This window comes from Vaginisenegalia massiliensis, assembly GCF_900604935.1.
GTDB lineage: Bacteria > Bacillota > Bacilli > Lactobacillales > Aerococcaceae > Vaginisenegalia > Vaginisenegalia massiliensis.
This window is the reverse complement of record NZ_UWPC01000008.1, coordinates 1-57,671: the sequence shown is the minus strand read 5'-3', so window position 1 is coordinate 57,671 and position 57,671 is coordinate 1. Positions and strand designations below refer to the sequence as shown.

Annotated in this window: 52 protein-coding genes, 1 other RNA gene, 1 riboswitch and 1 other annotated feature (1 of these 55 running past the window's edge); of the genes, 42 read left to right on the top strand and 11 right to left on the bottom strand. The window is 38.8% G+C overall.

Annotated elements, in window-relative coordinates; translation table 11 throughout:
* Nucleotides 1–392 carry the 3' portion of an ECF transporter S component gene (locus EIH20_RS06370; protein ID WP_164470891.1) on the top strand. 217 nt of this gene lie to the left of the window's left edge, so only the last 392 of its 609 coding nucleotides appear in the window; its start codon lies beyond the left edge, outside the window; its stop codon occupies nt 390–392.
* Between the two features lie 88 nt (nt 393–480).
* On the opposite strand, the gene EIH20_RS06365 is transcribed toward EIH20_RS06370, so the two are convergent.
* A complete protein-coding gene (locus EIH20_RS06365; protein ID WP_124058913.1) occupies nt 481–750 on the bottom strand; it encodes a zinc ribbon domain-containing protein in 270 nt (89 codons plus the stop codon).
* Nucleotides 751–966: 216 nt separating this feature from the next.
* Here EIH20_RS06365 and EIH20_RS06360 point away from each other — a divergent pair, with 216 nt between their 5' ends.
* The 5 genes from EIH20_RS06360 (at nt 967) to EIH20_RS06340 (ending at nt 4,103) form a co-directional block, all read left to right on the top strand.
* Nucleotides 967–1,380 carry a VOC family protein gene (locus EIH20_RS06360; RefSeq protein WP_124058911.1) on the top strand — a complete coding sequence of 138 codons (414 nt, stop codon included), beginning with the start codon at nt 967–969 and terminating at the stop codon, nt 1,378–1,380.
* Nucleotides 1,381–1,393: 13 nt separating this feature from the next.
* Complete coding sequence (gene arsC, locus EIH20_RS06355; protein WP_124058909.1) at nt 1,394–1,816, top strand: arsenate reductase (thioredoxin); 423 nt, start codon at nt 1,394–1,396, stop codon at nt 1,814–1,816.
* 208 nt (nt 1,817–2,024) lie between these two features.
* A complete protein-coding gene (locus EIH20_RS06350; protein ID WP_124058906.1) occupies nt 2,025–3,440 on the top strand; it encodes a Y-family DNA polymerase in 1,416 nt (471 codons plus the stop codon).
* Complete coding sequence (locus tag EIH20_RS06345; RefSeq protein WP_124058904.1) at nt 3,440–3,826, top strand: hypothetical protein; 387 nt, start codon at nt 3,440–3,442, stop codon at nt 3,824–3,826. Before EIH20_RS06350 ends, EIH20_RS06345 begins: the two co-directional genes overlap by 1 nt.
* Complete coding sequence (locus EIH20_RS06340; RefSeq protein ID WP_124058902.1) at nt 3,801–4,103, top strand: DUF5960 family protein; 303 nt, start codon at nt 3,801–3,803, stop codon at nt 4,101–4,103. Before EIH20_RS06345 ends, EIH20_RS06340 begins: the two co-directional genes overlap by 26 nt.
* A gap of 43 nt (nt 4,104–4,146) precedes the next feature.
* Here the strand turns inward: EIH20_RS06340 and EIH20_RS06335 are convergent, their stop codons facing one another.
* Nucleotides 4,147–4,947, bottom strand: a complete 801-nt coding sequence (locus EIH20_RS06335; protein ID WP_124058900.1) for a hypothetical protein — start codon at nt 4,945–4,947, stop codon at nt 4,147–4,149.
* A gap of 83 nt (nt 4,948–5,030) precedes the next feature.
* Nucleotides 5,031–5,122: riboswitch (SMK box riboswitch) on the top strand.
* Here EIH20_RS06335 and metK point away from each other — a divergent pair.
* Nucleotides 5,120–6,301 carry a methionine adenosyltransferase gene (gene metK, locus EIH20_RS06330; RefSeq protein WP_124058898.1) on the top strand — a complete coding sequence of 394 codons (1,182 nt, stop codon included), beginning with the start codon at nt 5,120–5,122 and terminating at the stop codon, nt 6,299–6,301. Its footprint overlaps the riboswitch before it by 3 nt.
* Before the next feature lie 45 nt (nt 6,302–6,346).
* On the opposite strand, the gene mnmM is transcribed toward metK, so the two are convergent.
* The gene (mnmM, locus tag EIH20_RS06325; RefSeq protein ID WP_124058896.1) at nt 6,347–6,916 is read right to left on the bottom strand and encodes a tRNA 5-(aminomethyl)-2-thiouridylate-methyltransferase MnmM; all 570 of its coding nucleotides are present in this window, start codon (nt 6,914–6,916) and stop codon (nt 6,347–6,349) included.
* A gap of 141 nt (nt 6,917–7,057) precedes the next feature.
* On the opposite strand from mnmM, the gene EIH20_RS06320 reads away from it, so the two are divergent.
* The 10 genes from EIH20_RS06320 (at nt 7,058) to EIH20_RS06275 (ending at nt 23,517) form a co-directional block, all read left to right on the top strand.
* Nucleotides 7,058–9,382 carry a LysM peptidoglycan-binding domain-containing protein gene (locus EIH20_RS06320; protein ID WP_124058894.1) on the top strand — a complete coding sequence of 775 codons (2,325 nt, stop codon included), beginning with the start codon at nt 7,058–7,060 and terminating at the stop codon, nt 9,380–9,382.
* Between the two features lie 18 nt (nt 9,383–9,400).
* Nucleotides 9,401–9,613, top strand: a binding site (T-box leader).
* 49 nt (nt 9,614–9,662) lie between these two features.
* Nucleotides 9,663–12,080 (top strand): leucine--tRNA ligase, encoded by a 2,418-nt coding sequence (leuS, locus tag EIH20_RS06315; RefSeq protein ID WP_124058892.1) that lies wholly within the window; start codon nt 9,663–9,665, stop codon nt 12,078–12,080.
* A 155-nt stretch (nt 12,081–12,235) separates the two neighbouring features.
* Nucleotides 12,236–15,088, top strand: a complete 2,853-nt coding sequence (locus tag EIH20_RS06310; protein WP_124058890.1) for a putative polysaccharide biosynthesis protein — start codon at nt 12,236–12,238, stop codon at nt 15,086–15,088.
* On the top strand, nt 15,088–15,819 hold the full coding sequence (locus EIH20_RS06305; RefSeq protein ID WP_338133174.1) for a pseudouridine synthase: 732 nt from the start codon (nt 15,088–15,090) through the stop codon (nt 15,817–15,819). The genes EIH20_RS06310 and EIH20_RS06305 overlap by 1 nt, the downstream gene beginning before the upstream one ends.
* Nucleotides 15,820–15,832: 13 nt before the next feature.
* The gene (pepV, locus tag EIH20_RS06300) at nt 15,833–17,242 is read left to right on the top strand and encodes a dipeptidase PepV (RefSeq protein ID WP_124058888.1); all 1,410 of its coding nucleotides are present in this window, start codon (nt 15,833–15,835) and stop codon (nt 17,240–17,242) included.
* A 4-nt stretch (nt 17,243–17,246) separates the two neighbouring features.
* Nucleotides 17,247–18,017 carry a TrmH family RNA methyltransferase gene (locus EIH20_RS06295; RefSeq protein WP_124058886.1) on the top strand — a complete coding sequence of 257 codons (771 nt, stop codon included), beginning with the start codon at nt 17,247–17,249 and terminating at the stop codon, nt 18,015–18,017.
* 159 nt (nt 18,018–18,176) lie between these two features.
* Entirely contained in the window at nt 18,177–18,692 is a 516-nt protein-coding gene (locus EIH20_RS06290; RefSeq protein ID WP_124058884.1) for an HD domain-containing protein, read from the top strand.
* Between the two features lie 321 nt (nt 18,693–19,013).
* Entirely contained in the window at nt 19,014–20,078 is a 1,065-nt protein-coding gene (pheS, locus tag EIH20_RS06285; protein ID WP_164470890.1) for a phenylalanine--tRNA ligase subunit alpha, read from the top strand.
* A complete protein-coding gene (pheT, locus tag EIH20_RS06280) occupies nt 20,078–22,501 on the top strand; it encodes a phenylalanine--tRNA ligase subunit beta (protein ID WP_124058882.1) in 2,424 nt (807 codons plus the stop codon). Before pheS ends, pheT begins: the two co-directional genes overlap by 1 nt.
* Nucleotides 22,502–22,617: 116 nt before the next feature.
* Nucleotides 22,618–23,517 carry a hypothetical protein gene (locus EIH20_RS06275; RefSeq protein WP_124058880.1) on the top strand — a complete coding sequence of 300 codons (900 nt, stop codon included), beginning with the start codon at nt 22,618–22,620 and terminating at the stop codon, nt 23,515–23,517.
* Nucleotides 23,518–23,590: 73 nt separating this feature from the next.
* Here the strand turns inward: EIH20_RS06275 and rnhC are convergent, their stop codons facing one another.
* Nucleotides 23,591–24,514, bottom strand: a complete 924-nt coding sequence (gene rnhC, locus EIH20_RS06270; protein WP_124058878.1) for a ribonuclease HIII — start codon at nt 24,512–24,514, stop codon at nt 23,591–23,593.
* A 153-nt stretch (nt 24,515–24,667) separates the two neighbouring features.
* Here rnhC and zapA point away from each other — a divergent pair, with 153 nt between their 5' ends.
* The 4 genes from zapA to trxA all read left to right on the top strand — a co-directional run bounded on the left by zapA (nt 24,668) and on the right by trxA (nt 28,331).
* Nucleotides 24,668–24,964, top strand: coding sequence for a cell division protein ZapA (gene zapA, locus EIH20_RS06265; RefSeq protein ID WP_124058876.1), 297 nt, complete (start codon nt 24,668–24,670; stop codon nt 24,962–24,964).
* A 15-nt stretch (nt 24,965–24,979) separates the two neighbouring features.
* Nucleotides 24,980–25,540, top strand: a complete 561-nt coding sequence (locus tag EIH20_RS06260) for a CvpA family protein (protein WP_124058874.1) — start codon at nt 24,980–24,982, stop codon at nt 25,538–25,540.
* Between the two features lie 51 nt (nt 25,541–25,591).
* On the top strand, nt 25,592–27,946 hold the full coding sequence (locus EIH20_RS06255; protein WP_124058872.1) for an endonuclease MutS2: 2,355 nt from the start codon (nt 25,592–25,594) through the stop codon (nt 27,944–27,946).
* 70 nt (nt 27,947–28,016) lie between these two features.
* The gene (gene trxA / locus EIH20_RS06250; protein WP_124058870.1) at nt 28,017–28,331 is read left to right on the top strand and encodes a thioredoxin; all 315 of its coding nucleotides are present in this window, start codon (nt 28,017–28,019) and stop codon (nt 28,329–28,331) included.
* 93 nt (nt 28,332–28,424) lie between these two features.
* On the opposite strand, the gene pdxR is transcribed toward trxA, so the two are convergent.
* Nucleotides 28,425–29,825, bottom strand: a complete 1,401-nt coding sequence (gene pdxR, locus EIH20_RS06245) for a MocR-like pyridoxine biosynthesis transcription factor PdxR (protein ID WP_124058868.1) — start codon at nt 29,823–29,825, stop codon at nt 28,425–28,427.
* Nucleotides 29,826–29,927: 102 nt separating this feature from the next.
* Here pdxR and EIH20_RS06240 point away from each other — a divergent pair, with 102 nt between their 5' ends.
* The 12 genes from EIH20_RS06240 (at nt 29,928) to ccpA (ending at nt 40,613) form a co-directional block, all read left to right on the top strand.
* A complete protein-coding gene (locus tag EIH20_RS06240; protein ID WP_124058866.1) occupies nt 29,928–30,791 on the top strand; it encodes a bifunctional hydroxymethylpyrimidine kinase/phosphomethylpyrimidine kinase in 864 nt (287 codons plus the stop codon).
* Nucleotides 30,775–31,329 carry an ECF transporter S component gene (locus EIH20_RS06235; RefSeq protein WP_124058864.1) on the top strand — a complete coding sequence of 185 codons (555 nt, stop codon included), beginning with the start codon at nt 30,775–30,777 and terminating at the stop codon, nt 31,327–31,329. Before EIH20_RS06240 ends, EIH20_RS06235 begins: the two co-directional genes overlap by 17 nt.
* A 140-nt stretch (nt 31,330–31,469) precedes the next feature.
* Complete coding sequence (locus EIH20_RS06230) at nt 31,470–33,155, top strand: hypothetical protein (protein WP_124058862.1); 1,686 nt, start codon at nt 31,470–31,472, stop codon at nt 33,153–33,155.
* Between the two features lie 15 nt (nt 33,156–33,170).
* Nucleotides 33,171–34,082, top strand: a complete 912-nt coding sequence (locus EIH20_RS06225; RefSeq protein ID WP_124058860.1) for an ABC transporter ATP-binding protein — start codon at nt 33,171–33,173, stop codon at nt 34,080–34,082.
* On the top strand, nt 34,069–35,364 hold the full coding sequence (locus EIH20_RS06220) for an ABC transporter permease (protein WP_124058858.1): 1,296 nt from the start codon (nt 34,069–34,071) through the stop codon (nt 35,362–35,364). The genes EIH20_RS06225 and EIH20_RS06220 overlap by 14 nt, the downstream gene beginning before the upstream one ends.
* 237 nt (nt 35,365–35,601) lie before the next feature.
* A complete protein-coding gene (racE, locus tag EIH20_RS06215; protein WP_124058855.1) occupies nt 35,602–36,450 on the top strand; it encodes a glutamate racemase in 849 nt (282 codons plus the stop codon).
* Entirely contained in the window at nt 36,425–37,036 is a 612-nt protein-coding gene (locus EIH20_RS06210) for an XTP/dITP diphosphatase (RefSeq protein WP_124058853.1), read from the top strand. Before racE ends, EIH20_RS06210 begins: the two co-directional genes overlap by 26 nt.
* Complete coding sequence (locus EIH20_RS06205; RefSeq protein ID WP_124058851.1) at nt 37,033–37,569, top strand: YfcE family phosphodiesterase; 537 nt, start codon at nt 37,033–37,035, stop codon at nt 37,567–37,569. The genes EIH20_RS06210 and EIH20_RS06205 overlap by 4 nt, the downstream gene beginning before the upstream one ends.
* Complete coding sequence (gene cbpB / locus EIH20_RS06200) at nt 37,562–38,050, top strand: cyclic-di-AMP-binding protein CbpB (RefSeq protein ID WP_241152403.1); 489 nt, start codon at nt 37,562–37,564, stop codon at nt 38,048–38,050. Before EIH20_RS06205 ends, cbpB begins: the two co-directional genes overlap by 8 nt.
* Nucleotides 38,051–38,257: 207 nt before the next feature.
* Entirely contained in the window at nt 38,258–38,848 is a 591-nt protein-coding gene (locus tag EIH20_RS06195) for a DUF948 domain-containing protein (RefSeq protein ID WP_124058846.1), read from the top strand.
* A 39-nt stretch (nt 38,849–38,887) separates the two neighbouring features.
* The gene (locus tag EIH20_RS06190; RefSeq protein ID WP_124058844.1) at nt 38,888–39,415 is read left to right on the top strand and encodes a YtxH domain-containing protein; all 528 of its coding nucleotides are present in this window, start codon (nt 38,888–38,890) and stop codon (nt 39,413–39,415) included.
* A 196-nt stretch (nt 39,416–39,611) separates the two neighbouring features.
* Entirely contained in the window at nt 39,612–40,613 is a 1,002-nt protein-coding gene (gene ccpA / locus EIH20_RS06185) for a catabolite control protein A (RefSeq protein ID WP_124058842.1), read from the top strand.
* A 309-nt stretch (nt 40,614–40,922) separates the two neighbouring features.
* On the opposite strand, the gene EIH20_RS08600 is transcribed toward ccpA, so the two are convergent.
* Nucleotides 40,923–45,512 carry a transglycosylase domain-containing protein gene (locus EIH20_RS08600; RefSeq protein ID WP_241152402.1) on the bottom strand — a complete coding sequence of 1,530 codons (4,590 nt, stop codon included), beginning with the start codon at nt 45,510–45,512 and terminating at the stop codon, nt 40,923–40,925.
* 37 nt (nt 45,513–45,549) lie between these two features.
* A complete protein-coding gene (gene trhO / locus EIH20_RS06175; RefSeq protein WP_124058840.1) occupies nt 45,550–46,521 on the bottom strand; it encodes an oxygen-dependent tRNA uridine(34) hydroxylase TrhO in 972 nt (323 codons plus the stop codon).
* 194 nt (nt 46,522–46,715) lie between these two features.
* On the opposite strand from trhO, the gene EIH20_RS06170 reads away from it, so the two are divergent.
* A complete protein-coding gene (locus tag EIH20_RS06170; RefSeq protein WP_124058838.1) occupies nt 46,716–47,633 on the top strand; it encodes a diacylglycerol/lipid kinase family protein in 918 nt (305 codons plus the stop codon).
* A gap of 60 nt (nt 47,634–47,693) precedes the next feature.
* A complete protein-coding gene (locus tag EIH20_RS06165; RefSeq protein WP_124058835.1) occupies nt 47,694–48,104 on the top strand; it encodes a DUF2187 family protein in 411 nt (136 codons plus the stop codon).
* A 110-nt stretch (nt 48,105–48,214) separates the two neighbouring features.
* On the opposite strand, the gene EIH20_RS06160 is transcribed toward EIH20_RS06165, so the two are convergent.
* Nucleotides 48,215–49,180: a tetratricopeptide repeat protein gene (locus EIH20_RS06160; protein WP_124058833.1), complete on the bottom strand. Its 966-nt coding sequence runs from the start codon at nt 49,178–49,180 to the stop codon at nt 48,215–48,217.
* Between the two features lie 76 nt (nt 49,181–49,256).
* Here EIH20_RS06160 and EIH20_RS06155 point away from each other — a divergent pair, with 76 nt between their 5' ends.
* On the top strand, nt 49,257–49,664 hold the full coding sequence (locus EIH20_RS06155) for a ribonuclease HI family protein (protein ID WP_124058831.1): 408 nt from the start codon (nt 49,257–49,259) through the stop codon (nt 49,662–49,664).
* Nucleotides 49,665–49,668: 4 nt separating this feature from the next.
* On the opposite strand, the gene EIH20_RS06150 is transcribed toward EIH20_RS06155, so the two are convergent.
* From EIH20_RS06150 to gpsB, 3 genes are all read right to left on the bottom strand, one after another.
* Nucleotides 49,669–50,826, bottom strand: coding sequence for a THUMP domain-containing class I SAM-dependent RNA methyltransferase (locus EIH20_RS06150; RefSeq protein WP_124058829.1), 1,158 nt, complete (start codon nt 50,824–50,826; stop codon nt 49,669–49,671).
* A gap of 72 nt (nt 50,827–50,898) precedes the next feature.
* Nucleotides 50,899–51,251, bottom strand: an RNA gene (gene rnpB, locus EIH20_RS06145) — RNase P RNA component class B.
* A 16-nt stretch (nt 51,252–51,267) separates the two neighbouring features.
* Nucleotides 51,268–51,618 (bottom strand): cell division regulator GpsB, encoded by a 351-nt coding sequence (gene gpsB / locus EIH20_RS06140; protein ID WP_124058827.1) that lies wholly within the window; start codon nt 51,616–51,618, stop codon nt 51,268–51,270.
* A gap of 287 nt (nt 51,619–51,905) precedes the next feature.
* On the opposite strand from gpsB, the gene EIH20_RS06135 reads away from it, so the two are divergent.
* Genes EIH20_RS06135 through dtd form a run of 6 tightly spaced genes read left to right on the top strand, consistent with a single transcriptional unit; the run spans nt 51,906 to nt 57,521 of the window.
* Nucleotides 51,906–52,400 carry a DUF3013 family protein gene (locus EIH20_RS06135; protein WP_164470889.1) on the top strand — a complete coding sequence of 165 codons (495 nt, stop codon included), beginning with the start codon at nt 51,906–51,908 and terminating at the stop codon, nt 52,398–52,400.
* Between the two features lie 16 nt (nt 52,401–52,416).
* Nucleotides 52,417–53,358: a 50S ribosomal protein L11 methyltransferase gene (gene prmA, locus EIH20_RS06130; RefSeq protein ID WP_124058822.1), complete on the top strand. Its 942-nt coding sequence runs from the start codon at nt 52,417–52,419 to the stop codon at nt 53,356–53,358.
* Nucleotides 53,359–53,360: 2 nt separating this feature from the next.
* Nucleotides 53,361–54,116, top strand: a complete 756-nt coding sequence (locus EIH20_RS06125; protein WP_124058820.1) for a 16S rRNA (uracil(1498)-N(3))-methyltransferase — start codon at nt 53,361–53,363, stop codon at nt 54,114–54,116.
* A gap of 17 nt (nt 54,117–54,133) precedes the next feature.
* Nucleotides 54,134–54,793 (top strand): deoxyribose-phosphate aldolase, encoded by a 660-nt coding sequence (deoC, locus tag EIH20_RS06120; RefSeq protein WP_124058818.1) that lies wholly within the window; start codon nt 54,134–54,136, stop codon nt 54,791–54,793.
* Nucleotides 54,794–54,829: 36 nt separating this feature from the next.
* Nucleotides 54,830–57,043, top strand: coding sequence for a RelA/SpoT family protein (locus EIH20_RS06115; RefSeq protein WP_124058816.1), 2,214 nt, complete (start codon nt 54,830–54,832; stop codon nt 57,041–57,043).
* A gap of 31 nt (nt 57,044–57,074) precedes the next feature.
* Entirely contained in the window at nt 57,075–57,521 is a 447-nt protein-coding gene (gene dtd / locus EIH20_RS06110) for a D-aminoacyl-tRNA deacylase (RefSeq protein ID WP_124058814.1), read from the top strand.
* Nucleotides 57,522–57,671: the final 150 nt, after the last annotated feature.

Below are 57,671 nucleotides of genomic sequence, written 5' to 3'. Positions count from 1 at the left end.
GTTCCCTTATTATGCCTGTGTCTCCCTTACACTTACTTATCTTCTCATCACCTTTGGTAAGTGTTTTGCCTCGAGTTTTGATGCCTTTAGTAGTGGGGGGTGTGGCGATGGCCTTTCATCGTAAACCCAATTTGCACAAAGCGGAAGGCTTGGTTTGTGGCATGTTAGGGTCGTTGCTGAATACGGTTTTTGTATTGGGAGCAATGGCGCTTTTTAAACAAAGTGCTTTTATGCAAATGAAAGGTGTGACAGATACAGCTGCCTTATGGAAATTATTAGGAGGCATTGTGGTTGCCAACGGAATTCCAGAGATGATTGTGGCGGGTTTGGTTACTCCTATCTTATTGTTAGCTTTGCGTACAAAGTTTAATCGTCAAAAACAATCTTATTAAATATAAAATAAGCCCGAAGCTTGGCTGATCTTCTCTTTTGCAAAAGGGTCAGCGGAAGTTTCGGGCTTTTTATTGATAAGATATGGGCTTATTTTTGCCAACGACGGCATTTTTTTAGCATAAATGGATAAGTGGCTTTCATTAAGCTCTTGACTAGTGGATTCCCTTGGCCTTGGCTAATAGCCGTTTTACCCTTAGAAAGCATTTGCTCAAAAGTAATATCAGGTTCGGTAAAGTGACCGTTTTGATAGCAGTAACGGCAATAATCGTTGGATACTTGTCCATCTGCTTGACTACCGCGAACGTCTTCGTCATGCAATTGAAGCGGCATGCCGCAGGATTGACACATAGGTTTCATGATAATTGTAACTCCTTTATATCGTAATGTCGTTCTTTTTAGATAATTAGTTGACTGCTAAAATGGTTAGCATGGTGTAGAAGAGGTATATAATCAACGTGTTTATATTAAAACATAGTTTTGAATAAAAAGCTTCTATTTTTATTAAAAAGATAAGATTGAAGTAAAATATAGCGTATAATGAAGAAAATAAACCAATAAAGGAGAGTTTTGCTCATGTTTACGGTGATCCCTTATTTTAATTTTCCGAATGCCTTAGAGGCTCTTACTTATTATGAAGAAACGTTAGGAGCTAAAGTGACAAGCAAATTTATGGCTAATGATCCATTGTTTGGGCAAGCAGATGCGGATGAAGATGTAATCATGAATGCAGAATTCGAACTCTTGGGTCAACGATTTATGCTTTCGACCACTCCTGATAAAACTCCAGTCAATAATGAAGGTGTATATGTGGCCTTTAATTTTGATGGCAAAGACCAAGAGGCTATGGTTCAAGCGCAAGCTTTTTATGAACGTGCTATTCAGTCAGATAGTCAAATTTTGGTTCCTTTAGGTGCAACACCGTGGTCACCTTTATACGGTATGTTTACAGATCCATTTGGAATTAGTTGGATGGTCAATGCTCGATAGGAAGGGAAGATTCATGACAAAGAAACCGATTATTTATTTTTTATGCACGGGAAATTCTTGTCGAAGTCAGATGGCAGAAGGCTTTGGACGTCGTTATTTAACACAATGGGAGGTCTATTCGGCTGGTATTGAAGCTCATGGAGTCAATCCACAAGCCGTTCAAGCGATGGCTGAAGTGGGGATCGACATCAGTCAGCAAACCTCTGATGTCATTCAAATTGACTTGTTGAGTCAAGCTGATTTAGTCGTTACTTTATGCAATCATGCCAAGGATGTATGCCCAATTACACCACCCGGTGTTCAAAAACAACATTGGGGTTTTATTGATCCAGCTGGGCAAGACTGGTCTGTCTTTCAAGAAGTGCGTAATCAGATTGAAGCTAAGATTCAGACCTTTAGTCAGCTTGATCCTCAAAATGTTCTTGTGATTAGATGATAATGTGAACTTCTATTTAGGTAACTAGGCAACGAGTTTTATTTCAATAGTAGCTGATTGTAGGCACTGTAGCTAAGAATTATTTTAAATAGTTGACTATATGACGAGTAAAGAAGAATCGCCTGTTAAGGGCGTTTTTTTTATGTATTTGAGTCTTGACACGAACATTTGTTCGTATTAAGATGAAGGAGTCGTGAGGAGGTGTAAGATGAGCTTAATAGATTATACCCGTGAACCGCATTCTGATATTGCTTTTTTTGATATTAAATCTTTCTATGCCAGTGTTGAATGTGTGGAGCGGGGGTTAAACCCTCTGACTACTTCTTTATGCGTTATGAGTTCAGCTGCCAACTCTAAGGGACTCATCCTGGCTTCGTCACCGACCTTTAAACGTGTTTTTGGTAAGGACAATGTTGGTCGGGTTTATGACTTGCCGTTCGATGTTCAAACAAGACGCTATCAGTATCAGCGTGCTCAACAAAAAGGGATTTATTTATCGCCAAGTCAAATTAGAGAGATTGAGTCTTGGGCCAAACGGACCTTGTTCGTTCCGCCAAGAATGGCTCTATATATTGACCGAAATCTCAAAATCCAACGTTTATTGCAAAATTTTGCACCTGGTCAGGATATATATCCTTATTCTATTGATGAGGGTTTTATTGATTTAACGAAATCATTGAATTATTTTGTAGCGTCTCAGCAACTATCACGCCGCCATAAATTAGCTTTAGTTGCTAATCGAATTCAACAGCAGATTTGGCGCGAAACAGGTTTATTCGCCGCTATAGGTATGTCAAATGCTAATCCTTTATTGGCTAAGTTGGCCTTAGATAATGAAGCAAAGAAGAGCCCACTTTTACGGGCTAATTGGTCTTATGAAGATGTACCGATGAAAGTTTGGGCTATAAATGATTTGACCGATTTCTGGGGAATTGGTTCCCGGATGGCACGACGCCTGAACAAAATGGGTATTCAAACGATTTACGATTTAGCTCATGCCAATCCTGACGAGTTAAAGCGTGAACTTGGAATAATCGGGGTTCAGTTGTATTTTCATGCGAATGGAGTCGATGAGAGTCAACTTGGGCGTCCCTATCGACCTAAGTCTAAAGCCATAGGTAATTCTCAGATTTTGCCTCGGGATTACCATCATCTCCATGAGATTGAAATAGTTCTTGCTGAGATGGCAGAGCAAGTAGCTATTCGCTTGAGGCGTGCTCAGTTAAAAGCGACAAGTGTCAGCCTATATGTTGGCTTTTCAAAGACGGCCTCACATAAGTCTATTCAGGTTCAGTGTCGGATTACGCCGACTCAAGCCAATCGGCCTTTGATTCGATGTGTCTTATCCTTGTTTCGGCAAAACTACCTGGGAGGGCCGGTTCGTCAAATTGGAATTCGCTATGGCGGATTAATCAACGAACGCTATCATATATATTCTTTATTTGAAGATTCTGACTTGATGGATAAGGAAACTCAATTAGATCACGCAGTGGATCAAATTCGTCAGCGATTTGGTCATGTGGCTGTTTTGAAAGCAAACGCTCTTCAAGAAGGTTCGCGGGTAAGGGAACGAAGCAAATTGATTGGTGGACACTCTGCTGGCGGATTGGAAGGATTAAACTAATGGTAGATCGGTCATATTTACCCTATAAAGCTGCCCGTGAATATCAGGATCGAGGAATGGCAAAATGGTTAGGCTTTTTTATTTCTGAACACACAGCCAGTCTGTCTCAGCTGATGACAGAGGATAATGACTCCATTCAATCGATGGCCTTTCATCACATAGTAAGTGCAATTAACCAAGCTTATCAACAGGGACTTGAAGTTCAGCTGTATTATAAGCAAGCAGGTAAAGTAACCTGTTTGTGGGGTCAGATAAAGCAGATTCAGGCTGATCAACTTTATTTTCAATCAGCTAATCAAATTCATCAAAGGATATATTTACAGTCTATCCGGGCTGTATTTTTAGCAGAGGAGAGAGAGAATGGAGAATCGATCCTACCAGAATAATCAAGTTCAATTTGATTATTTTTCGGAAAATTATTTGCGGTTTGAAGAGGATTTTTATCGCTACTCCAAGATGCTGACGCCGTTAACTTTCTTGACAGATGATATTCTAGCAACCATGGTAAAGGGACAAAAGAATTACTTTAAATTACCGGCTTTTCAAGCATGTGATAATCGTGACCACTATTTTTACTTTAAAGTCTGTGGCAGTCAGGCCAATAAGTTAGTTCGCACTTACCGTTACGAGCGCTGTGAACATGGATTGTTATCGTCTAAGTAAATTAAAAAGCCCCTAGTCGTAGCTAGGGGCGAGCTTAGGTTAATTAATAAATGTAAGACAAGGCATACATGATGGTAAAGATAAGAGCGACAGAATGCAAGTAATTTAATTTATTTTGATTTTGCTTGTTGCGCTGTGTACGGATAGCTAAAGGTAAGATAGCAGCTCCGGTTAAGAGGGCATGGAGCAGTTGAATAATAAAGAAACTTTTACTTGGCAAGCAGAGATATAAGCTGAAGAAGAGGGCTACGATGGAAATAGCAAACGTAATGAGAGAATTATCGATTGCCCATCTTGGCGGAGCGACTTTCATCAGCTTAGCTTTTAATTGAATAATTTCGAATTGAATAGCGCCCATCAGGATCACAATCGGAATTAACGCAATCAGAAAGCGTCTGTTTAAAAGTCCGGTTTGACTATAATAAGCAATACAATTCAGGATATAGCCATTAAAGAAGATGCTTAAGGCAAAATGAGAGAAAGTTTGGGTAATATTATATGGCATATATTGCAAATGAATAAAGGCAATATACATAATCAGCAAGAGGCTGACAATCCAATGTTGTTGACTAATCAAAAGACCACTGGCTACAAGCAAGACAATTTCGCAGACGAACCAAATAATCCGGGGAGCAGCGGCTTGCAGATGATGGTTATATTTAACAAAATAGTAGTGATCAACGAGTTGGCCTGATACAGAAATCAAGTAGAGTAAGATCACTCCCATCCAGTTTGCTTGAGTATTAACCCCCATGCCACTAATTAAGCCAAAGCTGATAAAGGCCAATGGGCTTAAAACAATCTTGAAAAAAGGATTTTGTAAGAAGTGAATTAATTGCTTCATAGCGACTTCCTTCCTAAAGCAGTATCTAAAAAATATTTTTGTGAAAATTCCTATCTATAAAGTATATAATAAGGTATAATCAAGGGCGTTACAACCAAAACTTCCCGATAGGGTTTACTTGTCGCCAAGTAAATATTGCCTTGTAACCAAATTGTAATATGGGGGAAAATACATGGAAAAATTTTTATTTACATCTGAGTCAGTGACAGAAGGACATCCCGATAAAATTGCTGACCAAATTTCAGATGCGATTTTAGATGCTATCTTAGCTCAGGATCCAATGGCTCGGGTAGCTTGTGAAACAGCCGTTAATACCGGCTTGGTCTTAGTTTTTGGTGAAATTACAACCTCTGCTTATGTTGATATTCAACAAATTGTACGTCAAAAAATTGCTGAAATCGGTTATGATCGTGGTAAATATGGTTTCGATGCTGAGAATGTAGCTGTTATGGTATGTTTGGATGAACAATCACCGGACATCGCTATGGGCGTCAACGATGCTTGGGAAACCCGAAGTGAAGCGACTGCAACTAAAGAGTTAGGAGCAGGAGATCAAGGGTTAATGTTTGGATTTGCTTGTGATGAGACACCGGAATTAATGCCTTTACCAATTGCTTTGAGTCATCAATTAGCCTTGAAGTTGACGCAAGTCAGAAAAGAAGGGCGTCTAACATACTTGCGTCCCGACGGTAAAACACAAGTAACAGTGGAATATGATGAAAATAAACAAGTAAGACGTATTGATACAATTGTTTTGTCAAGTCAACATAGTGAAGACATTGACTTAGCTCAACTACGCGAAGATATTAAACGTGAAGTAATTGAAGCTGTTATACCAAGCAACTGGATTGATGAAGAAACTAAAATCTATATCAATCCAACTGGCCGTTTTACCATTGGAGGACCTAAAGGAGACTCTGGTTTGACTGGTCGGAAGATTATCGTTGATACCTATGGCGGCTATGCGCGCCATGGTGGTGGGGCGTTTTCAGGTAAGGATGCTACAAAAGTGGATCGTTCAGCCTCTTACGCAGCTCGCTATGTAGCCAAAAATATTGTAGCAGCGGGTCTAGCTAAAAAATGTGAAGTTCAATTAGCTTATGCGATTGGGGTAGCGGAGCCTGTTTCTATTTCGATTGAAACCTTTGGTACGGCGAGCGTTGATCCAAGTGCTTTAGTTCAAGCGGTGCGAAAAGTATTTTGTTTAACACCGAGTGGAATTATCGATATGTTAGATTTGCGGCGCCCGATTTTCTCACAAACAGCTAGTTATGGTCATTTTGGACGTGAATTAGCTGACTTTACTTGGGAAAAAACTGATAAAGTTCAAGCATTAAAAGACGCATTAAACTAATCGAGTTATAAAAAGCAAGTCTTCATTTGGAAGACTTGCTTTTTTTTACTTTCGTTCAATCACAATGGTATAAGGCGGACGATTGATTTGGTTAATGAACTGATATTTTAAAACTTGATAATGGCTTTGGTTAATTTTTTGTAGATGCTTTTCTAACTGTTGACTTTCAATGAATCCAGCCTCATGTCCCCAATAAACAACCAAGATAATTTGGCCGCCTTGAATTAATTGAGACATAATTTGTTGAATGGCTTGCCAACTTGATTCAGCATGGGTAGTAATGGTGTGATCTGCACCTGGTAAATAGCCTAGGTTAAAAATAGCCCCATGAAGCTCTTGATTAGTAGCGATGACATGTTGCAGTTCAGCATGACTTCGGTGAAACAAGTCATAGCGATCTGGAGCAATATTTGCTTGCTCTAGTTTTTCTAGAGTGTGTTCTAAGGCGATTGCTTGAATATCAAAGCCATATAAATGTCCATTAAAATTGGGTTGGCTTAAGATATGTAATGTATCGAATCCGTTGCCCAAGGTTGCGTCGACAAAGTATCCATTAGGGAAGCGATTAATTAGCTGATCCAATAATTCATGACTGTAATGGAGAGCTGTTTTCATTGCAAATTCCTTCTTTCTGTTACATAAGTATTACATTTATTAAATATACTTGAATTCATTGCTATTATAAGCTTTTGATAGAGAGCTTAGGTTATAATAATACAGTGCAACGACTGGAAATGGACAGTAAAGGAGGCAATTATGAACATTTCAAGATATACCGTTATTGAACGGAAGAAAGCCGAAAAGCGATTAGCTTCAGCTAAATCATTACTTAAACAATTCAATACGGGCTTAGTATTATTATCTTCAGGGGCTATTTTATCACAAGTAGCTGCTCAAGCAACGCCTGTTTATGCTTATGATGCCAAAACGACTCAACAAGAATTCCTAAATAAAATTGGGGATTATGCTAAGAAAATTGCTAAAGAAAATGACTTGTATGCATCGGTTATGATAGCCCAAGCTATATTAGAATCAGGTTGGGGTCAAAGTACACTTGCTAAAGCACCTAACTATAACTTATTTGGTATTAAAGGAAAGTATAATGGACAGTCTGCTGTTATGAATACCTTAGAGGATGATGGCAGCGGTAACTATTATACGATTCAAGCAGATTTTAGACGTTATAATAACTATGGTGAGTCCTTAACTGACTATGCAAATGTATTAACTGGGGATAATGGAGCTTCTCAATGGCGCTATAATTATTACCTCGGGGCTCGTTTTAGTCAGGCTATGACTTATCAAGCGGCAACACAATGGTTAACTGGACGCTATGCGACAGATACCTCTTATGCAAGTAAATTGAATGCCCTTATCCGTGATTACAATTTAACTCAATATGATATGTTACGAGGAGCAGTGACTGGGAATACAACTACGACTAGTCCAATAGTAAACAAGTCAGAATCATCTTATTCAGTTAAAGCTGGGGAATCCCTTTACTTGATTGCTGCAAAAAATGGCATGACAGTCGATGAATTGATGAAATTGAATGGTCTAACTTCATACTTAATTCATCCAAATCAAGTATTGAAAGTAACGACGACTTCAAGTGTGTCACAGTCAAATGTTGCGACACCAAGCACACCGGAAGTTAAACCAACGACTCCAAGTCCGTCCACACCAACTAAGCCAGTGGCTAACAGTGGTTATACGGTTAAAGCGGGGGATAGTTATTGGAAGATTGCCACTCAATATGGTATTTCGATTCAAGAATTGCAACGCTTGAATGGCACGACTAATTATAACTTATACCCAGGACAACAATTAAAAGTTCCAACTAACTCAACAGTGAGTCCAAGTGCGCCAACAACACCAAGTACACCGGTAGCTAAACCAACGACTCCAAGTCCGTCTGCACCAACTAAGCCAGTGGCTAACAGTGGTTATACGGTTAAAGCGGGGGATAGTTATTGGAAGATTGCCACTCAATATGGTATTTCGATTCAAGAATTGCAACGCTTGAATGGCACGACTAATTATAACTTATACCCAGGACAACAATTAAAAGTTCCAACTAACTCAACAGTGAGTCCAAGTGCGCCAACAACACCAAGTACACCGGTAGCTAAACCAACGACTCCAAGTCCGTCTGCACCAACTAAGCCAGTGGCTAACAGTGGTTATACGGTTAAAGCAGGGGATAGTTATTGGAAGATTGCTACTCAATATGGTATTTCGATTCAAGAATTGCAACGCTTGAATGGCACGACTAATTATAACTTATACCCAGGACAACAATTAAAAGTTCCAACTAGCTCAACAGTGAGTCCAAGTGCGCCAGCAACACCAAGTACACCGGTAGCTAAACCAACGACTCCAAGTCCGTCTGCACCAACCAAGCCAGTGGCTAACAGTGGTTATACGGTTAAAGCAGGGGATAGTTATTGGAAGATTGCCACTCAATATGGTATTTCGATTCAAGAATTGCAACGCTTGAATGGCACGACTAATTATAACTTATACCCAGGACAACAATTAAAAGTTCCAACTAACTCAACAGTGAGTCCAAGTGCGCCAACAACACCAAGTACACCGGTAGCTAAACCAACGACTCCAAGTTCGTCCGCGCCAACCAAGCCAGTGGCTAACAGTGGTTATACGGTCAAAGCAGGGGATAGTTATTGGAAGATTGCCACTCAATATGGTATTTCGATTCAAGAATTGCAACGCTTGAATGGCACAAATAATTACTTCTTATATCCTGGTCAAAGCATTAAAGTACCAGGAACACAAAGCTCGCAAGTAACGCCTACTCCTACGCCAACTAGTCAAACTTCAACGACTGTGACGGCACCAACCACAGCGCCTTCACCAACGCCTGCTACAGGAAGTTCGTCAACGAGCTCTGTAACATCAACTTCAGCATCTACGGTAGCTAAGCCAACAACTTATACAGTCAAAGCTGGCGATACTTTATACGGCATTGCACGAGCAAATGGATTGAATGTCTATGATTTGATTGCCCAAAATGGCGGTAAAACATACGCACAAATTGGTCAAGTAATCGAGTTGAAATAATCACTTTAGTCTGATATAGTGATAAACAGAATTAGAAGTAGTAGAAATAGATACAGTCCTAGAGAGCTTATGGTTGGTGGAAATAAGTCTGATTCTATTTTGAACTCGTCTATGTTTTTCTTTCTTGAACAGGTTGACTTATTAGAGAAAGACGCGTATTCAGCGTTATGAATTAAGGCTTGAGTCTATCAAGCGAAAAATAGGTGGTACCGCGATTAAGTCGCCCTATGAGATTAGTTGATCTCATAGGGCTTTTTTTATATCAAAAGGAGGAATTTAGATGACATATCAACACCGTTTAATTGAAGAAAAGTGGCAAAAATATTGGTTAGATCAACAGACATTTAAAACCAAAGATCGACCAGGACATCCAAAATTTTATGCCTTAGATATGTTCCCGTTTCCATCAGGCCAAGGCTTACATGTGGGGCACCCAGAAGGTTATACTGCGACCGATGTCGTGTCACGGATGAAACGTGCTCAAGGTTATGATGTTTTACACCCAATGGGTTGGGATGCTTTTGGTCTTCCGGCTGAGCAATATGCCTTAGATACAGGTAATAACCCAGCTGAATTCACAATGAAAAACATCGCTACTTTCAAACGACAAATTAATTCTTTAGGATTCTCTTATGATTGGGAACGCGAAATTAATACAACGGATCCAAGTTACTATAAGTGGACCCAATGGATTTTCTCAAAATTATATGAGAAAGGCTTAGCCTATGAGGATGAGATAGCGGTAAACTGGTGTCCAGCATTAGGAACTGTCTTAGCTAATGAAGAAGTTATTGATGGTTTAAGTGAACGAGGTGGACATCCAGTATTTCGTAAACCGATGAAGCAATGGGTGCTAAAGATTACAGCCTATGCTGAACGTTTATTAGAGGATTTAGAGGATTTAGATTGGCCAGAAAACATTAAAGAAATGCAGCGAAATTGGATTGGAAAATCAGAAGGGGCATTAATTCAATTTCCGGTCGTAGGACATCCTGAACAAACGGTGGAAGTCTTTACTTCACGAGCAGATACTTTATTTGGCGTAAGCTATGTTGTCTTAGCTCCTGAGCATGATCTAGTTGCTCAAATTACACCAGCGTCTCATCAAGCGGATGTAGCCGCATATCAAAAAGCTGTTGCGACCAAATCTGATTTAGAGCGGACTTCTTTGAATAAAGATAAAACCGGCGTCTTTACGGGAGCATATGTTCAACATCCCGTAACCGGGAAAGAGCTTCCAGTTTGGATTGGTGATTATGTTTTAGCTTCTTACGGGACTGGAGCGGTTATGGCGGTTCCGGCTCATGATGAACGCGACTTTGAATTTGCTAGCAAATACGACTTGCCGATTAAATCAGTAGTTAAGGGAGCCGAAGAAGGCCAATTATTTGAAGGGGATGGTCCACACTACGATTCCGATTTCCTAGACGGCTTGTCTAATCAAGAAGCAATTCAAGCCATGATTAAATGGTTGGAAGCTAATGAGAAAGGGTCACGGAAAGTGAATTATCGTTTACGTGACTGGGTCTTTTCTCGTCAACGTTATTGGGGAGAACCTATCCCTATCATTCATTGGGAAGATGGAACGACGACTCTTGTTCCTGAAGATCAACTACCGGTTACCTTACCGATTACTTCAGAAATTAAACCAAGTAACACTGGTGAATCACCCCTAGCTAAAATCGATGAATGGGTCAACGTGGTTGATCCTGTTACAGGTAAGAAAGGTAAACGCGAAACCAATACGATGCCAAACTGGGCTGGATCTTCTTGGTATTACTTACGTTATATCGATCCTAGCAACGATCAAATGATTGCTGACCCAGAAAAATTAGCGAAATGGTTACCGGTTGATTTGTATATTGGTGGTCAAGAACATGCTGTCTTGCACTTATTATATTCTCGTTTCTGGCATAAATTCCTTTATGATTTAGGAGTGGTACCAACCAAGGAACCTTACCAAAAATTATTCAATCAAGGGATGATTTTGGGTGAAAATAACGAAAAAATGTCTAAATCAAAAGGAAATGTGGTTAACCCTGATGATGTGGTTAAACAATATGGGGCCGATACATTGCGGGTCTATGAGATGTTTATGGGACCATTGGATGCTTCGATTGCATGGAGCGAAACAGGTTTAGAAGCGAGCCGCCGATTCTTAGATCGAGTGTATCGCCTATTAGTAAATGAAGAGACGGGGCAATTGAATGACACAATTCAAGATCAAATGAATGAAGATTTAACTCGAATTTATCATCAAACTGTCAAGAAAGTTACCCAAGATTATGAAGCCTTACACTTTAATACAGCCATTTCTCAAATGATGATTTTCTTAAATGCAGCTAAAGATGCAGAGGTATTACCATTAGAATATGCTAAAGGTTTTGTACAATTGTTAGCACCATTAGCACCATTCTTAATGGAAGAAATTTGGCAAATTATGGGGCATACGGAATCCATTTCTGAAGTAGCTTGGCCAAGTTATCAAGAAGAATTGACCGTTGAAAATCAAGTTGAAATTGTGATTCAAATTAATGGTAAATTGAAAGCTAAGCAAATGATTGCGACTGATTTATCACAAGAAGAATTGGAAAAAGTCGCCTTGTCCAATGAAGATATTCAAGAAGCTCTAGCTGGCAAGACCGTTCGTAAGGTTATTGCTATTCCAAATCGATTAGTTAATATTGTTGCCAATTAATTAAATAAAATTCCTTTATTCTGACACATTTTAGGCTAAATCCGATATAATAGGGATGTTGATGCAAAAAATGCGCGTCTAGCGAATGCTTTGGGCTTTTTTACCCTAAGGCAATGCTGAAATTTAGATGAGCTACAAGGAGATGAAACATAACCATGTTAAATAAACTTGATCCTCACCATTCAGATTCCACAGGGACAATGGGACAGTCAGAGTCTAATCGAGTAGAGATTGATTTAGATCAAACTATTCAATTCACTCCGAGTCAATTAAATAAAATTAGACTGGCTGAGCTAGAGGACACGGTTGATGAACCTGGGCAGACTCCTTTTCTAGTTGATAGTCAGCTGACTGAGAGTGGATCGTCAATTCAGGAAGAAAGTCAAGAAGTGAAACCGGAGTTTAGTCAAGAAGAAATTCTTGAAGTGGAGCCTGAAGATAGTCAGGTAGACATTCAAGAAGAAAATCCTTTTGTTTATGTTTCAAGAGTTCAACGTAAACAGCCTAGTCGTGACAAAAAAGTCAGTATTTTTCAGCGACTATTTAACCAAACAACCAGTGAGACGTATGACCTCAATGAAATTCAAGATATCGCGACGTATGATCAATTCGATACCTACCATGAAGAAGATGTCGAAGATCAACATAATATCGAATCAGACGAGACTGATATAGAAACAGGTCGTCTTGAAGAGAGTGTTCAAGAGCAAGATCAAGTTAATCGTGATGTTGACGAATTAGTTGATGAAATTTTTCAAGCTCATCTGGAAGAACTTGAAAATCATGATGAAGAAAGAAGTGTTGAAGGTTCATCACTAGGACAAAAAGTAATTTCAACATTTAAACCGGTTAAAGACAATTTAAAATCTTTAAAAATAGGGCATTTGAGTAATCCCTTCGCAAAAGAACCAGTTTCATTAGCTCAAAAGACTAGTGAGTCTGAGTCACCGAGTGTGAAGCAAATCCTAACATATCAAACGGTTGAAGAAATCGCTTATGATGAAAGTCCTAAGTTAGAAAGAGTCAATGAAGAAACGGATGATAACATGCCTTCATCTTCTCCAGATGAGATAGTTTCTAGTGAAGAAATAGGAGACAATCAGCCTTTTGATAACGAATCAAGTCTTCCAGAGAATTCGCCTTCAGAGGAACCAACAACTTTGGCTCAAGAGCAGCTCCTTCACGATTCAGTGAGCGTGGGTGAAGAGACAGCGGACGGGGCCTATCCAATAGATTTTGAGATTGAATCAAGTGATACTGCCCTAACAGTCACGGATGAAAGCCAAGCCGATTTAACTGCGACTGCTTCGCAACCTATTGTGATAGACGAGGGTGCGGATTCTTGGCCAGATCAAACCATGGTTGAAGAAGCTGAGTCTTCTAAAGATAAAAAAGACAATTTTGTGGTGGGTGCGGCTTGGTTGTCCGGTGCAACTTTCTTCTCGCGGATTTTAGGAGCAATATACATTCTGCCTTGGGCAGCTTGGTTAGGAACGGAATATATGTCGGCTAACTCCTTATTTAGTGTTGGTTACAAACCCTATGCATTATTCCTAGCTTGCTCTACTGCAGGTTTTCCGAGTGCGATTGCTAAGCAAATTTCAGCCTATCATTCGCGTCGCGAATATGTTAAAGCGGATAAGATTTTTAAATATTCTATGATGGTGATGATTGGAACGGGAATTGTGTCTGGAACCTTGCTCTTTGTTCTTGCCCCGCTATTAGCCAATATGTCACCAACAAACAATGTTGATGGGGCCATTCGTGTTATTCGGTCGCTTGTTCCGGCGTTATTAATTATTCCGCCGATGAGCTTATTACGAGGCTATTTCCAAGGCATGGGAGATTTGAAGCCGTTTGCTGTTTCTCAAGTTTATGAACAAATTGCTCGTGTTATCTATATGTTAGCGGCTACTTATCTGATTATGTTAGTCTTCCAAGGTTCAGCGACTCAGGCGGTTGTTCATTCAACTTTTGCTGCTTTTATTGGGGCGGTTATTTCCTTAGCTTATTTGATTTTCTTATATCTTAAGCATTTGCCAACCATGAATGAGTTGATGAGTCAGGCGGTTGATTTAGGCCAAGAACTTGATTTTAAGAATAGTCTCAAACTGATTATCATGGATTCAATTCCATTCATCATTTTAGGTTCAGGCATTATTTTAGCCCAGGTAATTGATGCGTATAGTTTTAAACAGATTCTATTAGTTTCTTCGACTTTGACTTTGACTGAAATCAGTGAATTGTATGGAACTTTCTCTTTAGATGTGGATAAGCTCATTATGATTATTGTTTCCTTATCCATTGCCTTATCAGGTTCAGCCATTCCAGCGGTAACCAGTCTTTATGCAAAACGGGATTATAAACAGACGAGTCAGTTAGTCGAAAAGATTATCTTGTTATTCTTCTTTATTATGCTGCCAGCAGCCATTGGTCTAGCTAGTGTTTCTAATAATATGTACAGCTTCTTCTATCCAAACGGTAGTGAATTCGGGCCAAGTCTTTTGATTGCAGCTTGTATCATGTCAATTTTCTTAGGACTATATAATGTTCTATCTATCATTATGCAGTCTATGGATCAACGACGTAGCGCCATTAAACATTTATTAATTGGTTTAGGGGTAAAACTTATCCTTCAATTTCCATTTGTGGCACTTTGGCAAGCCCAAGGGGCTATCTACGCTTCAGCTCTAGCCTTTTTAGTCGCAAGTATTTTGATGTGGCGTCGTATCGGTCAGACAGTCTTGCTCGATTATCGCTACTTGCTTAATCAATTAGGTCGGATTTTGTTAGCATTAGTCTTAATGGGTATTGCAACAACTTTCTGGAATTTATCATTGGATCTTTTCTTTGGACCTGTAGGTCGCTTACTTACATTTGTTAAATTGTTAGCCGTGGTAGTCATGGGAATCTTTATCTATGCAACGGTGAGTGGCTTAACAGGAACTCTTGCAATCTTACTTGGTAAGAAGAAGCAAGAACTCCAAGACAAATTAAGGTTATTCTAATGATGCGATTAGATAAATTATTAGCCAATAGTGGTTTTGGCAGTCGTAAAGAAGTTAAGAAATTATTGAGTGATAAAGCCGTGATAGTTAATGGGGTTCTCATTAAGGATGGCTCAGTAAAAGTGAATGAAAAGCAGGATCAGGTTTTGGTTCATGGGGAACCTTTGCGTTATCAAGCTTATTATTATTTATTAATGAATAAAGCGGCCGGTCGCTTATCAGCAACAGAAGATTCACATCAGCCGACAGTCATCGATGATTTGAGTCTAAAATTACAAAATGTCGGCTTATTTCCAGTAGGCCGTTTAGATAAAGATACAACCGGTCTTTTGTTGTTAACGAATAATGGAAATCTGGCTCATCAATTACTTGCCCCTAATAAGAAAGTGGCTAAGCGTTACCGAGCTTTAATTCAAGGTGTCGTTTCTAATGATGATGTTGATGCCTTTGCTAAAGGAATGGATTTAGGAGATTTTATCACTCAACCTGCTCAGCTATTGATTTTGCAAGTGAATCCAGAAAAAGAACAATCTTGGATTGAAGTAGAAATCCATGAAGGCAAATTTCACCAAGTGAAACGAATGTTTCATAAAGTGGATAAAGAAGTCTTATCATTAGAACGGATACAAATGGGTCCTTTAGTCTTACCCACGGATTTACCACGTGGACACTATCGGCCTTTAACACCCAAAGAGGAAGAAAATTTAGTCGCTTTTGGCCTGATAAAATAAAGGAGAATGTAGAATGATTAGTTGGTTAGATGAAGTTACAGCAAGAAAAGAAGAGTTATTTGCCGATTTATTTCGAATTTTGCGTGTTGCCTCGGTTCGGGAGGATGAATTAGCTAGTCCTGACGCGCCAGTTGGACCAGGGCCAAAGGCTGCTTTAGAAGAATTCTTAGCCATGGCTCAAGAAGATGGCTTTCAAACCAAACAATTCGGCCCTTGGGCTGGTCGGATTGAAGTGGGCTCAGGTGACCAGCTCGTTGGAATTCTAGGCCATGTGGATGTCGTTCCGGTTGGGACAGGTTGGGAAACCGATCCGTTTGAACCAGTCATAAAAGACAATAGAATTTATGCCCGCGGAGCTAGTGACGACAAGGGACCAACGGTTGCAGCCTATTTTGCCTTAAAATTATTAAGGGAACTTGGTTTAGAATTAAATCAACGTTTGCACTTAATTATCGGAACGGATGAAGAAAGTGGCTGGGGTTGTATGGATTATTATTTCAAACATGCAGAAATGCCAGACTTCGGTTTTTCTCCCGATGCTGATTTCCCAATTATTAATGGGGAGAAAGGGAATATTTCAACTCATTTACATATCAAGTCTAGTGAAGTGGCTGAATTAGGTGCAACCTTAGAATCCTTTAATGCTGGTTTACGGGTGAACATGGTTCCTCAAGATGCAAAAGCGGTTATTTCTGGATTGAATACAGAAGAGCTAGCACAAAACTACGCGGCTTATCTCGAACAGCATCAATTAAAAGGATCAGTTGAATTGAATGGTGATGTGGCAACCTTTGAAATGGTTGGTAAAGCGGCCCATGGTTCAACGCCCGAAAAAGGAGTTAATGCAGCGACTTTCTTGGCACAATTCTTGAAAGATATTGAGTTTAATCAAGTTTCTGCTCAAGAATTTATTCAAGTTTTAGCTGAGGATCTTCATCTTGGCTTAGATGGTTCAAAATTGGGTGTTCAATATGAGCATGAAGTTATGGGACAAGTTTCGATGAATGTTGGGATTGCCAACTACAATCATCTAGAAGGCGGTCAAATCGTCATTAATTTCCGTTTTCCAACAGGGCAAACACCTGAAAAAATGGAGATAGCCATCAAAGATGCGCTCAAATCATACCAACTTGAGATTGAAATGGCCTACGATCATGCTAAAGAACCCCATTATGTGCCAGCTGATGATCCATTAGTGAAGACTTTATTGGATGTTTATGCTCGGCAAACAGGTTTGCCTGCCCATGAAATGTCAATCGGAGGCGGAACCTATGGCCGTTTGATGCCAAGAGGTGTGGCTTATGGAGCGCTTTTCCCTGATTCTATTGATACCATGCACCAAGCCAATGAATTTATTGCAGTTGACGATTTATTAAGAGCGACAGCTATCTATGCTGAAGCTATTTATCTTTTAACACGTTAAGCCAATGAAAGAAATTATTCGTTCCAAACAAAATGGTAAAATTAAGGAATGGCGTAAGTTATTGACCAGTAAGGGACGTCAACAGCAAGCAGCATACTTGGTTGAGGGGTTGCATTTAGTAGAAGAGGCTTTGACCTATCAACAGCCTATTACAGACTTAATTTTAACTGAGTCATTTGACCTAGTTGAGGCTAGTTTGACCTTGCCAGATAACATTTTCATCCATTGGATTAGTGATGATTTGGCTAAAGAATTGAGTGGGACGGTTAAACCCCAAGGGATTTTTGCCGTCATTGACTTGTCAAATCAGATTTTTGATCCAGATTGGTCGCAAGGCAAATGGCTTCTATTAGATCGTATACAAGATCCTGGTAACTTAGGAACTATGATTCGTACAGCGGATGCTGCTGGATTTAATGGCGTTGTCTTAGGAAAAGGAACAGTGGATTTGTATAATGACAAAGTTTTACGTTCGACTCAGGGATCCCTTTGGCATTTGCCAATCGTTCAGGCTGAATTGAATTCATTAATTAAGACTTTCCGTCAAGCGGGCGTTCCTGTGTTAGCCACAGCTTTACACCAGTCTGCGCAAGATTATCGACGCTTGAATCTTGAGCATGAATCATTAGCCTTACTAATGGGGAATGAAGCTCAAGGGTTAGCGACAGATTTGATTGCTGCTGCGGATCAAAAAATCTATATTCCTATGAAGGGAAAAGCGGAGTCCTTAAATGTTGGTGTGGCTGCAGCCGTGTTGATGTTTTATTTTAGTTAAGTATTGATAAGCTAGTGTTATGCTAAAGTTCGGTCTAAAGCATGACGCTAGCCTTGTTTTTTCTATGGTATGCTTTTTCAAAGCGTTGATTGAACTTTTACAAAAAATTCACGGGAAATTTACACGTGTTTGTTACACTAGCTACAAAGAGGTGAGAGCATGACGCAAAAATGGCGACAAGATTCAACTTTTCTAGCACTTATTGAAGACTTATTAGCATTGGAGGAAGTCCAATCTTTGGCGAATTTCCGCCATCATTACTATACAAATCGCTTGGCTCATTCCTTGTCGGTGTCGTACCGTTCATATTGTTGGGCTAAACGCTTTAAGTTAGATTGTCGGGCTATTGCTCGAGCAGGCTTACTACACGATTTATTCTTCTATTATCCTCAAGACTATCCTCAATTAGTGGGCGGTATTGGGCATCTGAAGAATCATCCGCGCATTGCTCTTGAAAATGCCTTGAAACTAGTCGAATTAAATGATCTTGAACAAGATATTATTCTTAAGCATATGTTTGGTTGCACATGGACTTTGCCAAAATATCCTGAAAGTTATATTGTGACATTAATGGATAAACAATGTGCAATCTATGAGGTTGTTGGGGCGAGTATTGGCCAAGGCTTGCTATCGATTAAACGGCTTATATTAAAACAGGATAAAACCCTTGCTTAAAGGGGTTTGACGTTGACCATTTGGTCAAGTATACTAAGAGATATAAAGCAACAGACGATGATGAAATCGTGAAGAAATGCCATCAACAGGGATACTTGCCTTGACTGAAAGCAAGTAAGTAAGTCATTTTTTCTATTCAATTTCGGAGTTTATTTGTTAAGAACGTAAGTTTGAAAAAAATACCGTTGCCGCGGTTACCGGCTTTCAAGTGCTTAGACTATTTGGGCAATCCTTTTAGCTAAGAACAAGGGTGGTACCACGATAACTCGTCCCTTTTTGGGAGGGGTTTTTTATTTTGAATTAAATTAAAGGAGAGACAAGATGGAAAATCAAATTCAGCAACACATTGAGGCTGTAACAGCCTTACTTAATAAGGCTTTACCGCAAATTGAAGTTAGTGATTCATTGAGTCAATTGGATGACATTCGTGTTACTTATTTAGGTAAAAAAGGTGCGTTAACTCAAATCGCTGCCGCGATGAAGGGGCTTTCTAATGAAGACCGTCCACGTTTAGGTCAAGCAATGAATGAATTTAAAGCTGCCTTTAGTCAAGCTTTTGATTCTAAAAAGAGTGAATTAGAGCACCGTGCACTTAACCAACAATTAGCTAGTGAAGCACTAGATATCAGTTTGCCAGGTCGGCAAATGCCAATGGGAACGCGTCACATCATTACCCAAACGATGGAAGAAATTGAGGATTTATTTATTGGAATGGGTTATCAAGTCATTGAGGGACCTGAAGTTGAAATGGATCATTATAATTTTGAAATGATGAACTTACCTAAATCACACCCAGCTCGCGATATGCAAGATACATTCTATATCGATCCAGAAACCTTAATGCGGACCCATACGTCTCCGGTTCAAGCACGTGTAATGGAACAACACGATTTTACTAAAGGACCTTTAAAAATGATTAGCCCAGGGAAAGTTTTTCGTCGTGATAATGATGATGCGACTCACTCACATCAATTCCACCAAATTGAAGGTTTGGTTGTCGATAAACACATTACTATGGCTGATTTGAAAGGAACATTGGAAGTATTTGCTCAAGCTCTTTTTGGCCAAGAGCGTGCGATTCGCTTGCGTCCATCTTACTTCCCATTCACCGAACCGTCTGTGGAAGTAGACGTCTCTTGTTTCAAGTGTGGGGGCGATGGCTGTAATGTATGTAAACAAACCGGATGGATTGAAATTCTTGGTGCAGGCATGGTTCATCCAAATGTCTTGGAGATGGCCGGTATTGATTCAACGGTTTATTCTGGTTTCGCATTTGGCATGGGGCCAGATCGAGTTGCTATGTTGAAATACAATGTAGATGATATTCGTCATTTTTATCAAAATGATTTACGATTCTTAACTCAATTCAAAGGAGGCCAAAATTAATGTATCTATCAATTGAATGGCTGAATGATTTTCTCGATTTAAGTGAATGGTCAGCAGATGTTATTGCCGATAAAATGTCACGAACAGGTATTGAAATTGAGGGCGTGAGTAACTTTGCTGATGGCTTGAGTCATTTATGTGTTGGACAAGTAATGACCATGGTTGATCATCCTGACAGTGATCATTTACATATCTGTCAAGTTGATGTTGGCCAAGAATCATTAAGACAAATTGTCTGCGGTGCACCTAATGTTGTTCAAGGTGCAAAAGTGATCGTTGCCTTACCAGGAGCTACGCTACCTGGTGGCATTACGATCAAAGAAGGTAAGCTACGAGGGCAAGAATCAAATGGTATGCTTTGTGCCTTACAGGAATTAGGTTTTAGTGATTCAGTTGTACCTAAGAACTATGCTGATGGACTCTTTATCTTGCCAGCCGATGCACCAGTGGGGGCCGATATTATTGACTATCTGAAGTTAGATGATCCAATTTTGGAATTATCAATTACGCCTAACCGTGCCGATGCCTTAAGTATGTATGGTTCTGCGTATGAAATTGGGGCTATTGTTAAACAAACTCCTCATTTTGAACCCCTTCACAAAGCACTTCAATTAGGTCAAGAAGATGGTCTGACTGATTTAACTATCTCGATCGCAGATCCTTCATTATCGGACCGGTATCAGTTGCGCTTGATTCAAAATGTGACGATTCAAGAAAGTCCCCTTTGGTTGCAAATGCGATTAATGAAGGCGGGTATTCGTCCGTTAAACAATGTAGTGGATATTACCAATTATGCCCTTTTAACCTATGGTCAACCAATGCATGCTTTTGATTATGATTGTTTACCATCCAAACAAATGGCCGTCCAATTGGCGAATTCGAACGATCAATTAACCACTTTGGATGGTCAAGAACGGTCATTAACCGATCAAGATATTGTAATAGCTTCAGGAGGCCAAGCTCTTGCATTAGCTGGGGTGATGGGAGGCTTAGCTACCGAAGTGACCGCTAAGACTAAAAACGTACTCTTAGAGACAGCTGTTTTTGAACCGGTTCATATTCGAAATACAGCTAAGCGATACAATTTACGTTCAGAATCGTCAAGCCGTTTTGAAAAGGGAATTAATCAGGCTATTTTAGACCAAGCAGGGACGGAAGCGGCTCAACTGATTGCCCAATTAGGTATGGGACAAGTCAGTCCAAATGTTAAAGAAATCATCAATCAAGCTGCCAAAGAACAAGAAGTCAGTCTAGCTTATGATCAGATACCAGCTAAATTAGGTATAAAATTAAGTCAAGAAGAGCTTCAAGAGGTCTTTGATCGACTTGGCTTTGGTCTAATTTTAGGTGAGAATGAATTTACTGTTAAGGTTCCTGCCCGCCGTTGGGATATTCAGATTCAAGCAGACATCCTTGAAGAAATTGCGCGGATTTATGGTTATGACCGCCTGCCAACGACTCTACCAAGTGTTCCTTCCATTCCAGGTAAATTGAACGCCAAGCAACGTTTAGTCAGACATTCTCGTCAAATTTGCGAAAGTTTAGGACTCAACCAAACTATTTCATATGTTTTGACTTCGCCAAAACTGGCTCAGTTAATGGCCCAAAATACCCATGCCTTTGTTCGACTTGATTTTCCAATTAGTGAAGATCGGTCAGTTCTTCGCCAATCTATGATGCCAGCCCTGATGGAAATTGCTAAATATAATCATGCTCGTTCTAATAAACCACTCGCTTTTTATGAAATGGGGAAAGTTTTCCTAGGTCAAGGTCGTAATCAGCAACCTTTGGAACAAGAACGTTTAGCTATTCTAATTTCAGGTCAAAAATTGGCTAAATCATGGTATCAAGCAGAACAAAACTTTGACTTCTATGATCTGAAAGGAATAGTTGAGTCTTACTTACAAGCTATGCGCTTTAATAAAGAGCTTCGCTTTGAAGCCATTTCAACCATTGCTGAACTTCATCCTGGTCGCTCAGCACGCATCTACTTGGGCCAAGAGGTTATTGGTGTCATGGGGCAAATACATCCAAGCCTATGCAAAGAATTTGACCTTGATCAGGATACTTATTTTGCTGAACTTGACTTTGATTTATTACTTGGTTATCAACGGCAAGCTTTAACTCAACAGCCAATCCCTAAATTCCCATCGACTTCTCGAGATTTAGCTTTATTGGTCGATGAAAATCAAAGTCATCTTGAATTAGAAAGCACGATCCAACAAACAGGAGGTCAATCTTTAATTCAAGTTGAATTGTTTGACCTTTATCAGGGCGACCGGATTCAAGCAGGGAAGAAATCATTAGCATACCGATTAACTTTCCAAGATCCTCAACAGACTCTAACTGATGACCAAGTTAATGCTGCTATGCAAGCGGTAGAAGCGGGACTTAGCCAAATTGAAGGTCTAGAAATTCGATAATCAATCGGTAAATTCTTATTCGAAAGCTTCAAGCCATAGTAGAAAAGGTTGATAGGCATTGTCTTCTTAAGCCTTTTCAATTAAACTAAATGTAGATTGCGAAAGGTGGAGAAAGCATGAGTTTTATCAAGTCTTTAGTTAAGTGGAGTGGTATGATTGCTTTGACGACAGCTCCTTTAGTAAGTCATCAAATGATAGTGAGTGACCAGATCATCTATGCAGCTCAGACTGTCAACTTTGATCAAGGAAATTTATCTAATGAAGCCTTCGTGAAACGTGTATTACAAGATTTTAGTAAACTTGATCGCGTAGAAATGGTGGCAACAATGGAGGGAGCTAAAAAAGGTCAAGAGAATATTTACCGATTCGATCGTCCTAATAACGCAACCTATACAGAAGAATATAATTTCATGACTAATTCGCGAACAGCGTATTATATCTATCAAGATGGTATTATGGTTCGTGATTTAATCGGCGAATTAAAAGCTGCTGAACCCCAACTTGGCAAAGGAAAACCTGATTTTGCAAATAAAGTAAAAGAGTTGGAGAAAAAGGTTAAATCAAAATGGATTGCCTTGCCTAAAAATGAAAAAATGACGGGTAAAGAAAAGATTGAAACCCCACTAGAAACGTTTTTAACAAAAGGGGTCAAATTTGAAAAATATCAGAAAAAAGGTGACGTTGTCTCCGTTGATGTCAATTTTGATTCTGTTAAGGATAAACCGTTCTTTGTATCCTTTGTCCAAGCGGATCCATTAGCGACTAACATTGATATTAAGTTAGTGGTTGATCCAAAAGACCAATCAGTGAATATGAAGATGAAAGTAGACCATGTTTTACCGGCTTCTGAATCAGGCCAAAAGCCACAAGTCGGACCAACTTTAAATACCGATACGGTCTTTAAAGCGACGGACAAGGCTTTGAAAACTCGAGATCAATTAAAACCAATTGAATTTGCTGAATTTGAAAAGGTGATGAAAGAAACCGGTGTTGCAGAGTACTTGAAAGCTGAGTAAATTCACGTTAATTATAAAAACAGGCAGAAAGCTCTTGAGGAGTTTTCCGCCTGTTTTTTGCATGCTGACCAATTTATTTTTTATTGTGGTTGAGAATTTTCTTGGTATTCGCGAAGTGATACTTGGCTACTTGATTTAAGACTTGGGGACCGTGAGCTTGAACGAGGTCACGTCCCTGCTGGTCAACGGCTGTCCCAGCTCCAGATAAAAGTTTGATACCATATGGTTGACCTAACGAAACCAATGATTCAAGGAAGGCTGCGCGGGCTATAATCGAGGCACAGGCCACAGCTAGGTGAATGTTTTCAGCTTTTTGGTGAAAATAATAGGGGCCCGGGCAGTTTTTAGGTTGATCGCTGACATATTCCCAATAGCGTTTTTCTGGAGTAAATTGATCGATTAAGATTCCTTCACACGCTTTTTGTTGATTTGAATTCAGCTTTTGCCAGAGTTGATTGAGGGTAAAATTATGTAAAATGGCTTTGATAGCATTGGCATTTTGCTTTTGATTCACTTGGTTATACTTGGCGGGTGGACAAGTGGTTAGATGATAGGGTATCGACGCTTTTATTTTTGGGGCTAAATGTTTTATTTGCGAATCAGAGAGGAGCTTTGAATCTTTGACTCCTAATTGTTGAACTAAAGAAAAGTGTTCTGGATCAAGATAGACGGCACAAACGGTAAGAGCACCAAAATAGGAACCATTGCCGACTTCATCAGATCCTATTAAACATTTTGTGCTTATAGTGGATGCTTCACTCTCAGGAGGCAGAAAGACCTGAGATTTTTCCTTACTCATACTGGACCAAATAGCGACTTCATTCTCAATGTCTGATCCTTGAAACAAGACTTTGCCAGATTGGTAAGCGGTGATTACGACTCCCGGCTTTTTTGCACGAAATTGGCTATAAGGTACTGGCGAAATTAAATAATCTTGGTAGTAGGCTTGCATCTCTTGTATAGTGTGGCGATCAGCAAGTATTGTGTGAGAGCTCATAGGGCACTCCTTTCTATCTTCATAAGTAAGAATGAGTGGACTTTTTATGAATTTTCAATGGAAAAATTCACTCAATAGTGCATAATAACGGATAGTTTGATAATATAGTATGGTAAAGATTCTGTCTAGTCGCGACCTATAGGAGGAGTAAACATGGAAGAAAAACGGCGTTTTAAGGCTGAAATAGCTGGTAAAACTTATACCATTGTTGGTCAAAGACCAGCCACTCATATGAATACGGTCGTGGAAATTGTGAATCAACAAATTGACCAATTGCACCAACTGGCTCCAGATTTGAGTCAAGCAGATTGCTGCGTCCTTATGGCTGTAAATGCTGTTTCCGATCAATTGGTTAAAGAGAAAAAAATTTTAGATTTGGAAGCACAATTAGCAAAATATCAAAATGAGCCGCGCTTAAATCGCATCAAACCGGCGTCAAGCAAGAATTAAGAAGGAGGCTTCTGAATGCTTTTAACACTGATAATTGTGATAGGTTTATTGTATGGATTTTATATGGGATATCGACGGGGGATTTTACTTCAGTCAGTCCATCTTGTTGGCTTAGCCGTGACGATTTTAATTGCACTAAAATTTAATGAGTCATTGGCAAAATTGGCCGAACTTTTTGTTCCATTTCCTGCCTTGCAACAAGGAAGTCAATTAGTTCTTTATGATGAAGCGACATCCTTTTTTATTGATGATGCCTTTTATCGGGCTATTTCTTTTGTGGCCATTCTCTTTTTAGGGTGGTTGATCATTCAATTAGTGACGTATTTCTTAAAAGATTCTTCTTACTTTGATGTGGAGAATATAGCAAATAAAGTGGCAGGTGCTATTTTCAATACTATTGTTACATACTTTGTCTTATTTTTAGGCTTATTTATCCTATCATTAGTTCCTTTAGAACCGATTCAGCAAATGTTTGTGGACAGTCCGATCGCTTATTCGGTCGTTTCTTCCACCCCAGTAGTCTCCGATATGGCTAATGAAGCGTGGTTAAGGGTTCTTCCAACGAAAGGACCCTGATTTTTGGAGCCGTTAGTGCTCCTTATTTTGTTTTACCTAGAGAGGTGAATTATGAACAAGAAAATTTTTGCAACTTTAGAGTTTGATAAAATTCGTCAAGCCTTGGCCCACCATAGCCAGACAGACCTCGGCGAGCAAAAGCTTATGACGGCTAGTCCGAGTCAAGACTTAACTATTTTATTAACTTGGCAAGATGAAACGGAACAGGCGTTTCAAATCTTACAACAAAGTAAACAAATGCCCATTCCGCGTTTAACAAATTTAACTGAAGCACTTAAACGCTTAGAGTTAGGAGCGAGTCTTAATGGCCGTGAATTAAGTCAAATGGGTAAACTGCTCAAGACGGTTAAACAAATGGTTCAATTTTTTCAGGGACTGGCCAAAGAAGATAAACACTATCCAGCCTTAAAATCGTGGGTCGACCAATTGATTGTGTTAACGGATTTGATTGCGGCCATTGAATTGGCAATTAATGAAGATGGAACGGTATTATCGACGGCTTCAACTCAGTTAGCTGCTATCCGGCGTAGCCAGAGTCAAACAGAACAAGCCATTCGCCAATTATTGAATGATATTCTTAAAAATAAGAGCGGACAATTATCTGACGCTTTGATTACCGTTCGGAACAATCGCTATGTTTTACCGGTTAAAGCAGAGTACAGAATGCAATTTGGCGGAATGGTCCATGATCAAAGTTCGACGGGCCAAACCCTTTATATTGAACCACAAGCTGCGGTTACTTTGAATAACAAGCGAAGTCAGCTACAAGCAGATGAACAAAAAGAAATAGAACGGATTCTTGAGGAATTATCTAGTGAATTAAGACCCTATTGGCAGGATATCAATGCCAATCAAGGGATTATTGCCCAACTTGACTATATTCAAGCGCGGGCTTTATATGCTCAAGAAATTGACGCCACGCGGCCAATCTTTTCTGAGCATAATGATGTGGCCCTATGGCAAGCCCGTCACCCTTTAATTGACAGCCAACGAATTGTGGCGAATGATATTATTATCGGTCAAGACTATCGCGCATTAATCATTACAGGACCCAATACGGGTGGTAAAACAATCCTCCTTAAAACCCTAAGTATTATTCAGTTAATGGCCCAGATGGGTCTACATATCCCTTGCCAAACAGGCAGTCAAGTAGCTATTTTTGATCAAATTTTTGCTGATATTGGTGATGAACAATCAATCGAGCAGAATTTATCAACTTTTTCTAGTCATATGACCAATATTGTCCAGATTGTAGAAGAAGCGACTAGCCAGTCTTTAATATTATTTGATGAATTGGGTTCAGGTACTGATCCGCAAGAAGGGGCTGCTTTGGCTATGGCTATTTTAAATTATTTGCGCCAAAGAGATATCATGGTGATGGCCACCACGCACTATCCTGAGTTAAAAGTCTATGCTCATGAAACTCCGCAAACGATTAATGCTAGTATGGAATTTGATAGCCAAACTTTATCGCCAACATATCGCCTATTGATTGGAGTGCCTGGTCGATCGAATGCCTTTGAAATATCACAACGCTTAGGTCTTAATCCGACGATTCTTGCTGATGCCCGTAGGGGAATATCGCCAGATAGTCAATCTATCAATGAAATGGTAGCAAAATTAGAAAAAGAACGGCGTTTGGCTGAGTTAAGTCACCAAGAGGCTTTAGAACAGCTTGAACAAGCCGAGCAATTGCATCAAGATTTACGGACTGAATATGATCGGTGGCTAGAGCAAAAGCACAATTTGGTTGAAAAAGCCAAACAAGAAGCCAACGAGAAAGTCCAAGCCGCTCAAGAAAAAGCCGAGAAAATTATTCAGGAGATTCGTGACTTACAATTGGAACAAGGTCAAAAAGCAGTGATTAAAGAGCACGTGCTTATTGATAAGAAACAAGCTTTTCAACATTTGAAAGAAGAGACTTCTTTGAAGAAGAATAAAGTACTCAAGAAGGCTAAAGCCGCTCAGAACTTTGTGGTTGGTCAGGATGTTGAAGTTTTATCTTATGGTCAAAGAGGAACGATTATTGAACAGAGTTCGGCTAATGAATTTATTGTTCAAATGGGAATTTTGAAAATGAAGATTGATCGCGAAGACTTAGCACCTCTTAAAGCGATCCAACAAAAACGAAAAGTTAACGTACAACGTCAAGCAACAAGTAAAGTGCAAAGTACATTAGATATTCGGGGACAACGGTATGAAGAGGCTCTTTATCAACTAAATCAATACTTAGATACAGCCTTATTATCCCATCACGCCATTGTGACCATTATCCATGGTAAAGGAACGGGAGCCTTACGCCAAGGGGTTAAAGAAGCTTTGAAGAAACATCCACAAGTTGATCATTTCGAATATTCTCCTCCAAATGCGGGTGGAGATGGATCGACAGTGGTCTACTTTAAATAAGCAATATGTTAGCGTGTCATCTAAAAGTTTGCTATGATAGGATTACAATACTGTAGAAGGGGGTTTAGCTATGACTAAAACATTAACGGATAACCAATTTGAACAAGAAACGGCTCAAGGTCTTGTTGTTGTTGATTTCTGGGCACCTTGGTGTGGACCTTGCCGCATGCAATCACCGATTATTGATGAATTAAGCGAGGAATTAGACGGTCAGGTAGAATTTTACAAAATGAATGTAGATGAAGAACGTCAGGTTCCACAAGAATTTGGCATTATGTCAATTCCAACTTTAATTGTCAAAAAAGACGGTCAAGTTGTTGAAAAATTAATTGGCCTTCATGATAAAGCACGTTTAAATGATATTTTAAGTCGTTATATGGCCTAATAGATATAGTCTGGGTAAAAATAACTTCCCCTAGGTTCTCCTTGAATTTGCGTAATTTAACGCATACCAAGGATGAATCTAGGGGGCTTTTTTTTAGACGAACGTTTGGATTGCTAGAACTTGGTAGATTTGCGAAATAAGAGTAGGAATTTGCTCTTGAGGTAAATGGGAGTAGCTGATAAAGAGGTAGGATTGTTCCATTTGAGGGCGCTTATAGCCAAAATCTGCTAGGGTTTGGATTTGGATCTGTCTGCTTAACAGATCTTGTTTTAATTGATGACTATTAAAGGATAGACTCGGTTTAAAAAGGAGATGGAGGCCGGCCTGATCACCTAGAAGTTCAACCTTAGGATCCACATGGATGAGTTGATCGATAATTAATTCGCGTCGTTTCTTATATTCCAAGCGGCTACGATTGAGGTGCCTTTCGAATTGGCCATTTAGAATGAATTGAGCAAGGATCCATTGATTGAAGACATTGCTCGCAGGACTGATTAAGTCTTTGATTTGAGCAATTTGTTGAGTTAAATGTAAGGGAAGAACCATATATGAGGTACGTAATTGGGTTGATAAATTGCGCGAGAAACTTCCCATGTAAATGACTTGGTCGTGAGTATCAAGCTCCTTGAGACTGGGGATGGGGTGACCCGAATATTTATACTCGCTGTCATAATCATCTTCAATTAAATAATGATCTGGCGATTGAGCTAGCCATGAAATAAAGTCTTGACGACGCTCCAAGGGCATGATGACACCAGTAGGGAATTGATGGTTGGGTGTCAGATAGATGAGTGACTTTTTGGCAAAGCTTTGACTGAGAATTGCGCCATGATGATCAAGATCCAAATATTTTATCTTTTTGCCTAATGACTTGAAATAGGGATTTAACCGCTGATAACCCGGGTTTTCAATACCAATCTCTCGGTGATCTTTTAGCAGATAAAACAAGACTTGAAATAGCCATTGAGAAGAGGGGCCGATAATAATTTGGTCAGGGTGACAATGAACACCACGGGCTTGTTTTAAATAGTTTTGCAAGGCATGACGCAAATTACTTAAACCGAACCTTGATTCGTCCCGGTTTACAGCTAGGAGATTAGAAGAGGGGTGATAGGCTTTTTGAGCTAAGCGGCGAAAGGCTGGATAGGGAAATAAGCTTGAATCAGCAGAACTAGATGATAAATCTAAAAGACTTGCTGATGTTTTGTTTGGAAGGCTAAAAGTAATATCGCGGGTCATAGGTTGAGCTAAGTATTGAATATTGGCGACATAGTAACCTTTTCGTTCGTGAGCAATAATGTAGCCTTCTTCTAGTAACTGGTTATAGGCATTAATAATTGTGTTTTGGCTCACACCATTCTGTTGAGCAAGGAGGCGCTTACTAGGTAGTTTTTTACCAGGAGTCAGTTCTTGACTGAGTATACGTTCTTTGATGCGTTGATAGACTTGACGATAAAGGGCAAGTTTTGAATCGGGATTTAGATTTAGAATCATGGGCCACCTCTGGTACCTTCAAATTATTAAAATCTGATACTTTTAATAGTACCAGTTATAGACTATAATTGCATCTAAAAGTAAGGCAAAAGGGGAGAGTTCATGAAGCAAGTCTTATTAGTTAATGATTGGCCAGGAGTTGGGCGAGTAGCAGCAAAGATTAATTGGCCAGTTCTTAGTGCAGCGAATTTTTCAACCACGCTTTTGCCGACTGTTATTTTAAGCGGTCATACGGGCTTACCCTTTCCAGTTAGTCGCCATTTCTTAGCTGAAGATTTTGAGCAATTTCTTTGCGATTGGCAAGAGAATGGCTATCGATTTGATGCTTGCTTAACGGGATATTTTGCCGATGCTGATCAAGTATCTTGCTTTAATTCTTACTTAAATGCTGAGGCACCCATGTCAGTGATAGTTGATCCAATTATGGGAGATGATGGTCACCTATATACAGGCTTTGATCTGACTTATGTCGAAGTAATGAAAGGTTTAGTAGCAAAAGCAGACGTGATTATGCCTAATGTGACCGAGGCTGCTTATTTAAGTGGCTATCCTTATAGCCTTCAGTCCACCCACTCTGATATTACGAAAATGGGTCAGTCCTTGCTTGCATTGGGCTGTCAGCAAGCCATTATTACCGGGATAAATTTGGTCGATGATTCTGATTATATATATTTTGCCTTGATTCAAGCGGAAAAGCCTCTACAATTATTTGCTCAGAAGAAACGCCCATTTCACTACCATGGCTCCGGAGATTTAGCTTCATCTCTGATAGCTGCTTTTTATTGGCAGGGAAGTGAACTTGAAAAAGCCATTATAGAAACGATTGCGATATTGGATGAGGTCTTTGATTTACCGTTGAATCAAGATCCTGACCAAATGAAATATGGTCTAATTATTGAACCTTTTATAGCCAGAATTAATTCATTATTGACAAGGGAGAACGATATTAATGAAACAAGAAAATAACACGTTTAAATTAATTGAAATGAGTTTGTATGCAGCCTTGATTGTGGTTGCCATTAGTTTTAAGATTCCTCTACCTTCAGCATTGAGCAATTCATTTGTTCATTGCGGCAATGCTCTGGTAGCCTTATCCATTCTATTAATGGGTTTTAGAAGAGGACTCGTAGCTTCTAGTCTAGGTTTATTTGTTTTCGATGTGACATACGGCTATGCTAATGAAGCCATATTTGTGGTGATGGAATCGGTTTTAGTTTTGTTGATTATGGAAGGGGTTTATCGAACATTCTTTAAACGTCAACCGAGTCAATTGGCTGTCTTGGTCCTCGGTTTAGTCGCTGCTATTTCTAAGGTGGTCATTATTTATTGGGAATTTGTCATCGGGCAAATGTTTCTTGGTAATCCGTTAAAACAAGCCATGGCGGTAGCTTTAACTGGGATGCCAGCTAGTGTATTTACTGCGATTGCGACCGCTATTTTAGTGCCGCTCCTATTCTATCCTATGAGTAAAATCGTTGGACGCTATCATCCGATAGGTCAATAAATCTAATTGAACTATGATAAAGCTCTTTGTCTATTGTGTTAGACAAAGAGCTTTTACTTGTTTAGGGGCAACATTTTATTTAAAAAAGACTGTGTTATAATAAAGATATTAGTTCCAAAATAGTTAAAGAGGTGGCTCGAATGAAGGATGTAACCGAATCAATAAAAGAAGGGCAAAAAGCTTGGCAAGGTTTTTGGCGCCAATATCAAAAGGGGAATTTCAATAAAAGCAAGGGGATTGGTTTGGGTCGTGGACCGCTATATCTCATCCTCGTCTTATTAGTGGGTCTATATTATTATCTGGTCTTACCACCTCTACATTATGCCTCTGCAGAATGTTGGCAATTTTTAGCTTTAATTTTAGTAGGTGTAATCATAATTGAAGGTTTGCATGGCTTTGGTGGAATAAAAAATGCTGGCTTAGGACGGGTTAGGCGTTTTAACTCACGTTTATGGCTTGGCAGCATCATATTTTTAGTTGTGGGCTTATTTCTTGCTTACCTTTGCTTGTCACCTTTATTCATTGCAAAGTCATATGCGGATATGATTCATGTTGATAAAGCTGACTTTAGTCACGACTTTCCGCAGACAGATATTAATCAAATTCCATTGATTGATCGTGATACGGCATCCCGTTTAGGTAATCGAAAGATTGGGGCTTTATCTAATTTGGTTTCTCAATTTGAAGCTCAAGAAGACTATACGCAGATAAATATTAAGAATCATCCTTATCGGGTAACTCCATTTGCCTATGCAGGTTTTTTCAAGTGGTTGAATAATTTTGGTCAAGGAATTCCTTATTATCTAAAAGTCGATATGGTAAGTGGTAAAGTCACAGTTGAGAAGCCAGAAAGCCCTCTTAAATATTCTTTATCAGATAAATTTGATCGAAATGTGATGCGGGTTCTCCGCTTCCATTTTCCGTTTGCTTTGTTAGGCAAACCTAGTTTTGAAGTTGATGATCAAGGTAATCCTTATTACGTGACGGCGACTTATGGGCGACATTTTTTCATTTGGGAACCGGAAGTGACAGGGATTGTGGCCTTAAATGCTATGACTGGTCAAACCAAATACTATAAAAAAGGTGAAGTGCCTAAATGGGTGGATCGTGTTTATAGTTCGGATCTGATACTCCATCAATTAGAGATGCATGGACGTTATCAACAAGGCTTTTGGAACTCATTGTTTGCTAAAGAGGGAGTTACCAAACCAACAGAGGGCTATTCTTATATTCCTATGAAAGATGATATCTATCTCTATACTGGTTTAACTTCGGTGAATTCTGACCAATCCAATATCGGTTTCGTCCTAGTCAATATGCGGACCAAGCAAACAACGTTCTATCCGGTTACAGCGGCTGAAGAATTCTCGGCCATGAGTTCGGCGGAAGGGTCTGTCCAAGAAAAAGGTTACAAGGCTACTTTTCCACTGCTGATTAGTCTAGAAGGGAAGCCGATGTATATTCTATCCTTAAAGGATGCTTCTGGCTTAATTAAAGCTTATGCCTTAGTCGATGTGCAAAATTATCAGACAGTATACATTGAAAGCAGTGTAAATCGTCTTTTACTCAAATATGCCCAAGATAATCCTTTGGATGTCAAGCAATTGGAGTTAAAGGGGCAGCTTAAGGAATTAAAAGGAGCGGTTCAATCGATACAAGCGACTGTAGTGGATGGAAATACCGTCTATTACTTTATGATGGATGGTAAAATCTATCGGGCAAATATTAAATTAAGTGATCAATTGCCGTTTATTAAAGAAGGAGATCAAGTTCAATTTAAGGCGGATAGCAAGGGGCAAGTAGAAGTCTTTCAATTAGTTCCATAAAGAAAGGAAGGTTCGATGTTAGAAGTTAAAGGATTGTATAAAAGTTTTGGAGAAGTTAAAGCTGTGCAAGATGTTTCCTTTGAAATCCAAGATGGATCGATTTTGGGTATTATCGGGCAAAATGGTTCGGGGAAAACAACCATTTTCCGGATGATTTTGGATTTTTTAACGCCTGAAAATGGGGGAACTGTGCTTTGGGATGGCAAGGATATTGGTAAAGGAATCTATGACATAGTAGGTTATTTACCTGAAGAACGGGGTTTATACGAGAAACTCACTATCGAACAACAAATATTCTATTTCGCCCAACTTCGCGGGATGAAGAAAGCAGATATCGATGCTAAGATTGATCTATGGTTGAAAAAATTTAATGTTAAAGGTAAACGCAAAGACTTAGTAAAAACCTTATCAAAAGGGAATCAACAAAAAGTTCAATTAATTGCTACACTCATTCATGAACCTAAGCTGGTCATTTTAGATGAACCATTCTCGGGTTTAGATCCAGTCAACGCTGATTATTTAAAACAGGGTATTCTTGATTTAAAAGCCAACGGATCGTGTGTCATCTTTTCGAGTCATAATATGAATAATGTCGAAGAAATTTGTGATCAGTTAGTGATGATTCATAATGGAAAACGGGTTTTATATGGCTCAGTTGATGAAGTCAGAGCCTCTTTTGGACGAACTAAGTTGTATATTACGACGGACCAATGGTCAGCCGAACAACTCCAACAAATTTCAGGGGTACGTAGCGTACGCCAACTAAAAGAACATCATTATTTGCTTCATCTTCAAGATGAAGCGGTTGGACAGGCCCTTTTCCCATTGCTTACTCAAGGAAATTACATTCAAACCTTTGATCAACAGCCACCCACATTAGAAGAAATTTTTAAAATGAAAGCAGGTGCCAGTCATGAAAAAGAATAAGATGAGTATTATTATTAAAGAAGTCTATCGTAAGAATATCTTTTCTTGGGCCTTCTTTTTCATGGTGTTTGGTCCGCTTATTATGATGGCTGTGGTTGGAGGAATTGGCTTCTTAATCGTTAAAGATAGTCAAGCCTCTAGTTATGGACAGATTGCGGTGGTTAATGCCAAATCAGAAATTCAAGAGGTAATTAAAGCTAGTGAACCTAAAAATAACTATCAATTTGATTTGACGAAAGAAGAAGCAGAGAAATCACTTAAAGCCAATCAAATTGAAGGGTATCTCCTCTTTAAGCAGGGAGAACATGAATTAGCTCCAGTCTATTACCGTCAAGCAACTAGCAAGGATATCAAGCTTAAATCCATTCAAGAAGGCTTAAGTCATTTTCAATTGCAAAAATTGGTTGAACAAATGGGATTGACCAGTGATCAATTGAAGGCTATCCAAGCTAATCAGGTAAACATCCAAACTATTAAACTTAAGGTAGACAATCAAGGTAAGACGCGTGCAACGGACGCCAATAATCCGGTTGAACAGATGAAATCCGCTGTCGCCTATGGTGTTTGTTTCATCGTGTTCATGTTTATCATGAATTATATTGGTATTATCTCTCAAGAGATTGCTGCTGAAAAAGGCTCGCGCATCATGGAAATTATTTTATCTAGTGTTTCGGCGACCAGTCATTTCTTTGGCAAAATGATTGGGATTGGCTTGGTGATTCTGACTCAATTAGCTATCTATCTCGTCATGTATGGTGTGATTCGAGTCATTATTGAACAATTTGATTTGCTCAATGTCTTGGAACAATACGATATCAATTTAGGATCTATTTTAGCTAACAGTTCCGATGTAATTGGGCTAGGTGGCCTTTATGCCTTGATCGGTATTCTTATCTACTCAAGCATTGCTGGCTTCTTAGGGTCTTTAGTTTCGAGAACTGAAGATGTTCAAAAAATGATTACACCGATTACACTTTTGGCGGTAGCTGGTTTTTATATTGGCATGTATGCCTTAAACTCAACCAATAATCCAGTTGTTCAAATAGGCTCGCTCATTCCTTTCTTTACACCTTTCGTTATGCCATTTAGAATTGCAGCTGGGACCGTGAGCACTAGCCAGATTATTTTATCCATTATTCTTAGCCTTATTTTTATGGGTCTGGCCTTATATCTGTCAGCCATGTTCTATAAGAGTAATGTTTTGGTCTACAGTGATAAAGGTTTAATTAACACGTTTAAGCGTTCTTACCAATTATGGAAAAGTGAACGAGAAGCATCATAATAAAAAATGCGCTCATGGAATTTTGGCTGGTAGCTTATCTTTCATGAGTGCCTTTTTATAAGGTCAAAAAATATTGAGGAAACTGGTTTCATTTAATTGATGATTCTTGATAAGTAGAGAAAATCAGAATTTTTCATAGCTGACTTAAATAAATTTCATTATTTCTTCTTAGGTCTTTTAAGGCGCAATGAAGGAAACTATGCTAAAATATAAGGGTATGAAAAGAGAGGGATTTAAATGAAACATTTACCCATTGGTTATATTGATTCTGGCTTTGGCGGTTTGACAGTTGTTAAAGAGAGCCTTAAGCAATTACCTAATGAATCAATAATTTTTCTAGGTGATAATGCCCGTTGTCCTTATGGTTCGCGTCCTTTAAGTGAAGTAAAACATTATATTTGGCAAATGGCCCATTTTTTGATGGAAAAGGGTATCAAAATGTTAGTCATTGCTTGTAATACAGGGACAGCAGCTGCTTTAGATGATTTACGCTTTAATTTGCCGATTCCAGTGGTGGGTGTGATTCATCCTGGATCACGTGCAGCTATAAAAGCGACCCTGAATGATAAGATAGGAATAATTGGAACGATAGGTACGGTTGAGAGTCATTTGTATGATGAGATACTTCTTGAAAAATCTGACCAAATCGAAGTCTATGCAAAAGCTTGCCCAGATTTTGTGCCAATTGTAGAAGAGAATCGTATCTTCTCAGAAGAAACTAAACAACTCACGCAAGAATACTTGGCTGAATTTAAAGAGCAAGGTATCGATACTTTAATCCTTGGATGTACCCATTACCCGCTCATGAAACGTGTCATTGGACCTATTGTTGGTCCAGAGGTTAAGTTAATTGATTCAGGTGCAGAAACAATTAGTGAAGTCAGCGCCTTGTTGGATTACTTTAATCTTAGTCGAACAGTTGAAGAGGCAAATTTAAAACCAGCCAGTCATCAATTTTTCACGACGGGGTCTGCTGAAACCTTTGCTGAATTTGCTAAAACATGGTTACCCATAGCCTCGCTTGAGGTTAAGTCATGTCGTATAGAAGGAGAGAAAATCATTGAAATTAATCATTGCGAGTCATAATACTGGTAAAATTAAGGAGTTCCAAGCTCTTTTTTCTCAATTTCCTCAAATTGAATTGACTTCCTTAATCGACTACCCGGAAATTGCCGAGGTTGAGGAGACCGGTATGACGTTTGAAGAAAATGCTCGTTTAAAAGCAGAGACCATTGCGCAACAAATGAATTGTTTGGCTTTAAGTGATGATTCAGGCTTGGTTGTTCCTTCATTAAATGGGGAACCCGGAGTCTATAGTGCTCGTTATGCAGGCTTAGAGAAGAATGATCAAGCCAATATTGATAAACTATTAGCAAATTTAGAAGGAAAGTCTGCTCAAGAACGAAAAGCTTATTTTGTTTCCTGCCTTGTACTAAGTCATCCCAAAGTTGATAGCTTAGTTGTTGAAGGTCGGGCTTATGGGCATATTTTACCCCAAGTAACAGGGGATCAAGGTTTTGGCTATGATCCAGTATTCTTTTCAGATGAAGAACAAGCGAGTTTTGCTGAGATTCCGTTGGAACGAAAAAATCAAATCAGTCACCGAGCAAAAGCGCTGGCTAAACTCTTAGAAGTTTTACCAGATTGGTTAGAGGAGATAGATGAGCCATGAAATTCTTATTAATGAGTGATAATCATGGGCGTTGGCAAACTGTCTCAGCCTTGTTAGAACGCTTTGCCAGTCAAGTTGACTATGTCTTTCATTGTGGAGATTCTGAATTTCCAGCAGATGATCCGATTTGGGACCAAATCGATGCACGAGTAGCAGGCAATATGGATTTTGATCCAAATTATGCTAAAGAAGAATGGGTGACAACCCCAATTGGAAAAGTTTTAATTGTTCATGGACATCATCATGGCGTAAATTTTGGTTTAGATAAATTAGTAGCCTATGGTCAGTCTCATGGAGCTAGCTTTATCTTTCATGGACACACCCATCGCCTACATGCGACTGTAGTGGATCAAATTTTGCTTTGCAATCCTGGGAGTTTAAATCATTCCCGCGGGGCGTATGATGGCACAAGCTTAGCCATGATCGACATCAATCAAGCCGGTATTCAAGTCGATTTTCTTAATGAAGAAGGAAATCTGATTACAGAATTAAGTCAACATTTTCCGCCTTTAGGGGGGGATAGTGATGATTAGTCGCGTGATTGAAGACAATATCTGCCCTCAACTAGAAAATTTGATGATACCAGCCGATAATGTCGCTAATGTTGTTTCGACTCATTCCCTGAATAATGGACTACTTGTGCTGTCACAAGTAAAATATTCGATGATTCCTGTTTTGACACCAAAATCTACAATAATTGGCTTAGTTGGGATGCCACAAATTATTAACAAAGTGACCACTTTGAACGGTTTTGATATGTCCTTATTGGATCACCATTCAATTGAAGAATTAGACTTGTATCCGGTTGTTAAAGTTACCTTAGATACTAATTTAGAAGTCTTGATTAAGCATTTAATTGATCATAACTTCCTATGTGTGGTAGATCCCGAACGAGATGACTTATTCCTCGGCATCATTACTCGGAAGGCCATCATGAAACGATTGAATTTTTTTATCCATCAAATATCTAAGGATGAAAAACTAAATAATCTGCTAGCTAATTTGAGTAAGTAAAGTAAAAAATGAAAATCCGTATTTTTTCTACTAAAGGTCGATATCCACACAGAAAGTGTTGATATATCGACCTTTTTATCATATTTGCGTACATTAATAAAAGAAAATTGATAAAATTTTGCAGATATTGACGAGTTGAATTATTTGTAGTAGTGGTGTAAACGTGTTATATTCAATTCAAGAAATCAGTAAAGGAGTGAAGTGTAAATGACGATAGGAGAAATTGCAGCAATCATCTCAGCGGTGGCTTTTGCAGTCTTGGTAATCTTCTTATGTTTAAACTTAATGAAGACACTAGGCATCTTGAAAGATTTAAACGAAACGGTAAAACGTTTAAATTCAACAGTTGATGTTGTGACCAAAGATGTGGATAATTTATCCATTGAAGTGGAAGGCTTATTAAATAAAGCAAACACCCTTGTTGATGATGTGAATGGTAAGTTAGGTAAAACCGATCCTTTATTTACTGCTATTGGGGATTTGGGTGTTACTGTATCGGATGTCAATGATTCTACCAAAGAAATGACAGCGAACTTGGTGTCTGGCATTTCAGCAAAGAAAAAATCTTCACCGATTGAAAAGTTCATAAAGGCAACCAAAAAGATTGCCGATTCTAAGCCCTCCAAATTGCCTAAGATTAAAGAAGAGCAAGATGAAGAGGTCGAAGTAGTTCCTGTAAGTCACCCCGTTGTGGAAGAACCAACCGCACCCATTACTCAAGATTATTCAAACCTAGTTTCAGAAGAACCTGTTGATTATCTTGATGAGACAGAAAAACAAGAATTACCTTTAAACTAATAAGTCGTAACTAACTTTAATAATGAAAGGAAGATTCGTATGTCAAAACAACAAAATAATGGTGGTTTCGTACTAGGTGCTATTTTTGGTGCAGCTATTGCTGGCGCAGCAGCTTTATTATATGCTCCAGAATCAGGTGAAGCATTACGTCAACGTTTGAATGACGAAGCGCTTAACTTGAAAGATAAAGCAAATACTTATGCAGAAGAAGTTAAGAACAAAACAGAGCAAGTGAAACAAACCGCTCAAGAAACTAGCCAAGATATCAAAGTTAACTTGAAACAATCTGCTGATAACTTAAAATCTGAATATTCAAATTTAAAATCTTCTGTTGATGAAAAAGATGTGAAAGATTCAGTGAAACAATTTGCTGATAAAGTAAAAGATGAAGCTTTAAACCTAAAAGAAGTTTTAGTTAACGAAGGCAAGCATCTAATGAATGAAGCATCAAATTCAGCTCAAGTTGTGAAACATGAAGCAGGCTATTCAGTTGAAAAAGTAGAAGAAGAAGCTCACGATATCAAAGTTGATTTAAAGGATGAACCTAAAATCGATTCAGAGTTCTAAGCTTTAAGATCAATCGTTGGAACTTCGGTTTCAACGATTTTCTTTTATAAATTATTTTTGAAACACTGTATGAAAGCTCCTATTTAATTTCATAAAAAAAGCGTATATTCGCCATATTAATGTAATTAAAACGCTTGCACATTCTGCTCTCCTATGTTACATTATTCTTGATAAAAATAGTGAAAGAAGGGTAAAAATGGACAAGCAAACTATAACAATCTATGATGTTGCGCGTGAAGCAGGTGTTTCAATGGCAACTGTTTCTCGGGTCGTCAATGGAAATCCCAATGTCAAACCGAGTACGCGAAAAAAGGTTTCTGAAGTAATTGATCGATTAGATTATCGTCCAAATGCAGTGGCACGAGGTCTAGCTAGTAAGAAAACCACGACTGTCGGTGTAATTATACCAAATGTCACAAATCTCTTCTTTTCATCATTAGCTCGTGGAATTGATGATATTGCCTCAATGTATAAATATAATATTATTTTAGCTAATTCAGATGATAATCCTGAAAAAGAAATTCAAGTGTTCAATACCTTATTAGCTAAACAAGTAGATGGTATTATCTTCATGGGCGAAGATATTAATGAACATATCTTGCAAGAAGTAAAACGGACTCATACACCGGTCGTATTTGCTGGCACAATTCTTTCTCAAGGCGATATTTCTTCAGTTAATATTGATTATCGCGCTGCGATTAAGGCAGTGACTAACCTTTTATTAGCAACTAAGGAATATGTTGCTTTAGTAACAGGACCATCACATTATGATATTAACAAAGATTATCGTTTAGCAGGCTATAAAGATGCCTTGAAAGAAAACGGATTACGTTATAAGAGTGATTTAGTATTACAAAGTGCATTTAAATATAAAGATGGAGAACAAATTGTGGCTGCTTTATTAGCGGCAAAAGCTGATGCTGTTGTGGTGTCGGATGATGAGATTGCGATTGCTATCTTAAATGCTTTGTCAGATCGAGGTATTAAAGTACCTGAAGATTTCGAAATTATGACTAGCAATAATTCGATGCTAACCGAAATTGTTCGACCACAATTATCTTCAATCCAACTTCCATTATATGATATTGGTGCAGTTGCTATGCGACTATTAACTAAAATTATGAATAATGAAGAAATTGAAGAACGTCAAATTATTTTGCCATTTAAAGTGGTTCATAGAGGTTCTACCAAAAACTAAAAGTGAGGTAGATAGTTATGAAACAAACCGTTCAAAAAATTCAAGCATATATTGCAATTGGCTTATTAGCTCTTCAATTATTTCAATCAATAAAAAAATTAATCAGTCAAAGTCAAAAAGCTAAAACCAAAGTTTAAATACATTTATCCAGTCTACTCAAGTCATTAACTACTTGGGTAGACTTTTGTATTGTCAACCAAAGAAAAGGGTCTTGCCTTAAGGCAAGACCCTTTCGCTTTTAACTTGTAAGCAGTATATTATCATCTAGCAATTACAGTCAAAAAAGCTCAACTAAATGAACGTTAAACTCTAAAAAGATAAACCGGGCTTAGTTGATTGACTCGATTCATTTTGACTATTTTGGCTTTCGTCTTTGTTGCTTGAATCTGATGAAGATGAACCATCTTCTGATTCTTTCTTATCCCGTTTAAGTTTTTCTTTTTGTTTCTTCAGTTGCTCTTGACGTTCCTGTTCAGCTAATTTAGCTCTAAAATCGGACCAGAATTTTGTTAAATCTTCTTGGCTTGCTGCAAAGAGAACATCTTCATAGCTTAATTCTTTTGCAGGGTGACTCACTTTAAAGAGCTCCTCTTTTAGAGGACCTTTGATATTTATTGACCGACCATCAATATTAACAAAGCCTGGTAAAGTCCCAGTAAATTCAACTATCGGAGTCTGAGTAACTGACATTGGTTGTTGGAATCGTTCTTCGGTACCAAAAATTTCAGGACGTACAGCATATAATTCATTCATGACATTGGCCCAATAACGTTGAATGCGATCGCCTTCGCTTCCGAAGCCATCGTTAATATCAAATTGATATTGGTTGTAGCGGTTATCATAGCCAATCCAAGTTCCCACTGAGATTTTTGGAGTGGCTGCCATGAACCAAAGGTCTTTAGCATCTTCACTGGTTCCTGTTTTAGCAATCCAATCTCCACCCATTGTCAGTGAGTTGGCGGCGGTAACTCCAGTCCCTGTTTTTAAGGTATCTCTCAGCATATCTAGGAGTAGGTAATTGGTATCTTCACTAAATACTTGTGTGGGTTTACTTGGGGCGCTAAAGATAATTTGGCCTTTATTATCTTCAATTTTTTCAATGATATGACCATGAGTATACTGACCTTGGTTAGCAATAGTAGAGAAGGCACGTGTTTGCTCAAAGACAGTTGGGCCAGTTGTCGTTCCTCCAATTGAGAAGGCCAGATTTTGAATATCTGTTTCAGGGTAGGATGAGGCCAAAGAAAAGCCCATGTTCTTTAAATACTGACCGATATCAACTTTTTGATTTATCATACTTTCGTAAATACGGATAGTCGGTAAGTTATGAGATTGCGATAGTGCGGTACGGGCACTTTCAAAACCATTACTAATACTTTGACCATAGTTTGTTGGCTCCCATAACGTACCATCGGCATTTTGATGTTGATAGGCTGTATCAGGAATGATAGTGGCTGGATTAATCAAGTTTTCTTCAATTGCAGGTCCATAAACAGCTAATGGTTTGATGGTTGAACCAGGCGATCGCCGCATTTTAAACGCGTGGTCAACTTGATTATTTTTGTAATCAAAACCAGCCACAAAGCCTAGGACTTTACCGGATGTATTATCCATAACAACCATACCAGATTGGACAGATTCAACATAGTAGATATCTTTACCACTTTGAGGATCGGTATAGACTCCGTCATATGTAGCACCTAATTCATTTTGATGTTTTTGGGCACTTGCTTGAAGCTGGTCATATATCTGTTTATCAATCGTGGTGTAGACCTTATAACCACCTGTTTTTAACTGGTTTTCAGCTTTTTGATAGTATTGGTTGTACAGATCAGTCTTTGCATAAACGCTGTCCCAATCGCCACCATCTTTCTCAATTTGCATGCGCATTAATTGTTCAGTGGCTTCATGCATTGCGGTTTGATATAGATAAGATTCGCGATTGGCATTGGCTTCTTGGCTAGGTAAGAAGTCTTTGCTAATATCATAATTTTTGGCCTGTTCATACTCAGCTTTATTAATTTTCTCTGAGCGATACATGCGGAATAGTACTTCTTTCATCCGCTTTATGCCGGGACTTAGATCCTTTTTAAGACGGCCAAATTGATCATAAGGGGTATAAGAATATGGATCTTGTGGCATACCGACTAAATAGGCAGCTTGAGCTAAGTTAACTTCATTTGCTTTTTTACCGAAAATTCCTTCGGCAGCTTTTGCAATACCAGCGACATTTTCTCCACTGTTATTGCGGCCAAACGGCGAAACATTTAGATAGGCTTCTAGAATCTCATCTTTAGAGAAGTGATTTTCTAAGCGCAGAGCCAACAAAATTTCATTGGCTTTTCGTGAGAAGGTAACTTCATTATTGAGCATTTGCTGCTTGACGAGTTGTTGAGTAAGAGTTGAACCACCCGTACCAGTCCCAGGACTCAATACTTCCTGAATGGTTGCTCGAATGATGGCCTTGGGTATGACACCTTGGTGTTGGTAGAAATATTCATCTTCTGTGGCAATTAAGCCGTTGATGATTAAAGGCGAAATCTCCTTTAACTTGGTCAAGGATCGGACCACATCAGATTGGACATTTGCAATCGGTTTGCCATCGTTATAGTAAAGAGTGCTCAATTGATCAAGTTGGGTAATCTCTTGGTACATTTTTTCTTTAGTTGGCGGTTGGTTATTAGCCACAAGGCTAGCGAAATAGCCAAAGGCAGTTCCACCAGCGCCTGCTGCTCCTAGTAGGGCAATTAAGAAAATATAGACCAAAATTTTACGAGCGACATTTAAAAAGACATTAAAGCCAAATGACCATCGTTCCTTTACATCAAAACTGGATAGGTCAAGTTCATCGTAGTTAGAGTTGTGACGAGCATGGCTTTCAGGTTTTTGTTTTTTCTTTATGCTTGAAAATAAGTTAGCGCGAGCTATTTTCGCATGGTCAAAAATTTTAGGCCGTTTAGTTCGGGAATTTTGGCGGCGTCGAGAAACTTTTGGTGCTGCTAAAGGTGTTTCTGTTGTATTTGGATCAGCTTTCTTATGTAAATTTAGGTCACTAATGACGTTCTTGTCCTCCACCTTAGCTGGGCTAGGTTCCACCAACTCAGTGTGATTGGTGGATACTTTAGCTGTATTTTTGTCAGCTTTGTTTGCCATAGTATCTTGGCTTAAAGTCGTATTATCAGTCGGTGATGAAGGAACAGCTTGAGAACTAGTTTGAGAGGCTTCCCTGTCATTTAAATGAAGGAGTTTTTCATTTGATTTCTCAACAGGCTCGGAAATAGGAACTGAGACTAAGTCTTTATGCGAGTGGGTCTCAGATTTAGAGGCTTTATCCGAAACAGAAGATTCATAGGGTTCATTGACCTGAGAAAGTGAATTTTCTGGATTTACCCTTGCATTGATTTTTTTTGAATTTAGAGAGTCCTTATCATTAACGTTCTCTTTTTTAATTTCTGTCGTTAAAAAAGAAGTTTCAGTCAATAAGTTAGACTTCTCGATTTTTTTTGAATGGTTTGTTTTTGTTGGCTGAGAAAGCTCTTTTTCGGAAGTAAGTGGATCAAGAGAGATACCCTCAATCGGAGTGGTTGTTTGTTTTCGTTCACCTTGAGGAATCTCTGGCTTGAATTTCGTTTTATCGATAGTTTTGGTAGGATAAGGCGCTTCTTCTAGTAGAGAAGGGGAGTCTTTCTTTTGGTGCAGATTAGACTTTGTTGGCAAAATAGCTGGTCGATCATTTTGCATTTTATCCTGGTAATGCCGAGAACTTACAGTATTTGAAGAACTTTCTGATACACGTGTTGATTTAGGGTTTTCAGTTTGCTCGACTAAGTTAGTTTTAGCTGACTTACCAAGTGATGCTTGTGGGACTTGGATTGTTGGAACCGGTTTAGCCGGTTTTACCGTTTTGGCCAAGATAGAATCTGGAGTTGAATGCTTCTGATTCTGTCCCGGTCTAGTCAGTGCGGACTCAAGAGAAGGTGCTTTAGTTACATTTTGCTTAGCTAAGCGTTGACGACGTTCTCGTTCTCTTGCAATTTCCTCCGGAGTTGGGAGATTTTGTGTATAATTCCACTGGCGTCTTGTATTCGCTTTAGACAGGCCAGTTTGTTGAGTCGAACGAGTTGAGGACTTGATATGGGTTGCCTCTTCCACCGATTGCGTTGCAAGTGGTTCAGGTCCTTTAGTTGTTTGAATGGTCGGTAGAATCGGTCGAGAATCTTTATTGTTCAAGATTGGTTGATTAGAATAAATTTTCTCTTGTTTAGGCGGTAATGGTGCAAGATTTTTTTGCCTAGATACTTCACGAGATTCAGGTGCAGTCCTTATGGATTGTTCTGGTTCGGTTTGTTTAGCCCTTAGAGAGGGAATCTTGCGCTCAAATTGACCTGAGGTATCAGTCCTATCAGCGGGCTGAGTTAGTTTTGTCCGGACCTTTTTGATATTTTGTCTAGGAGTTTGGTATTCACTTAATTTTTTCTTTTCTTCATCGAGAAACGATTTTACCCGTTTTAATGAATGATTTAGGAAAAGACTAGATTGTTGTGTAATGGGTTTTGAATCACTTGGTTGAAAATGCCAATCATCCTCCCACTGATCACTAAAACGTTCTTGGCGGGATGGACGAGTAGATCCATTGGTTGGACTAGCGGCCTTTGAATCAGCTCCTTTTGTTCTATGATTAGATTCAAAATTATTCAAAGGAGTTTTATCACGATGTTGAGCATAGAAATCATCCCATTTTGAAGTAGAGTGCCTATGCTTAACCCTTGTTTTAGATAATGAAGGGTTTGTTTTGTCTTCTGGGTAATCGAAAGAAGCATCATAAAAAGTCCGACCTTCTTTTGATATAGTTTGTTGCTTATTTGGCTTTGGTTTATTAGGATTCTTACTGTGATCCATAGAATCACCAACCTTTGTCTTTGAATTTCGCTAGTAGCTAAGCGGTAATTTCTCCTGATAAGGATTCACCAATAGCATTTAAGCGATTTTCCCACTCTTGTGTTGATAAACCATGTTCAGCAACATAGCGGTTACGTGGGTGTTTACGACAAGTAGGGCAACAACCTCTAAGGTATTTATCTTCGTTTTCTTTTGAGGCTAAAATTTGTTCGTTACATTCGGGATTGCCACAGTTGATGTAACGTTCACATGGGCTGCCATCAAACCAGTCTCTACCTACAATTGTAGGGTCTTTATGATTAATGTCAACCGCTATTCGTTCATCAAAAACATACATTTTACCATCCCATAGTTCTCCTTGAACTTCAGGATCCTTACCATAGGTTGCAATTCCTCCATGTAATTGACCAACATCTTTAAATCCTTCACGGACTAACCAACCAGAGAATTTTTCACAGCGAATACCGCCGGTACAGTATACGACAACGCGTTTTTCCATAAATTCGTCCTTATGGTCGCGTACCCATTGGGGAAGTTCTCTAAAATTACGAATATCAGGACGGACAGCACCGCGGAAATGACCTAGATCATATTCATAATCATTCCGAGTATCTAATACGATTGTGTTTTCATCAAGTAAAGCTTCTTTAAAAGCTTTAGGATCAAGATATTGTCCAGTTAATTCTAAAGGATTGATATCGTCTTCAAGTTTAAGTGAAACGAGCTCTTTACGTGGTCGGCAATACATTTTTTTAAAAGCACAGGTATCTTCTTCATCTTCTTTGAACCATAAGTCCTCGAAGCCTTCTAGTGAATGAACATAGTCTTTATAAGCTTGAGTTTGTTCCGGAGTTCCAGAAACTGTTCCGTTGATTCCTTCATGGGCGACTAGGATGCGTCCTTTTAGTCCAATTTCTTTACATTTGGCTAAGTGTTCTTTAGCAAAGCTTTCAGGATCAGCAATTGGGTTATATTTGTAATACAATAAGACTCTAAATGGTTTTGACATATTAATTTCCTCCTTGTAGTTGCATGCTACAGTATGTTTTGCTCATACAGTTCTCCATTATACTGATAATATTATTCAGGTACAAAATATTTGCTTAGTTTGATTAATAAATACATCTCCATAGTTTATGAATAGCGAAAAACAAGTAGAGTATGCTACACTCAAGACGAAGTTAAAGAAGGAGCGTGAAGATCATGTTTGAGCGCGTGCTAATAATAGCCAATCCCGGTTCGGGAAAAGGGTTAGCAGAAACTTATGCAAATAAATTGGAAGAATTGCTAAGAGAAGTTTATCACTCTCATACTCAAGTTCGGCTAACCGAAAAAGCTGGGGATGCCAAACAATGGGCACAGGAGGCTAGTGACGAGGGTTATTCAACGGTTATTTGTTTAGGCGGTGATGGAACAGTCAACGAAACGGCCCATGGGCTTATGCTTGCTTCTCACTCGGTGGAATTTGGCTTTATTCCTATGGGAACGGTCAACGATTTAGCCAGAGCAATAGGCTATGATTTACATCCACTCAAAGCCATAGAACAATTTAAAACGATGTCTTTAGAAAAGATGGATATTGCTCAAGTAAATGATCAATATTTTATCAATGTTTTAGCGATTGGTTCAGTTCCAGAATCAGTCATGAATACTAGCTCGCAAGATAAAAATTTTTGGGGGCCTTTGGCCTATGTTAAAGATGCCATGGGAGCCTTCTTTGATGGCAAGGGGTATGACCTCATTATTTCAACAGCCGAAGGCACCCAAGTAGAACTTAAGACTTCGCTTCTACTGGTTGGATTAACCAACTCGGTTGCTGGCTTTGAAACCATGATACCGCAAGCTAATTATGCCGATGGGCAAGTCCATTTAATCGCTGTCAAAGGGAATACACCAGTCGATGCAGTCATTGCTGCAGGTCAATTAGCCATCCAAGTACCTTCCAAACCAAATCTCATAAGTCTTTCTAGTCGTGCCTTTTCGATTGAGAATCGGCAAACAAACGAGAAAGTCGTCACCAATATCGACGGGGATCCAGGTCCAAGTCTACCAATTAAAATTACCGTCCATCCTCAAGCCATCAATGTATTAGTTCCGCAGGTTAGCAAAGACATATCTTAACTTATCTAAGCTAAACTATGATATAATGATTGTGTGAATAATGTGTTAGGAGGATAGGCCATGGTAGCAAGACTTTCGAAAGAACAACGAAGCTTAATTGAAAAAGAACTCCGTCGCGGCACAAGCAAATCAAGAATCGCCACCTTATTAAATGTGGACTATGATACTGGTTTAGAAATGATTGATAAGGTGAAGATGTCTATTCGTCCTGAAGTAGGCGATAAAATCGTCTTTAACTTTAGAGAAGTTAAGATGACCGGTATTATCACCAAGTTATTAACGAATAGTGCAGTAGTTGAAATTTACTGGGAAGAATCTGACAAAACAATGAAAGATATTTGTGAAGAACGAACCATTGTTAATTTTAAAGACATCATCGAATTTGTTCAATTGCCTCCACAGCAAGAAGATGAAGGTCTTGTGCTTCATCAAGAAGATGAAGATTTACGAATTAATCCCATAAATGATTAAATAAAAACCGTCAGAAGCTACCATTCATTTAGGAGCTTATGACGGTATTTTAGTTTGAATATCATGAAATAAACTTTAGCTACACAGAATATATGAACATCTGTTTGTAATTATCCAAGGGTGTCTAAAATATCGAGGTTGGCTTTGTCAATGTAAGAGAGTAGTCTAGCATTTTCTTGGCTATGAAAGTCGCTCGTTAAGCCAATTTGATAGAGAAAGGCTTGTAACCAAAGCTGGTCATCGGTCACTACTTCATCGATAAAGGGATAAAATTCTAAGGCCTGTAAAGTCAATTGATTTTTGAGTTCGTTTAAAAGATGTGGATTTTGTTCTTGACAATAGGAATCGACGTCTGCCATTAAGTTTTGATAGATCGGCAATTGGCGGTATGGGCTTAAATCAGACAAGTTCACCTGACGCTCTTGACCAAACCATAGAAGTTTAACAATTTCAGAATAATTGTTGAGAATTAAATGATGTAAAACGTCTGTTTTAATATAATTGCCGATAGTCGGTGTTTCTAGAATGGCTAAATAAAGTAACAAACTAGAGTCCATATCAAGCCGATAAAGACGCTTAATTCTGCTTAACAGGTTGAAGGGGGATTCTTCCCTTAATTTTGTAATAATTTGATGAGCCTGCTCAAGTGTATCGACTTGCTTAATCGCTTGCTCAAAATTAATCTGTTCATTAAGTTGGCGAATGAGGCCTCGGAATAAGTCTTGCAGCCCAGCTTGATGGCTAACTTGATCTTTTAGCTGGTAGAGCTTGAGCAGAGCTTCTTGAGAAGGTAAAATCTTAGTTAGGCTATAGGCATAGTCGTGGGCTAAGTCCGCGTCAGCTAAGATAGCCATTTCATCTGGAAATTCTTTTTGCCAAAGTTCAGCTAGTTCTTGCTCATGTCCAAGAAGTAAGTGTAGGCTTACTAACTCCTTAAATATTTCCGGATTTTTTTCGATTTGATAACTTTTTTGAAAATATTCTAGAGCTTGCGGATAGTCACCTGTTTGAAGGCTAGTATTACCTTTACGAGAATAAGCCTCCGCCTTATTTGGAAGATTATAAATATCTGACATTCTTGGCGCTCCTTATTATCAATTTATAGATTATTTTACCACAATTTTTTAGAAAATATCAGTTAGTGAGGAAAAAATGATACGAATATTTACCGATGCAGCCTATAATCCAAAAACAAAAGAAGCCGGTCTTGGGGTAGTCCTCTTCGTCAATCAGTCTCGCTTTGACTATCATGAGTTTTTACCACAGGCAGGCGATAATCATGAAGCAGAATTTACAGCTGTTCAATTAGCTATGCAACAACTTGGTCAACATGTCAGTCACCAAGACGAGGTTATCTTATTGCATTGCGATAGTAAAATTGTCATTCAATCTCTGGATAAGCAATATGCTAAACAGGAGGCTTATCATCTTTTACTAAAGAAATCATTAAACCAAATTGCTCAATATCCAAATTTTTATTGGAAATGGATCCCAGAAAAAGAAAATCTAGCAGCTGACCAAGTGGCCAGACACGCCTTGCATAAAAAATTAAAACGATAACCTTTTATTGGTTATCGTTTTGTTTTTTATGATTGGGTTTAATGGTTGACCAATATTGATAGTAGTCTACTTTGAGAGCCCCATTATAAAGTTTGCGTTTTTTGGTTGCTTTTTGGCCATAATACTGTTCAAACTGCTCGTCACTAGTCAAAATATATTTGCTCCAGCTAGGCATCTTTTGATAAATCTGGCCCATTTGTTGATATAGCTTATGAACTGCTTCTTCATCTAAAAGACGGTCGCCATAGGGAGGATTGGCAATTAAAATACCAAATTCTTTGTTTGGTACATAATCACTCAGTTGCATTTGTTTAAATTGGATGTCGTCGGCTAATCCAGCACGTTTTGCATTTTCTTTAGCTATTTCAATCATTCGATGATCAATATCCGTTCCATAGAGGTCTAGCTTTACATCTGTTTTGATGGCTGCTTGAGCGTCTTGACGGGCAGATGAAAAAACGTTTTGATCAAAGAATGTCCATTTTTCAGCAGCAAAGCTTCGATTTAAGCCGGGAGCAATATTTTTCCCAATTAATCCGGCTTCAATTAGAATTGTACCGGAACCACAGCATGGATCGTACATGGGACGTTCAGGGTACCATGTGGTTAATTTTACTAAAGCAGCAGCCATATTTTCTTTCAGTGGAGCTCCACCTTTTTCAACCCGATAACCGCGTTTAAATAGGGAAGTTCCTGAAGTATCCAAGGTGAGAGTCACTTGATCTTTAACGAGTGAAACTTCGATTGGGTATAAGGGTCCTGTTTCTGGAAGAACCGTTCGACGGTGGTAATAATCCATCAAGCGGCTAGCAATGGCTTTTTTGACGATGCGTTGACAGTTTGGAACGGAATGAAGCTGGGATTTTACTGATTTGCCAGCAACAGGGAATTCGGCGTCCATGGGTAAGATATCTTCCCATGGAAGAGCTTTGGTTTGGTCGAATAAACTTTCAAAACTTTTTGCTTCAAATTGACCAAAGACAATTTTGATGCGGTCAGCTGTTCGTAACCATAGATTGGTGCGGGCAATATCCGCATCGGAACCTTTAAAAAAGACTTTGCCATTTTCTGTTTCAGTTTGATAGCCTAAGTCTTTTAATTCTTGGGCCGTAATCGCTTCGATACCCGCCGCTACAGTGGCTACAAGTTGATAGTTGGACATCTGAACCCATCCTTTCTTGTTGTTTCATTAAAAAAGACTCTTTTACAAGAGTCTAAAACCTATAAAGTAAATTTCGATAAGCCATGTTCTGTCAAGATTGCTTGCTAGGTCACAAACAATCTGGGTAATCATCTATCTACAATTTCTTGTCTCTTTCGCCGTTGAATTCCGTTGAAAAAGTGCCCCTACCAAAGTTTGGGTTGCTCGCTCGAGGGGTTTACCGCGTTCCACTTCTAAGTTTCCTTAGAATATCGTCACTGTGGCACCTTAGAAAGTACTAAGTCATAGCCGAAGCCTTAGACCGTTTCTTTGCCGTTAGTAAAAACTACCTTAGCTTATTGTTTCGCTAAGCACGAACACTACAAGCAATCTCAGCTTGTGCGAGCATGGACTTTCCTCAGCTTTCGCCGCGATTACCTAAAATTTACTCGTTATCTATTATTAAAATTTAGTTTGAGTTAAATCACCAGTGTTATCATTGTTGATTTTAGAACCAAATACGTGTTTTTCTAAGTTGGATAAACGTTTCAAGATATCAAAGTTAGTAACGCCTGATCCAGGTGTAGTTGGAGTATTCTTTTTAGCGAGGGTTAATTGTTTGGTTAACTCATCCACTTTAGAAATGAGTCGTTCATTTTCGTTCTTTAAGTAGACAACATCCTTTTGATAAGAATCATAGTCACGGATGATACTATCTAAGTATTCGTCTACTTCTGCGGTATTGTATCCTCGAACGGTTTTAGAAAATTCTTTCTGTAAAATATCTTTTGCGGTTAAATTCTTCTCTGCCATAAAAATCACCTCATCAGTAGTATTTATCATTCAATTAAGTTCTCAAAAATAAAGATGCCAAAGGGAAAGAAGGAGTCTCATTTAAAACAAATTCAGACTTTCCCTAGATTGTAAGGCATTCGTAATATACATTATGCCATTAATACATAAAAATATCTAGCGAATATTTGTTCAATTTTATTTTGCTCAGCCGTGAAGGACGGATAATATCGCTAAAACATGTTGTTATTCATTGAATTTTAACGTTCAGTCATTCATAATAGATAGATAAAGAAGGTGATATAGAAGTGGAAAAAAATAATCTATTTGTTGTCTTAAAACAGTTGATTGAAGAAAATCATTTTCAGTGTGAGTGGGGAATGCAGTGGAATGAGGAAACGCATTATCTTGAACTCATTTTCCAGTACGATCTAGATAATCCTTATGGGGCAACATATGGTGATGGAGGTCAAATTAGCTTATCTAGTCAACGATTACCTTATGAGATAAGAGTCATTCTATATCAGGAAGATCAAGCTCTAATTGATCAACAACGTTATATTTATCACTTACCCGTATCGCAAGATCAAGGTATTGCTTATGGGGAATTAGTAGCAATCATTAAATATTTAAAAATCATAACGGCTAAAATTCCTCAAAAATGGTTGGCCTTTCGTCAAGATAGTCAGGCACAGCATTTTGTCACTGAATGGAATCAGGACCATTTCATGCAAATTAAACAAAGTTTGATTGATACCCATCGATACAATGAACAACGTGTCTACTTTCCAACAGAAAAATAAGGAGTGAAGTATCTAGATGACAAAGAAACAAAATTGGCAAAAAGTGTTGGTCACAACTACAACAATTGATCCCAATGAAATTGATTTAATGAGTCAACAATTATTTAGTCATGGAGCAATTGGGTTGGAAGTGGATTATGCTCAAGGTTACCTAGAAAATAATCCTAATTTGTTTGGCGAAATAGCCGATCCCTTACCTAAGGAGCGCTTGGAACATGATACTGAGATTATAGCTTACTATGAAACGCCGATCGAACTTGACCAACTAAAGGAGGAATTGCAGGTCCTTGTGCCACAAGTTCACTTTTCTTTGACGCATGAAAATGTTGAAGACGAAAACTGGCAACAGAGTTGGATGGTTAACTATAAACCAGAAGCGATTAGTCGATTTATTACTATTGTACCGGTATGGGAAGATTATAGGAATCGACCAGATGAGAAAGTAGTCAAAATTGATCCAGGTTTGGCCTTTGGAACGGGTAATCATCCGACCACGCAATTAGGAGTTCAAGCCCTAGAGACGACCATGCGGGGGCATGAACATGTTTTGGATGTAGGTACGGGTTCAGGAATCCTATCTTTTGTAGCAGGAGCTTTAGGAGCTGACTTCGTTGCCGGCTATGACCTCGATCCTCAAGCTGTGGATAGCGCCCTTCAGAATTTGGCGTATCAAGATCAAAACGGTCAAACTCAGTATGAATTTGCGGTAAATGATTTACTAAAAGGTGTTGATCATAAGGCCGATATTATCGTAGCAAATATTTTACCTCATATATTAGTTGGACTTTTTGATGATGCTAAACGCTTGTTAAATCACCAAGGATTTTTGATTCTTGGAGGTATTTTAAAAGAAAAAGGAAGTTTTATTGAGGATTGTCTTCAAGAATATGGTTGGGAAGTTATCCAAAAAAATGAACGGAAAGGTTGGTTGGGCTACATTGCCCAAATCAAAGAGTAATTATGCAACGTTATTTTGTTAAAGAGGCTTTGAATCAAGGACAAGAAGTAAACCTAATGGCTGAAGATTCCCACCATTTATTGAGAGTCATGCGGGCACAACATGGCCAAGAAGTATATGTAGTTGATGGGCAGGGGCAGGTTTGGTTAGGGCAAGTACTGAGTCCTGATAAACAAGCAAGCCATGCTCGTATTGAAGTTGTTCAACCTATAGCAAGTCAAGTTGAACTCCCCGTTGAAATTACTTTAGCGTGTGGTCTATCAAAAAACGATAAATTAGAATGGATTGTTCAAAAGGCAACTGAATGCGGCATGACCGAATTCATTCCCTTGGCCTTAAAACGAGATGTCGTTAAGTGGCAAGAATTCAAAGCGCAGCAAAAAGTCGATCGTTTGCAAAAAATAGCCAAAGAAGCGGCTGAACAGGCTCATAGAACCTTCATTCCTCATATTCATTCTCTTAGTAATATGACGGAGTTGTTAGAACAAGTGGCTAATTTTGACGTCTTATTGGTAGCATATGAAGAAACAGCTAAGGCTGGTAACCATACACAACTAAAGCAGACACTATCAAATTTAACGGCGGGGCAAAGAATCTTGGTTGTTTTTGGGTCGGAAGGTGGTCTAGAATTCGAAGAAGTAGATCAACTTTTGGCTTCTGGTTTTAAAGCGATGAGTTTGGGGCCAAGAATTTTACGAGCGGAGACGGCTCCTATCTATTTTTTAAGTGCGGCAAGTTATGTTTTAGAATTAAATTAAAGAAAAGAGGAAATACTATGGAATTAAATCAATATATCGATCATACCTTATTGAAAGCGGATGCTACTCAAGATATGGTAAACCAATTGATTAAAGAAGCGAAAGAGCATCAATTCATGTCGGTTTGCGTGAATCCAACTTGGGTATCTCATGCTGCTCAAGCCTTAAAGGGGAGTTCGGTAAAAGTCTGTACTGTTATTGGTTTTCCTTTGGGTGCTAATTCAAGTAAAGTAAAAGCATTTGAAGCTCAAATAGCCATTGAAGATGGGGCTGATGAAATTGATATGGTTATCAATATCGGTGCAGCTAAAGATGGACTATGGGATCTTGTTAAAGAAGATATCAAGGCTGTAGTTAGAGCAGCTAACCATCGGGCATTAGTGAAAGTTATTATTGAAACATGTTTATTAACTCAAGATGAAATCACCTTAGCTTGTCGAAAAGCTAAAGAAGCGGGTGCTGATTATGTAAAAACATCAACTGGTTTTTCTACAGGTGGAGCAACAGTTGAAGATATTCGCTTAATGCGTCAAGTAGTCGGACCAAAGGTTGGGGTTAAAGCCAGCGGTGGCGTAGGAAATTATCAAGAAGCGCTAGCCATGATTGAAGCAGGTGCGAGTCGAATTGGTGCTTCTAAAGGTGTTAGCATCATGGAAGCAGCTAAACAAGCAGAATAAATCAACGTAAATATTTAGATAAAAGGAGGTGAGCTAATGCCAAGAAATCAAGAATTATCAGCTGAGGCAGTTTTGGACTTGTGCCGGTTATATATGAATGATAAAAACGTGGAATTCGTAAAGAAAGCCCTTGATTTTGCGACCAAAGCCCACCAAGGGCAAGTTCGCTTATCAGGGGAGCCCTATATTATTCATCCAATTCAGGTGGCAGGTATACTAGCTCGCCTGAAAAGTGATCCGGATACTGTTGCTACAGGTTTTCTTCATGATGTGGTTGAAGATACACCTTATACATTAGAAGATATTGAGCAAGAATTTTCTGAAACGGTCGCTTTCTTAGTCGATGGAGTTACTAAATTAGGGAAATTTAAGTTTCAAAGTAAGGCGGAAGCCTTGGCCGAGAATCATCGCAAAATGCTCTTAGCAATGGCTAAAGATATGCGGATTATTATGGTTAAGTTGGCTGACCGCTTGCATAATATGCGAACCCTTAAATTCCAAAAAGCCGCTAAACAAGTTGAAAAGTCTCAGGAAGCCATTGAAATTTATGCCCCTTTAGCCGATCGCTTGGGGATGAATTTAATCAAGTGGGAATTGGAAGATATTGCTTTGCGCTATACCAATCCTGGACAATACTATCGCATCGTTAAATTAATGGATGCTAAACGAGATGAGCGAGAAAAGTACATCCAAGATGCTATTTTGGAAATTGAACATGCCGTCGAAGAATTGGATATTGAAGCAGATGTATATGGTCGCCCTAAACATATTTATTCAATCTATCGGAAAATGGTCGATCAAAACAAAGATTTCGACGATATTTATGATCTGTTGGCCATTCGTGTTATCGTAGCGACTATTAAAGACTGCTATGCCGTTCTCGGAGCCATTCACACTAAGTGGAAACCCATGCCGGGACGTTTCAAAGATTACATTGCTATGCCTAAAGCGAACATGTATCAGTCGATCCATACCACTGTTATTGGACCATTTGGTAAACCTGTAGAAATTCAAATTCGTACGACACAAATGCATGAGATAGCCGAATATGGGGTAGCGGCCCACTGGGCTTATAAAGAAGGTAAAACACAAAAGGTCATTGAAGAAGATTCAATTAAACGACAATTGAATTGGTTTAGAGATATCGTCGAGCTCCAAGATGATGCCAAAGATGCCAGTGAGTTTATGGATTTTGTCAAAGAAGATATCTTTAAAGACCAAGTTTACATTTTCTCTCCTAAGGGAGATGTATTTGAGCTTCCAAATGGAGCAGGACCTATTGACTTTGCCTTCCATGTTCATACGGAAATCGGTAACAAAACCATAGGTGCTAAAGTGAATGGCAAAATTGTGCCGCTAAATTACAAGTTACAAAATGGCGATATTATTGAAATTTTAACGAATCCCAACTCCAATGGCCCTAGTCGCGACTGGTTAAAATTTGCATCTACGAGTAAGGCGCGTAATAAAATTAAGCGTTATTTCAAGATGTTAGATCGTGATAAAAACGCTGAACGTGGACTACAGTTACTTGAAAAAGAACTCAAGGAACAAAATCTGACCTTAAAAGCCGTAACAGGTAAGGGCCGAGAAAAGGATATCCTTGATCGATTTAATTTCTCTAGTTTGATTGATCTATACGCAGCCATTGCTTTAAATGAATTATCAACCGTTAGTATTTTGAATTATGTTAATCAATTTGAAAAACGGGATGATAAAGAACCTGAATCAGATCGATCTAATGAACAATCGATCGAAAAACCGATGACAACAACTGAAAATCATAAGATCCAACATGAAAATGGGGTCATTGTACGCGGGGTAGACAATCTTATGGTACGCTTAAGTCGCTGTTGTAACCCAGTACCAGGTGATGAAATCGTAGGATATATTACTCGGGGGAGAGGGATTTCTGTCCATCGTAAAGATTGTCCTAATTTACTGACCGAACCGGATTTGATTCAACGCACGATTCCGGTGGAATGGGAAGGACAAGCCCAATTAAATGCGGATTATGAAACAGTCATCAAAATTGTAGGTTTTGATCGTTCAGGCTTAATTAATGACATTCTCCATGTTGTTAACCATACCGTCAAAAATTTGCGCAATGTTAATGGTAAAGTGGATCGGAATAGCGTCGCAACCGTTTCGATTAAAGTCGCGATTTCTAATACTTCCCAATTACAAGATTTGATGACTAAATTAAATAATATTCCAGATGTTTACGAAGTGACTCGTGTATCAACGTAGAAAGAAGCAAGTTTGATAAGGAGGGGGAAGTGTGCGGGTTATCATTCAGCGGAGTTTAGCCAGTCAAGTCAGTGTAGATCAAAACGTAATTGGACAAATTGATTCGGGCTTGGTTCTATTAGTTGGATTTTGCCATGAAGACCAATTAGAAGATTTGGCATATTGCGTTCGCAAAATTTGCCAAATGCGCCTTTTCGAGGATCATGAAGGTAAAATGAATTTATCTATTCGCGATGTAGAAGGGCAAATATTATCGATTAGTCAGTTTACCTTGTTTGCGAATACAGCTAAAGGCAATCGACCAAGTTTTACCCAGGCAGCGCGCTTTGATCAAGCTAAAATCTGGTATGACCAATTTAATCAGATGCTTAGAGCAGAAGGTCTTGAAGTAGCTACAGGACAATTTGGTGGGGATATGCAAGTCCAGATTACAAACCAGGGCCCTGTAACGATCATACTAGATTCTAAACAAAAATAATAACCGTTTTAACTTGGACAGGGAAGTGATATGTACCCAGAATCCTGGACACATTGATTTATAGTAGTTTCTAAGCCATGGATGCCATCCTAAATTTAACAGGGGGCATCCATTTTGTTTTTTCTTGGATACGTTCATGATTATAATAGT

Excerpts from the sequence above, each read along its gene's own strand:
- EIH20_RS06365 (WP_124058913.1), bottom strand. The coding sequence starts at position 750 with ATGAAACCTATGTGTCAATCCTGCGGCATGCCGCTTCAATTGCATGAC.
- EIH20_RS06360 (WP_124058911.1), top strand. The coding sequence starts at position 967 with ATGTTTACGGTGATCCCTTATTTTAATTTTCCGAATGCCTTAGAGGCT.
- arsC (WP_124058909.1), top strand. The coding sequence starts at position 1,394 with ATGACAAAGAAACCGATTATTTATTTTTTATGCACGGGAAATTCTTGT.
- EIH20_RS06350 (WP_124058906.1), top strand. The coding sequence starts at position 2,025 with ATGAGCTTAATAGATTATACCCGTGAACCGCATTCTGATATTGCTTTT.
- EIH20_RS06345 (WP_124058904.1), top strand. The coding sequence starts at position 3,440 with ATGGTAGATCGGTCATATTTACCCTATAAAGCTGCCCGTGAATATCAG.
- EIH20_RS06340 (WP_124058902.1), top strand. The coding sequence starts at position 3,801 with ATGGAGAATCGATCCTACCAGAATAATCAAGTTCAATTTGATTATTTT.
- EIH20_RS06335 (WP_124058900.1), bottom strand. The coding sequence starts at position 4,947 with ATGAAGCAATTAATTCACTTCTTACAAAATCCTTTTTTCAAGATTGTT.
- metK (WP_124058898.1), top strand. The coding sequence starts at position 5,120 with ATGGAAAAATTTTTATTTACATCTGAGTCAGTGACAGAAGGACATCCC.
- mnmM (WP_124058896.1), bottom strand. The coding sequence starts at position 6,916 with ATGAAAACAGCTCTCCATTACAGTCATGAATTATTGGATCAGCTAATT.
- EIH20_RS06320 (WP_124058894.1), top strand. The coding sequence starts at position 7,058 with ATGAACATTTCAAGATATACCGTTATTGAACGGAAGAAAGCCGAAAAG.
- leuS (WP_124058892.1), top strand. The coding sequence starts at position 9,663 with ATGACATATCAACACCGTTTAATTGAAGAAAAGTGGCAAAAATATTGG.
- EIH20_RS06310 (WP_124058890.1), top strand. The coding sequence starts at position 12,236 with ATGTTAAATAAACTTGATCCTCACCATTCAGATTCCACAGGGACAATG.
- EIH20_RS06305 (WP_338133174.1), top strand. The coding sequence starts at position 15,088 with ATGATGCGATTAGATAAATTATTAGCCAATAGTGGTTTTGGCAGTCGT.
- pepV (WP_124058888.1), top strand. The coding sequence starts at position 15,833 with ATGATTAGTTGGTTAGATGAAGTTACAGCAAGAAAAGAAGAGTTATTT.
- EIH20_RS06295 (WP_124058886.1), top strand. The coding sequence starts at position 17,247 with ATGAAAGAAATTATTCGTTCCAAACAAAATGGTAAAATTAAGGAATGG.
- EIH20_RS06290 (WP_124058884.1), top strand. The coding sequence starts at position 18,177 with ATGACGCAAAAATGGCGACAAGATTCAACTTTTCTAGCACTTATTGAA.
- pheS (WP_164470890.1), top strand. The coding sequence starts at position 19,014 with ATGGAAAATCAAATTCAGCAACACATTGAGGCTGTAACAGCCTTACTT.
- pheT (WP_124058882.1), top strand. The coding sequence starts at position 20,078 with ATGTATCTATCAATTGAATGGCTGAATGATTTTCTCGATTTAAGTGAA.
- EIH20_RS06275 (WP_124058880.1), top strand. The coding sequence starts at position 22,618 with ATGAGTTTTATCAAGTCTTTAGTTAAGTGGAGTGGTATGATTGCTTTG.
- rnhC (WP_124058878.1), bottom strand. The coding sequence starts at position 24,514 with ATGAGCTCTCACACAATACTTGCTGATCGCCACACTATACAAGAGATG.
- zapA (WP_124058876.1), top strand. The coding sequence starts at position 24,668 with ATGGAAGAAAAACGGCGTTTTAAGGCTGAAATAGCTGGTAAAACTTAT.
- EIH20_RS06260 (WP_124058874.1), top strand. The coding sequence starts at position 24,980 with ATGCTTTTAACACTGATAATTGTGATAGGTTTATTGTATGGATTTTAT.
- EIH20_RS06255 (WP_124058872.1), top strand. The coding sequence starts at position 25,592 with ATGAACAAGAAAATTTTTGCAACTTTAGAGTTTGATAAAATTCGTCAA.
- trxA (WP_124058870.1), top strand. The coding sequence starts at position 28,017 with ATGACTAAAACATTAACGGATAACCAATTTGAACAAGAAACGGCTCAA.
- pdxR (WP_124058868.1), bottom strand. The coding sequence starts at position 29,825 with ATGATTCTAAATCTAAATCCCGATTCAAAACTTGCCCTTTATCGTCAA.
- EIH20_RS06240 (WP_124058866.1), top strand. The coding sequence starts at position 29,928 with ATGAAGCAAGTCTTATTAGTTAATGATTGGCCAGGAGTTGGGCGAGTA.
- EIH20_RS06235 (WP_124058864.1), top strand. The coding sequence starts at position 30,775 with ATGAAACAAGAAAATAACACGTTTAAATTAATTGAAATGAGTTTGTAT.
- EIH20_RS06230 (WP_124058862.1), top strand. The coding sequence starts at position 31,470 with ATGAAGGATGTAACCGAATCAATAAAAGAAGGGCAAAAAGCTTGGCAA.
- EIH20_RS06225 (WP_124058860.1), top strand. The coding sequence starts at position 33,171 with ATGTTAGAAGTTAAAGGATTGTATAAAAGTTTTGGAGAAGTTAAAGCT.
- EIH20_RS06220 (WP_124058858.1), top strand. The coding sequence starts at position 34,069 with ATGAAAAAGAATAAGATGAGTATTATTATTAAAGAAGTCTATCGTAAG.
- racE (WP_124058855.1), top strand. The coding sequence starts at position 35,602 with ATGAAACATTTACCCATTGGTTATATTGATTCTGGCTTTGGCGGTTTG.
- EIH20_RS06205 (WP_124058851.1), top strand. The coding sequence starts at position 37,033 with ATGAAATTCTTATTAATGAGTGATAATCATGGGCGTTGGCAAACTGTC.
- cbpB (WP_241152403.1), top strand. The coding sequence starts at position 37,562 with ATGATTAGTCGCGTGATTGAAGACAATATCTGCCCTCAACTAGAAAAT.
- EIH20_RS06195 (WP_124058846.1), top strand. The coding sequence starts at position 38,258 with ATGACGATAGGAGAAATTGCAGCAATCATCTCAGCGGTGGCTTTTGCA.
- EIH20_RS06190 (WP_124058844.1), top strand. The coding sequence starts at position 38,888 with ATGTCAAAACAACAAAATAATGGTGGTTTCGTACTAGGTGCTATTTTT.
- ccpA (WP_124058842.1), top strand. The coding sequence starts at position 39,612 with ATGGACAAGCAAACTATAACAATCTATGATGTTGCGCGTGAAGCAGGT.
- EIH20_RS08600 (WP_241152402.1), bottom strand. The coding sequence starts at position 45,512 with ATGGATCACAGTAAGAATCCTAATAAACCAAAGCCAAATAAGCAACAA.
- trhO (WP_124058840.1), bottom strand. The coding sequence starts at position 46,521 with ATGTCAAAACCATTTAGAGTCTTATTGTATTACAAATATAACCCAATT.
- EIH20_RS06170 (WP_124058838.1), top strand. The coding sequence starts at position 46,716 with ATGTTTGAGCGCGTGCTAATAATAGCCAATCCCGGTTCGGGAAAAGGG.
- EIH20_RS06165 (WP_124058835.1), top strand. The coding sequence starts at position 47,694 with ATGGTAGCAAGACTTTCGAAAGAACAACGAAGCTTAATTGAAAAAGAA.
- EIH20_RS06160 (WP_124058833.1), bottom strand. The coding sequence starts at position 49,180 with ATGTCAGATATTTATAATCTTCCAAATAAGGCGGAGGCTTATTCTCGT.
- EIH20_RS06155 (WP_124058831.1), top strand. The coding sequence starts at position 49,257 with ATGATACGAATATTTACCGATGCAGCCTATAATCCAAAAACAAAAGAA.
- EIH20_RS06150 (WP_124058829.1), bottom strand. The coding sequence starts at position 50,826 with ATGTCCAACTATCAACTTGTAGCCACTGTAGCGGCGGGTATCGAAGCG.
- gpsB (WP_124058827.1), bottom strand. The coding sequence starts at position 51,618 with ATGGCAGAGAAGAATTTAACCGCAAAAGATATTTTACAGAAAGAATTT.
- prmA (WP_124058822.1), top strand. The coding sequence starts at position 52,417 with ATGACAAAGAAACAAAATTGGCAAAAAGTGTTGGTCACAACTACAACA.
- EIH20_RS06125 (WP_124058820.1), top strand. The coding sequence starts at position 53,361 with ATGCAACGTTATTTTGTTAAAGAGGCTTTGAATCAAGGACAAGAAGTA.
- deoC (WP_124058818.1), top strand. The coding sequence starts at position 54,134 with ATGGAATTAAATCAATATATCGATCATACCTTATTGAAAGCGGATGCT.
- EIH20_RS06115 (WP_124058816.1), top strand. The coding sequence starts at position 54,830 with ATGCCAAGAAATCAAGAATTATCAGCTGAGGCAGTTTTGGACTTGTGC.